Annotated in this window: 58 protein-coding genes (2 of these 58 cut by a window edge); 14 read left to right on the top strand and 44 right to left on the bottom strand. The window is 65.2% G+C overall.

What is annotated here, in order from left to right; translation table 11 throughout:
• The 6 genes from AC1C2O_RS13960 to AC1C2O_RS13935 form a co-directional block, all read left to right on the top strand.
• Positions 1–166 carry the end of a GntR family transcriptional regulator gene (locus AC1C2O_RS13960; protein ID WP_495431042.1) on the top strand. Its footprint begins 482 nt before the window's first position, so the window shows 166 of its 648 coding nt (coding positions 483–648); the start codon falls outside the window, past its left edge; its stop codon occupies positions 164–166.
• A 128-nt stretch (positions 167–294) separates the two neighbouring features.
• Positions 295–1,269 (top strand): ABC transporter substrate-binding protein, encoded by a 975-nt coding sequence (locus tag AC1C2O_RS13955; protein WP_495431041.1) that lies wholly within the window; start codon positions 295–297, stop codon positions 1,267–1,269.
• Positions 1,266–2,093 (top strand): ABC transporter permease, encoded by an 828-nt coding sequence (locus AC1C2O_RS13950; RefSeq protein ID WP_495431040.1) that lies wholly within the window; start codon positions 1,266–1,268, stop codon positions 2,091–2,093. Before AC1C2O_RS13955 ends, AC1C2O_RS13950 begins: the two co-directional genes overlap by 4 nt.
• Positions 2,090–2,863 carry an ABC transporter permease gene (locus tag AC1C2O_RS13945; RefSeq protein WP_495431039.1) on the top strand — a complete coding sequence of 258 codons (774 nt, stop codon included), beginning with the start codon at positions 2,090–2,092 and terminating at the stop codon, positions 2,861–2,863. Before AC1C2O_RS13950 ends, AC1C2O_RS13945 begins: the two co-directional genes overlap by 4 nt.
• Positions 2,853–3,686: an ABC transporter ATP-binding protein gene (locus AC1C2O_RS13940; protein WP_495431038.1), complete on the top strand. Its 834-nt coding sequence runs from the start codon at positions 2,853–2,855 to the stop codon at positions 3,684–3,686. The genes AC1C2O_RS13945 and AC1C2O_RS13940 overlap by 11 nt, the downstream gene beginning before the upstream one ends.
• 100 nt (positions 3,687–3,786) lie before the next feature.
• Positions 3,787–4,977 carry an MFS transporter gene (locus AC1C2O_RS13935; protein WP_495431037.1) on the top strand — a complete coding sequence of 397 codons (1,191 nt, stop codon included), beginning with the start codon at positions 3,787–3,789 and terminating at the stop codon, positions 4,975–4,977.
• A 136-nt stretch (positions 4,978–5,113) separates the two neighbouring features.
• On the opposite strand, the gene AC1C2O_RS13930 is transcribed toward AC1C2O_RS13935, so the two are convergent.
• The 9 genes from AC1C2O_RS13930 to AC1C2O_RS13890 all read right to left on the bottom strand — a co-directional run bounded on the left by AC1C2O_RS13930 (position 5,114) and on the right by AC1C2O_RS13890 (position 14,028).
• Entirely contained in the window at positions 5,114–5,932 is an 819-nt protein-coding gene (locus tag AC1C2O_RS13930) for an IclR family transcriptional regulator domain-containing protein (protein WP_495431036.1), read from the bottom strand.
• A gap of 9 nt (positions 5,933–5,941) precedes the next feature.
• The gene (locus AC1C2O_RS13925; protein ID WP_495431035.1) at positions 5,942–7,111 is read right to left on the bottom strand and encodes a thiolase family protein; all 1,170 of its coding nucleotides are present in this window, start codon (positions 7,109–7,111) and stop codon (positions 5,942–5,944) included.
• Positions 7,112–7,384: 273 nt separating this feature from the next.
• Positions 7,385–8,083 (bottom strand): substrate-binding domain-containing protein, encoded by a 699-nt coding sequence (locus AC1C2O_RS13920; RefSeq protein ID WP_495431034.1) that lies wholly within the window; start codon positions 8,081–8,083, stop codon positions 7,385–7,387.
• Entirely contained in the window at positions 8,080–9,051 is a 972-nt protein-coding gene (locus tag AC1C2O_RS13915) for an aldo/keto reductase (protein ID WP_495431741.1), read from the bottom strand. Before AC1C2O_RS13915 ends, AC1C2O_RS13920 begins: the two co-directional genes overlap by 4 nt.
• A complete protein-coding gene (locus AC1C2O_RS13910) occupies positions 9,051–10,004 on the bottom strand; it encodes a Gfo/Idh/MocA family oxidoreductase (protein ID WP_495431033.1) in 954 nt (317 codons plus the stop codon). The genes AC1C2O_RS13915 and AC1C2O_RS13910 overlap by 1 nt, the downstream gene beginning before the upstream one ends.
• A 20-nt stretch (positions 10,005–10,024) precedes the next feature.
• Positions 10,025–11,326, bottom strand: a complete 1,302-nt coding sequence (locus tag AC1C2O_RS13905; protein WP_495431032.1) for a protocatechuate 4,5-dioxygenase subunit alpha/beta — start codon at positions 11,324–11,326, stop codon at positions 10,025–10,027.
• A 2-nt stretch (positions 11,327–11,328) separates the two neighbouring features.
• Positions 11,329–12,294 (bottom strand): amidohydrolase family protein, encoded by a 966-nt coding sequence (locus AC1C2O_RS13900; RefSeq protein ID WP_495431031.1) that lies wholly within the window; start codon positions 12,292–12,294, stop codon positions 11,329–11,331.
• Positions 12,294–12,986, bottom strand: a complete 693-nt coding sequence (ligK, locus tag AC1C2O_RS13895) for a 4-carboxy-4-hydroxy-2-oxoadipate aldolase/oxaloacetate decarboxylase (RefSeq protein WP_495431030.1) — start codon at positions 12,984–12,986, stop codon at positions 12,294–12,296. Before ligK ends, AC1C2O_RS13900 begins: the two co-directional genes overlap by 1 nt.
• 10 nt (positions 12,987–12,996) lie before the next feature.
• Entirely contained in the window at positions 12,997–14,028 is a 1,032-nt protein-coding gene (locus AC1C2O_RS13890; RefSeq protein WP_495431029.1) for an amidohydrolase family protein, read from the bottom strand.
• Between the two features lie 147 nt (positions 14,029–14,175).
• On the opposite strand from AC1C2O_RS13890, the gene AC1C2O_RS13885 reads away from it, so the two are divergent.
• A complete protein-coding gene (locus tag AC1C2O_RS13885) occupies positions 14,176–15,084 on the top strand; it encodes a LysR family transcriptional regulator (RefSeq protein ID WP_495431028.1) in 909 nt (302 codons plus the stop codon).
• A gap of 6 nt (positions 15,085–15,090) precedes the next feature.
• Here the strand turns inward: AC1C2O_RS13885 and AC1C2O_RS13880 are convergent, their stop codons facing one another.
• From AC1C2O_RS13880 to AC1C2O_RS13855, 6 genes are all read right to left on the bottom strand, one after another.
• Positions 15,091–15,966, bottom strand: a complete 876-nt coding sequence (locus tag AC1C2O_RS13880; protein ID WP_495431027.1) for a Fic family protein — start codon at positions 15,964–15,966, stop codon at positions 15,091–15,093.
• Positions 15,967–16,048: 82 nt separating this feature from the next.
• Entirely contained in the window at positions 16,049–16,723 is a 675-nt protein-coding gene (locus AC1C2O_RS13875; protein ID WP_495431026.1) for a hypothetical protein, read from the bottom strand.
• A gap of 9 nt (positions 16,724–16,732) precedes the next feature.
• On the bottom strand, positions 16,733–18,214 hold the full coding sequence (locus AC1C2O_RS13870) for an acyl-CoA synthetase (RefSeq protein WP_495431025.1): 1,482 nt from the start codon (positions 18,212–18,214) through the stop codon (positions 16,733–16,735).
• A gap of 104 nt (positions 18,215–18,318) precedes the next feature.
• On the bottom strand, positions 18,319–18,771 hold the full coding sequence (locus tag AC1C2O_RS13865) for a MaoC family dehydratase (protein WP_495431024.1): 453 nt from the start codon (positions 18,769–18,771) through the stop codon (positions 18,319–18,321).
• A 38-nt stretch (positions 18,772–18,809) separates the two neighbouring features.
• The gene (locus tag AC1C2O_RS13860; protein WP_495431023.1) at positions 18,810–19,694 is read right to left on the bottom strand and encodes an amidohydrolase family protein; all 885 of its coding nucleotides are present in this window, start codon (positions 19,692–19,694) and stop codon (positions 18,810–18,812) included.
• A gap of 25 nt (positions 19,695–19,719) precedes the next feature.
• Entirely contained in the window at positions 19,720–20,637 is a 918-nt protein-coding gene (locus tag AC1C2O_RS13855; protein ID WP_495431022.1) for an SDR family NAD(P)-dependent oxidoreductase, read from the bottom strand.
• Positions 20,638–20,726: 89 nt separating this feature from the next.
• On the opposite strand from AC1C2O_RS13855, the gene AC1C2O_RS13850 reads away from it, so the two are divergent.
• On the top strand, positions 20,727–21,176 hold the full coding sequence (locus AC1C2O_RS13850; RefSeq protein WP_495431021.1) for a MarR family winged helix-turn-helix transcriptional regulator: 450 nt from the start codon (positions 20,727–20,729) through the stop codon (positions 21,174–21,176).
• A gap of 15 nt (positions 21,177–21,191) precedes the next feature.
• Here AC1C2O_RS13850 and AC1C2O_RS13845 read toward each other — a convergent pair whose 3' ends face one another.
• Positions 21,192–21,629 (bottom strand): MarR family winged helix-turn-helix transcriptional regulator, encoded by a 438-nt coding sequence (locus AC1C2O_RS13845; RefSeq protein ID WP_495431019.1) that lies wholly within the window; start codon positions 21,627–21,629, stop codon positions 21,192–21,194.
• 43 nt (positions 21,630–21,672) lie between these two features.
• Complete coding sequence (locus AC1C2O_RS13840; RefSeq protein WP_495431018.1) at positions 21,673–23,553, bottom strand: FAD-dependent monooxygenase; 1,881 nt, start codon at positions 23,551–23,553, stop codon at positions 21,673–21,675.
• A 108-nt stretch (positions 23,554–23,661) separates the two neighbouring features.
• Here AC1C2O_RS13840 and AC1C2O_RS13835 point away from each other — a divergent pair, with 108 nt between their 5' ends.
• Together AC1C2O_RS13835 and AC1C2O_RS13830 are read left to right on the top strand one after the other, a co-directional pair.
• Positions 23,662–24,411 carry an IclR family transcriptional regulator gene (locus tag AC1C2O_RS13835; protein ID WP_495431017.1) on the top strand — a complete coding sequence of 250 codons (750 nt, stop codon included), beginning with the start codon at positions 23,662–23,664 and terminating at the stop codon, positions 24,409–24,411.
• Positions 24,412–24,509: 98 nt separating this feature from the next.
• Complete coding sequence (locus AC1C2O_RS13830; protein ID WP_495431016.1) at positions 24,510–25,706, top strand: 4-hydroxybenzoate 3-monooxygenase; 1,197 nt, start codon at positions 24,510–24,512, stop codon at positions 25,704–25,706.
• A 71-nt stretch (positions 25,707–25,777) separates the two neighbouring features.
• Here the strand turns inward: AC1C2O_RS13830 and AC1C2O_RS13825 are convergent, their stop codons facing one another.
• The 3 genes from AC1C2O_RS13825 to AC1C2O_RS13815 are packed head-to-tail and all read right to left on the bottom strand — an operon-like array spanning position 25,778 to position 28,506.
• The gene (locus AC1C2O_RS13825) at positions 25,778–26,329 is read right to left on the bottom strand and encodes a Dps family protein (protein WP_495431015.1); all 552 of its coding nucleotides are present in this window, start codon (positions 26,327–26,329) and stop codon (positions 25,778–25,780) included.
• 45 nt (positions 26,330–26,374) lie between these two features.
• Positions 26,375–27,193 (bottom strand): TspO-related membrane protein, encoded by an 819-nt coding sequence (locus AC1C2O_RS13820; RefSeq protein WP_495431014.1) that lies wholly within the window; start codon positions 27,191–27,193, stop codon positions 26,375–26,377.
• 29 nt (positions 27,194–27,222) lie between these two features.
• Positions 27,223–28,506, bottom strand: a complete 1,284-nt coding sequence (locus AC1C2O_RS13815) for a serine hydrolase domain-containing protein (RefSeq protein ID WP_495431013.1) — start codon at positions 28,504–28,506, stop codon at positions 27,223–27,225.
• Between the two features lie 98 nt (positions 28,507–28,604).
• Between AC1C2O_RS13815 and AC1C2O_RS13810 the strand changes: the two genes are divergently transcribed.
• Entirely contained in the window at positions 28,605–28,919 is a 315-nt protein-coding gene (locus tag AC1C2O_RS13810; protein ID WP_495431012.1) for a DUF2470 domain-containing protein, read from the top strand.
• 49 nt (positions 28,920–28,968) lie between these two features.
• On the top strand, positions 28,969–29,616 hold the full coding sequence (locus AC1C2O_RS13805; protein WP_495431011.1) for a biliverdin-producing heme oxygenase: 648 nt from the start codon (positions 28,969–28,971) through the stop codon (positions 29,614–29,616).
• On the opposite strand, the gene AC1C2O_RS13800 is transcribed toward AC1C2O_RS13805, so the two are convergent.
• On the bottom strand, positions 29,613–30,995 hold the full coding sequence (locus AC1C2O_RS13800) for an ATP-dependent DNA helicase (protein ID WP_495431010.1): 1,383 nt from the start codon (positions 30,993–30,995) through the stop codon (positions 29,613–29,615). The genes AC1C2O_RS13805 and AC1C2O_RS13800 overlap by 4 nt on opposite strands.
• A 103-nt stretch (positions 30,996–31,098) precedes the next feature.
• Here AC1C2O_RS13800 and AC1C2O_RS13795 point away from each other — a divergent pair, with 103 nt between their 5' ends.
• Positions 31,099–32,154, top strand: coding sequence for a hypothetical protein (locus AC1C2O_RS13795; RefSeq protein WP_495431009.1), 1,056 nt, complete (start codon positions 31,099–31,101; stop codon positions 32,152–32,154).
• 4 nt (positions 32,155–32,158) lie between these two features.
• On the opposite strand, the gene AC1C2O_RS13790 is transcribed toward AC1C2O_RS13795, so the two are convergent.
• The 20 genes from AC1C2O_RS13790 to AC1C2O_RS13695 all read right to left on the bottom strand — a co-directional run bounded on the left by AC1C2O_RS13790 (position 32,159) and on the right by AC1C2O_RS13695 (position 51,655).
• A complete protein-coding gene (locus AC1C2O_RS13790) occupies positions 32,159–34,159 on the bottom strand; it encodes a bifunctional copper resistance protein CopD/cytochrome c oxidase assembly protein (protein WP_495431008.1) in 2,001 nt (666 codons plus the stop codon).
• An 83-nt stretch (positions 34,160–34,242) separates the two neighbouring features.
• Complete coding sequence (locus AC1C2O_RS13785; protein ID WP_495431007.1) at positions 34,243–34,530, bottom strand: HU family DNA-binding protein; 288 nt, start codon at positions 34,528–34,530, stop codon at positions 34,243–34,245.
• 418 nt (positions 34,531–34,948) lie between these two features.
• Positions 34,949–35,770: an endonuclease domain-containing protein gene (locus AC1C2O_RS13780; RefSeq protein ID WP_495431006.1), complete on the bottom strand. Its 822-nt coding sequence runs from the start codon at positions 35,768–35,770 to the stop codon at positions 34,949–34,951.
• A 362-nt stretch (positions 35,771–36,132) separates the two neighbouring features.
• The gene (gene rpsN / locus AC1C2O_RS13775) at positions 36,133–36,438 is read right to left on the bottom strand and encodes a 30S ribosomal protein S14 (protein WP_495431005.1); all 306 of its coding nucleotides are present in this window, start codon (positions 36,436–36,438) and stop codon (positions 36,133–36,135) included.
• Between the two features lie 2 nt (positions 36,439–36,440).
• Complete coding sequence (rpmG, locus tag AC1C2O_RS13770; protein WP_439282814.1) at positions 36,441–36,611, bottom strand: 50S ribosomal protein L33; 171 nt, start codon at positions 36,609–36,611, stop codon at positions 36,441–36,443.
• Positions 36,611–36,847 carry a 50S ribosomal protein L28 gene (gene rpmB / locus AC1C2O_RS13765; RefSeq protein WP_495431004.1) on the bottom strand — a complete coding sequence of 79 codons (237 nt, stop codon included), beginning with the start codon at positions 36,845–36,847 and terminating at the stop codon, positions 36,611–36,613. The genes rpmG and rpmB overlap by 1 nt, the downstream gene beginning before the upstream one ends.
• Before the next feature lie 129 nt (positions 36,848–36,976).
• Positions 36,977–37,639 (bottom strand): DNA-3-methyladenine glycosylase, encoded by a 663-nt coding sequence (locus AC1C2O_RS13760; protein ID WP_495431002.1) that lies wholly within the window; start codon positions 37,637–37,639, stop codon positions 36,977–36,979.
• A 4-nt stretch (positions 37,640–37,643) separates the two neighbouring features.
• A complete protein-coding gene (locus tag AC1C2O_RS13755) occupies positions 37,644–39,272 on the bottom strand; it encodes a hypothetical protein (protein WP_495431001.1) in 1,629 nt (542 codons plus the stop codon).
• A complete protein-coding gene (locus AC1C2O_RS13750) occupies positions 39,262–40,074 on the bottom strand; it encodes a TIGR03943 family putative permease subunit (RefSeq protein WP_495431000.1) in 813 nt (270 codons plus the stop codon). Before AC1C2O_RS13750 ends, AC1C2O_RS13755 begins: the two co-directional genes overlap by 11 nt.
• Positions 40,067–41,065: a permease gene (locus AC1C2O_RS13745; protein WP_495431740.1), complete on the bottom strand. Its 999-nt coding sequence runs from the start codon at positions 41,063–41,065 to the stop codon at positions 40,067–40,069. Before AC1C2O_RS13745 ends, AC1C2O_RS13750 begins: the two co-directional genes overlap by 8 nt.
• 38 nt (positions 41,066–41,103) lie before the next feature.
• Positions 41,104–41,517 (bottom strand): Fur family transcriptional regulator, encoded by a 414-nt coding sequence (locus AC1C2O_RS13740; protein WP_495430999.1) that lies wholly within the window; start codon positions 41,515–41,517, stop codon positions 41,104–41,106.
• Between the two features lie 79 nt (positions 41,518–41,596).
• Entirely contained in the window at positions 41,597–42,595 is a 999-nt protein-coding gene (locus AC1C2O_RS13735; RefSeq protein WP_495430998.1) for a D-alanine--D-alanine ligase family protein, read from the bottom strand.
• Positions 42,592–43,713 (bottom strand): alanine racemase, encoded by a 1,122-nt coding sequence (gene alr / locus AC1C2O_RS13730; RefSeq protein ID WP_495430997.1) that lies wholly within the window; start codon positions 43,711–43,713, stop codon positions 42,592–42,594. Before alr ends, AC1C2O_RS13735 begins: the two co-directional genes overlap by 4 nt.
• Before the next feature lie 51 nt (positions 43,714–43,764).
• A complete protein-coding gene (locus tag AC1C2O_RS13725) occupies positions 43,765–44,658 on the bottom strand; it encodes a metal ABC transporter permease (protein WP_495430996.1) in 894 nt (297 codons plus the stop codon).
• Entirely contained in the window at positions 44,655–45,488 is an 834-nt protein-coding gene (locus tag AC1C2O_RS13720) for a metal ABC transporter ATP-binding protein (RefSeq protein ID WP_495430995.1), read from the bottom strand. Before AC1C2O_RS13720 ends, AC1C2O_RS13725 begins: the two co-directional genes overlap by 4 nt.
• Positions 45,485–46,519, bottom strand: a complete 1,035-nt coding sequence (locus AC1C2O_RS13715; protein WP_495430994.1) for a metal ABC transporter solute-binding protein, Zn/Mn family — start codon at positions 46,517–46,519, stop codon at positions 45,485–45,487. Before AC1C2O_RS13715 ends, AC1C2O_RS13720 begins: the two co-directional genes overlap by 4 nt.
• Positions 46,520–46,765: 246 nt before the next feature.
• Positions 46,766–48,451 (bottom strand): glycoside hydrolase family 13 protein, encoded by a 1,686-nt coding sequence (locus tag AC1C2O_RS13710; protein ID WP_495430993.1) that lies wholly within the window; start codon positions 48,449–48,451, stop codon positions 46,766–46,768.
• 47 nt (positions 48,452–48,498) lie between these two features.
• A complete protein-coding gene (locus AC1C2O_RS13705; RefSeq protein ID WP_495430992.1) occupies positions 48,499–49,377 on the bottom strand; it encodes a carbohydrate ABC transporter permease in 879 nt (292 codons plus the stop codon).
• Complete coding sequence (locus tag AC1C2O_RS13700; RefSeq protein ID WP_495431739.1) at positions 49,377–50,270, bottom strand: carbohydrate ABC transporter permease; 894 nt, start codon at positions 50,268–50,270, stop codon at positions 49,377–49,379. Before AC1C2O_RS13700 ends, AC1C2O_RS13705 begins: the two co-directional genes overlap by 1 nt.
• A gap of 59 nt (positions 50,271–50,329) precedes the next feature.
• The gene (locus AC1C2O_RS13695; protein ID WP_495430991.1) at positions 50,330–51,655 is read right to left on the bottom strand and encodes an ABC transporter substrate-binding protein; all 1,326 of its coding nucleotides are present in this window, start codon (positions 51,653–51,655) and stop codon (positions 50,330–50,332) included.
• Between the two features lie 101 nt (positions 51,656–51,756).
• On the opposite strand from AC1C2O_RS13695, the gene AC1C2O_RS13690 reads away from it, so the two are divergent.
• On the top strand, positions 51,757–52,986 hold the full coding sequence (locus AC1C2O_RS13690) for an ROK family protein (protein WP_495430990.1): 1,230 nt from the start codon (positions 51,757–51,759) through the stop codon (positions 52,984–52,986).
• 60 nt (positions 52,987–53,046) lie between these two features.
• On the opposite strand, the gene AC1C2O_RS13685 is transcribed toward AC1C2O_RS13690, so the two are convergent.
• The 3 genes in view from AC1C2O_RS13685 to AC1C2O_RS13675 are tightly spaced (at most 21 nt apart) and all read right to left on the bottom strand, a layout consistent with a single transcriptional unit that may run on beyond the window.
• Complete coding sequence (locus AC1C2O_RS13685) at positions 53,047–54,381, bottom strand: dihydrolipoamide acetyltransferase family protein (protein ID WP_495430989.1); 1,335 nt, start codon at positions 54,379–54,381, stop codon at positions 53,047–53,049.
• Positions 54,382–54,402: 21 nt separating this feature from the next.
• Positions 54,403–55,383 (bottom strand): alpha-ketoacid dehydrogenase subunit beta, encoded by a 981-nt coding sequence (locus AC1C2O_RS13680; protein ID WP_495430988.1) that lies wholly within the window; start codon positions 55,381–55,383, stop codon positions 54,403–54,405.
• Positions 55,380–56,121, bottom strand: partial view of a thiamine pyrophosphate-dependent dehydrogenase E1 component subunit alpha gene (locus AC1C2O_RS13675; RefSeq protein ID WP_495430987.1) — the 3' portion only. It continues 404 nt past the right edge of the window; the window shows 742 of its 1,146 coding nt (coding positions 405–1,146); its start codon lies beyond the right edge, outside the window; its stop codon occupies positions 55,380–55,382. Before AC1C2O_RS13675 ends, AC1C2O_RS13680 begins: the two co-directional genes overlap by 4 nt.

The raw sequence follows: 56,121 nt of genomic DNA, 5'->3' as shown, positions 1-56,121 counted from the left end.
CCTGGTTCCGGGACGCCCGAGCAAATCGTTGCCAGAGCACCTCGCGATCATCGACGGCGTGTGCACGCGAAATGCCGAGGCAGCAAGAGCCGCGATGGGGATCCATGTCGGGAGCGTCATCGCCACGCTGAGCGAGTTCGCAGAGGCAGCTGCTGCCACGCGCTGACGTCGCTCCATCAGATTGTTATCAATCTCGTCGACAATATTGACAACGCCATTGGATCTGCGTACGTTCAGGACATCGAGTGGAACAGCATCCACTCGAATACAACACCTTTGACACGACGGAGTGACATGAAAAAGGCAGGCTTTTTCGCCCTTGCGGCGATCACCGCTCTGGTTTTGACCGGATGCACCGACTCGGATGCCCCCGCAAGCGGCGGCTCCGGCGATTCAGGCGACGGCGGCTCCGCTGATCTGATCCCAGTCAAGGTCGGCGTCATCCCGATCGCCGACACCGCTGCGATCTACCTCGGAGACGATCAGGGCTTCTTCGAAGAGGAAGGCCTCGACCTCACGATCGAGACCGCAACCGGCGGCGCCGCCATCGTGCCAGCCGTTGTCTCTGGCGATTACCAGTTCGGCTTCAGCAACACACTGTCGCTCATGGTCGCCGCAGACCAGGGCCTGGACCTCAAGATGGTCAGTTCCGCGGTCGCCACCACCGGCGACACCACGAAGGACATGGGCGCGGTGATCACCAAGGCCGACTCGGGCATCTCCTCGCCCGCCGACCTCGCTGGCAAGACCGTCTCGAGCAACAGCGTCGGCAACATCAATGACACCGCGGTTCGCTCGGTGGTTGACGAGGCCGGCGCAGATTCATCGACGATCAGCTTTGTCGAGGTGCCTTTCCCCGACGCGATCGCCGCAGTCGAAAACGACCAGGTTGACGCCGCGTTCGTCGTCGAGCCCTTCGTGACCAGCGCCATCAATGCGGGTCTGAACGTGGTCACCTACGCCTACGCCGACTTCGACCCGAAGCTCGACATCGCCGCGTACTTCGCGCTCAACGACGTCGACCCCGCCCTGCTGGAGAAGTTCCAGACCGCGATGACGAAGTCGCTGGAATTCGCCGATGCCAACCCGGACGCCGTGCGCGAGATCATGGCCACGTACACGAAGACCGACCCGGCCGTCCTCGCTGAGATCACCCTGCCGAAGTTCCCCACCGAGATGGATCGCGCGTCGATCGAGAAGCTCGCTGCGGCAGCTCAGGAATACGGCGTTCTGTCGGCTGAGCCGGACTTCGACAACCTGCTGCCGTGACAGCAGTCATCAACACCCTGAGTGAGGTGCGGCGGCTGCGTCGCCGCACCTCCTCCGGGAGTGGCGCGCTGCTGGGCATCGTCGGAGTGGTCGGCTTCTTGGGCCTCTGGGAAGCGGTCTCTCGGCTGGGGCTGGTCGACTCCCGATTCGTGCCACCGGCCAGCGAGGTACTCATCCGCTTCGGCGAGTACGTCGTCGACATGGCCTTCTGGCGCGACGTCGGCTCCACCATGCTCAGCTGGTCGCTGGGCCTGCTCATCTCCGTAGTCGCTGCGACCGTCATCGGATTCCTCATCGGATCAAGCCGGTTCCTCGAGCGGCTGACGCACTCGACGATCGAGTTCCTCCGCCCCGTTCCGTCGGTGGCGTTGATCCCGCTCGCGGTGCTGCTGTTCGGCACGAAGATCCAAGCCGGCCTGCTGCTCATCGTCTACGCGGCGTTCTGGCAGGTCCTGCTGCAGGTCATCTACGGCGCGAAGGATGTTGACCCTGTTGCGGATGCCACCGCGCGAAGCTACGGCCTCAGCCGATTCCAGCGCATCCGCCATGTCACGTGGCCCACGGCACTGCCGTACCTCATGACCGGCATCCGCCTGGCCGCCGCGGTCGCCCTGATCCTCGCGATCACCGCCGAGCTCATCATCGGAACGCCGGGGCTGGGTAAGCAGATCGCAGAGACTCGCGAAGGCGGAGACATCACTGGCATGTACGCCCTGATCCTCGCGACGGGTCTCATCGGTGTCGCGATCAACCTCGTCGTTCGCTTCGTCGAACGACGCGTGCTCGCGTGGCACACCTCAGTGCGGACGGAGGCACTCGGATGAAGTTCTTCAAGTCTGTTTTCTTCCTGCTCGCACTGCCGATCGTCTTGGTGCTGCTGTGGTGGATCTCCACGATCATCAACCCCAGCTTCTTCGTGCCGACGCCGGGCGAACTGATCACGACGTTCTTCGAGACCTGGTTCGGCGACCGCTTCACCAAGGACGTGCTGCCGAGCATCGGTCGCCTGTTCATTGGGATCGCCGGCTCGATCATCATCGGTGTCGGTCTCGGCCTGCTGATCGGATCGTTCAAGCCGCTACGGCAGCTGCTTGAGCCACTATTGGAGTTCTTCCGGGCGATCCCGCCGCCTGTGCTGCTGCCATTGCTGATGATCATCATCGGCGTCAATTGGCGGATGCAGGTGTTCGTGATCATCTTCGGATCGCTCTGGCCCGTGCTGCTGAACACCGTCGAAGGCGTCCGCGCCACCGATGAGGTGCAGCGCGACACGGCTCACAGCTACGGACTGGGTCGCATGGCGCGCCTGCGATATCTGATCCTTCCCGCAGCGGCGCCGCAGATCTTGGCGGGAGTGCGCCAGTGCCTGTCGATCGCCCTCATCCTGATGGTGATCTCCGAGCTCTGGTACACCGCTGCCGGTCTCGGTTTCACCATCGTCCAATTCCAGCGCAACTTCGCCATTCCGGAGATGTGGAGCGGCATCCTGCTGCTGGGCCTGATCGGTCTCGGTCTTGCGGTGCTGTTCCGTTACACCGAGCGCTACATCCTCCGCTGGTACCACGGATTGAGAGAAGTCCAACGTGAGTCCTGAAAACACCACCACACCCGTCCTGCTCGTCGAGGGCCTGCGCAAGGTCTACCCGGCACCGACGCCGGGCGGCGAGAGCGTCGAAGCGATCCGCGATCTGACGTTCAGCATCCCTCAGGGGCAGCTGGTCTGCATTGTCGGCCCGTCCGGCGCGGGAAAGACGACGCTGCTGAAATGCATCGCCGGTCTTCTGCCTCCGACTGCGGGTCGACTCGAGATCGAGGGCAAGACCATCACCGGCCCGCCGAAGACCATGGCGGTTGTGTTCCAGGAGTACGGGCGCAGCCTGTACCCGTGGATGAGCGTGCAGGCCAACGTCGAACTGCCGCTGAAGAGCGCCGGTATCGCGAAGGCCGAGCGTCAGCAGCGCACGAGCGAGGCACTCGATGCGGTCGGTCTTTCAGATGCCGCGGACAAGTACCCGTGGCAGCTGTCCGGCGGCATGCAGCAACGCGTCGCGATCGCGCGCGCTGTGGCATACCGCCCGCAGATCCTGCTGATGGACGAACCATTCGCGGCTGTCGACGCGCAGACCCGCGCCGATCTTGAGGATCTTGTCCGCAAGATCTGGAAGGAGCTCGGCGTCACCGTGCTGTTTGTCACGCACGACATCGACGAATCGGTCTACCTCGGCCAGCGCGTGATCGTGCTGTCGAACCGTCCGACCGTCGTGCAGGACGACGTGACGATCGATCTGCCCGACGAGCGCGATCAGCTGACGACACGCTCCGATCCACGATTCGTCGAACTGCGCCGCCACATCTACGGTGAGATCCAGCGGGCCAAAACGAACTCCGGCGGCACCGAGCAGCCCAAGTCCGCCTGAGCTCCGCCCCACCCCTACCGTTCCCGTCGCAGTTCGTGCGCCCATCCGGGCTTTTTAACCACACGAATTGCGACGGGAACCGTGCGTGAAAGGCCCTGAGATGAATAAGTCCGCGCGCAGGTCGATCGCTGCCGCGATCGTCGCGCTATGCCTTGTCGCCGTGATGATGCGGCCGGCGATCTCGGCTGTTGGTCCGCTGATCGACCGGATGTCTGCGGACACTGGCATCCCGCTCGCACTTCTGGGCGCGCTGTCGACGATCGTGCTGATCACGTGGGCAGTGGTATCGCCGTTTGCGCATGGCTTCGGCCGGCGTCTGGGGTTGGGTCGCGCAGTGCTCGCCGCTCTCGGGCTGCTCGCAGTGGGCACGATCGTCCGCTCGATCCCAGGATCGACGGTCTGGCTGTGGGTGGGCACTGGCTTGATCGGCGTCGCGCTGGCGATCGCAAACGTGCTGATGCCGGCGGTGATCAAGCGGGACTTCCCGCTGCGCGTGCCACTGATGATGGGCGTGTACTCGGCTCTCCTGGGCGGAGCGGGTGCCGTGGCATCCGGTCTGGCCGTTCCGCTGGCGGAGCTCAGCGGCAACGATATCGGGGCCGGATGGCGGATGGCGCTGCTCATCACCGGCGGCGCGGTGCTGCCCTTCGCTCTGATCGCCTGGTGGCTAGTGAGCCGACGGGAGGTGCGTACACCCTCGCTCGGGCGCGCACCGCGCATCGGAATCTGGCGCGACCCGGTTGCGTGGCAAGTCGCCGGCTACATGGGTGTGCAGTCGACGAGCTTCTACGTGCTGGTCACCTGGCTTGCTTCGGTGTCGATCTCTACCGGCCGCAGCGCCGCAATCGCGGGCATCGACGTCATGTTCTATCAGGTGTTCTCGCTGGTGGGCGCCCTCACGGTGGCGCTCGTCATGCGCGGACGCGGCGCGCGGATCACACCGGCTCTGCTCCCGCTTCTGGGCATCGCCGGGATTGCGGGTCTCATGATCTGGCCAGGAGCGATCGGAATCTGGGTCGTCCCGCTCGGCTTGTTCTCCGGCGCATCGCTCGGGGTCTCACTGACGCTGATGGCGCAGCGCGCACGCGACCACAGCACCTCATCCGCGCTGTCAGGCATGTCGCAGTCGGTCGGCTACGCCATCGCCGCGATCGGCCCTGTTCTCTTCGGAGCCGTGCACGCTGCAACCGGCAGCTGGATCGTGCCGCTGACCATTCTTCTGGTGACGATGGTGGCGCAGGGCGTGATCGGGGTATTCGCGGCGCGGGACCGGTTCGTGCTGGGCCGCTGAGCCGCCGCGACGGCAAGTTAACCCCTCCTTGACGCTCGTCCTGCTCGTTGCGGGAAGGAATTCCCGGCTTCGCCGCCGCCGGTGGAAGCCAGGAAAAGCTTCCCCCATCGACGAGGATGCCGGGCTGAGTTTAAGTTCAGGCCCGCGCTGCGCGAAGCTCTTCCTCGATACGCCCGGCGGCGCGCTGCAGTTCCGGCAGCAACTCGGCCCGCACGTCGTCTGCGCGCCCGCGCGCGGTGCTTGTTGAGACGTTCAACGCTGCTGTCACTCCCGAGCGTCCACGCAGCGGCACGGCGATCGAGCGCAGTCCCACTTCCAGCTCGCCGTCGACCATGGCCCAACCCTGACCGCGCACACCATCGAGCACCTCGGTGAGTTCTGCCGGATCAACGCGCGTGAGTGCCGTGTACGCGACGAGCTCGTCCTGGCACAGCACGGCGTTGACATCGGATGCCGGAAGCGCCGCCAGCAGCACCCGACCCATGCTCGTCGCGAAGGCCGGCAGGCGCGTGCCGATCGTGATCCGAACGCTCATGACGCGGCGCGCCGCGGCACGCGCGACATAAACGATCTCGCTACCATCGAGCACTGCCACCGAGACCGATTCGCCAATCTCGTGCGAGAGAGCATCAAGGTGCGGCTGCACGATCTCTGGCAGCGACAGCGACGAAAGGTAGCCGTAGCCGAGTTCGAGCACGCGTGGCGTCAGCCAAAATCGGGCATCCGTTGTCGCTCGCACATAGCCGAGCTGCTCGAGCGTGCGCAGGAATCGTCGGGCAGCGGCCCGCGGAATATCCGCGCGGCGGGCAACCTCCGCTAGCGACAATCCGGCCGGTTCGCCGTCGAACGTGCGAATGACCGCCAGCCCACGCGCGAGCGACTGCACGAAATCAGCCGAAGGCGCAGAACTGGCACTCGACGCCACTTCTGCAGGTGCAGCATCCGATTCAGTCACATCGAAACCCTAGCGTTCCAGCACGACGGCGAGCCCCTGCCCGACTCCGATGCAGATCGCGACGACGGCAACCCCGCCACCGCGACGGCGCAGCTCGTGTGCAGCGTGGCCGATGATGCGCCCGCCTGATGCACCGAGCGGATGGCCGATCGCGAGAGCACCACCATGCACATTCAATCGAGCGGGATCCAGGTCAGGCCACCCGCGCAGGCACGCGAGCGACTGCGATGCGAATGCCTCGTTCAACTCCACGAAGTCGACGTCAGCCCAGCTGCGTCCGGCGCGGGCGAGCGCCTTGTTCGCGGCCTCGATCGGCGCGATCGGGAAGTCATCCGGGTCGACGCCGTGCGCGGCGCGACCGGTAATGCGCGCCAGCGGCTCCCCGGGCAGGACTCCCTCAGCACCAAGCAGCACCGCGGACGCGCCGTCATTGATCGACGAGGAGTTCCCCGCAGTCACCGTGCCGTCTGCCGCGAAAAGCGGACGCAATCCGGCCAGCTTCTCGATCATCGAACCGTCGCGGATGCCCTCGTCACGCGCGAGTTCGGCCCCAGGCACCTGCACGATCTCGCCGTCATAGAGGCCGTCGGCCCATGCTTTCGCGGCGAGTTCGTGCGATCGCACCGCGAACTCGTCCTGCTCCTCACGGCTGACACCGGCGACGCGGGCGGCCTTCTCCGCGGCCTCTCCGTTGGAGATGGTCCAGTGCGTCGGCAGCGCTCTGTTCGTCATCCGCCAGCCGATCGCGGTGTTCCACATGGTCTGGTTTCCGGTCGCGGGGAACGGCTTTGCGGACTTCTCCACGACGTACGGCGCCCGGCTCATCGACTCGACCCCGCCGGCGAGAATGATCTCGGCATCCCCCGATTCAATGGCCCGCGCACCCTGGATGACGGCCTCGACGCTGGATGCACACAGGCGGTTCACCGTCACGCCGGTCACCGAGGTGGGAAGCCCCGCGAGTAGTGCACCCATTCGCGCGAGGTTGCGGTTGTCCTCGCCCGCCTGATTCGCATCGCCAAAGATGACGTCCGCGATTCGCGCCGGATCCACCCCAGTGCGCTCAACAGCGGCACGCATCACGACGGCGGCAAGATCATCGGGACGGACGCCGGCGAGCGCACCGCCGGCCCGCCCGAACGGGGTGCGCACGGCGTCGTAGATGTAGGTGGCAGTCATGAAAGCTCCAGTCGGGCCAGTTCGGCAACCGAGGCGACAGCGGTTGCGGCATCCGTCACGGTCTTGTCGATCACTGCGCCTCTTCGAGAAGTGTTCGCTTTGCGAACCATCGTTCGCTATGCGTCCAGAATAGCGCAACGAACGTCGGGGTCATGGCGTTCGCAGTAGCCGACGCTGAGCCCCCACTCCGCTATGCGGCGCTATCCGACACTTCCCCCGCGTCGAACCGTGGTTTTGCGCCATATAGACGGGTGGGTGGGGTGCCGTCCTAAATCAGGGGGCGCCGAAGTTGTGCGCCGTCTTTATGGGCGCCGTCGCATCCGAAGCAAAGAATCTGAGTACCTCGCCAGCGAGGGCCTTGTCGTCCGACGCAGTCGCCACCGCTCCCGCGAACACGGTGTCAATCGCACAATCACCCGGCATCACGCCAAGGATGCGCACACCGGGCTGACCGACGAGCTCGCTGAGTTGCTGGAAGCCAAGGTCCACCTCGCCGTCGGCCAATGACTTGGCCACGGGGATGCCCGGACGAGCCTGAACGAGCCGCTCGCCCAGTTTCTCCGCCAGCCCCCACTCCTCGATCATCTTCACGAGCGCCGTGCCACTGGGGCCGGTCGAGTACCCAATCCGATTCGCGGCGCGCAGCGCTTCGCGCACGCCGGAGGCATCCGCGAAAGCTGCACCCTCGGGGCGCACCGCAGGTTCGGAGGTGCCGGATGCCACGGCCACAGCCACCTGCGACAGCACGAGAGGCGCGATGGACGCAGCATCCACATGCCCGTCCGCGGCAAGCCGATCCAGAGCGTCGGATGCGAGGAACACCAGATCGAACGACTCACCCGCGGCCACACGCTTTGCGGCATCTACTCCGCCGACCGATTCGATCTCCACCCCAGGCAGCCCGGCCGATACCGCGGCAGCGGCGAGCTCGGAGAGCACGTGGCGAGTCGCCATCGAGGAGATGGCCCTCATGCGGACTCGTCGAAGTTCTCGGTATCGACGTCGGCGGCCGGCCCCGGAGCGTAGCGGGGGCCGGAGACGGTCGCAGTGTCGATCAGCTCGCCGGCACGCGTCAGCAGTGCGGCGTCCACCCTCAGCGACACAGCAGCGAGGTCCTCGCGCAAATGATCGATCCTCGTGGTCCCAGGAATCGGCACGACGTGGTCGCCGCGAGAGAGCAGCCACACAAGCGCCAGCTGCGCCGGCGTGCATCCAGCCTCTGCGGCGAGCGCACGCCAGGCAGGCAGCAGCGCGGCATTCGCCGTCCAGTTCTCCGGCTGAAAGCGCGGCATCGCCCGACGGATGTCCTTCTCGGCGAGCTCGGCGGGATCGCCGACGCTGTCGCTGAGGAACCCGCGCGCCACCGGCGAGAACGCCACCAGCGCGACTCCAGAGGAACGGGTCGCCTCAAGCATCCCGAGTTCCGGGTTGCGGCTCCACAGCGAGTATTCGTTCTGCACGGCCGCAATCGGCGCGACCTTCTGCGCTTCGCGCAGTCGGTCCACCGACACCTCGCTGAGCCCGATCGCACCGATCTTCCCCGCCTCGACGAGCGAAGCGAGCGCACCGACACTCTCACCTATCGGCACGGACTTGTCCCACCGGTGCAGGTAATAAAGGTCGATGTGCTCGACGCCCAGCCTTGCGAGCGAGGCATCCACCTGGGCGCGCAATGTCGACGGACGCCCGTCGATGACCTTTACACCATCCACTTGAGCCATGCCGCCCTTGCTGGCCAGCACGACCTCGTCCCGCCGCCCACGCAGAGCGCGACCGACGAGCTCTTCGTTGCGGCCACCACCGTAAAGCGTTGCGGTGTCGAGGTGGGTCACGCCACTGTCGAGTGCTGCGCGCAGCACGGCGAGGCCCTCTTCCGCGGACGGTGGGATGCCGTAGGCATGGCTCAACGACATGCAGCCCAATCCCATGCGGGGAAGCATCACGCGAGTTGCTCCTCCAGCTGACCGAGCACGCGGTAGCAATCGATGACCTGACGAAGCGACGAATTCGGCTCGCGGCCCTCGCGGATCGCGCTGATGAACTCGCGGTCCTGCAGCTCGATGCCGTTCATGCTGACGGCGACCTTCGACACATCAATCGGCTCCTCGCGACCGTTGAACAGGTCGTCATAGCGGGCGATGTACGTATCGGTGTCACCGATGTAGCGGAAGAACGTGCCGAACGGTCCGTCGTTGTTGAACGAAAGCGACAGCGTGCAGATCGCACCCGATTCGCTCTTCAGCTGGATCGACATGTCCATCGCGATACCGAGCTCCGGGTTGATCGGCCCCTGAATCGCGTTCGCCTGCACGATCTTGCCCGCCTGGTAGGCGAACAGATCGACCGTGTGTGCGGCGTGATGCCACAGCAGGTGGTCGGTCCACGAGCGCGCCTCGCCCTTGGCGTTGGTGTTCGTGCGCCGAAAGAAGTACGTCTGCACGTCCATCTGCTGCACGTTGAACTCACCCGCAATGATCCTGTCGTGCACGAGCTGGTGCGAGGGGTTGAACCGACGTGTGTGCCCAACCATGGCGATCCGATCGGATGCCTCGGCCACCGCAAGTGTCGCCTCGGCATCCGCAAGCGAATCGGCGAGAGGAATCTCCACCTGCACGTGCTTGCCCGCAGCGAGCACCGCCTGTGTCTGCGAGGCGTGCATGCCGGTCGGCGTCGCGAGGATGACCGCATCGACGTCGTCGCGCTCGAGCACAGCATCAAGGCCGACAACGGCAGTCTGTACGCCGTACTGGTCGGCGACGGCCTGCGTCTTCTCCTGCCGGGTGCCACTGACGACCGTCACCTCGGCGTCGTCGATGTTCGCCAGTCCGTCGAGGTGCTTCATACCGAAGGCGCCGGTGGCGCCGACGACGGCAACGCGGATCTTGTCGCTCATGGGTGTCTCCTCAGGGTGCGTCAGGCGGACGGGTTGGTCAGCACCATGTGTCCGACCGCGGTGTTCGACGCGGGCACATGGTAGAACCGGTGGTTCAGCTCAGGAGCATCGCCACCGAACTGATCATCCATCGCTCCGCGTGCGATGAGCCAGTCGACGAGCTCGATGCCTTCGGACCCAGCCTCGTCAACGTACTCCATGTGGTGCCACTCGGTGAGCCCCAGCGGATCGGCGATGAGGTGGTCGAGGAACGCGTTGTCCCACTCCTCGTTGATGAGACCGGCGCGCGGCCCCTGGAGCTGGTGGCTCATGCCACCGGTGCCCCAGATCTGCACGTTGAGCTCTTCGCCGTCCCACTTGTCGAGGGCACGGCGAAGCGCACGCCCGAGCTCGTAGCAACGACGGCCAGACGGCACCGGATACTGCACGACGTTGACGGCAAGCGGGATGACCTTGACCGGCCACTCCTCGACGTCGCCGAACACGAGCGAGAGCGGCACGGTGAGGCCGTGATCTACGACCATCTCGTTGACGAGAGTGAGGTCGAAGTCATCCTGGATCACCGACTGCGCGATGTGCGCCGCCAGCTCGGGGTAGCCCTTGACACCGGGCACCGGGCGGGGACCGTAGCCCTCGTCGGCGACAGGATACTCAGCCCCAGTGCCGAGCACGAAGGTGGGGATGATCGAGGCGTCAAACGCGGTGGCGTGGTCGTTGTAGACCAGGATGACGACGTCAGGCCGGCTCTCCTTGACCCACTTGCGCGTCCACTGGTAGCCGTCGAAGACCTTCTTCCAGTACGGCTCCTCTGTCTTGCCGAGGTCCATCGCGGCACCGATCGCCGGCACGTGCGAGGTGAACAGCGCCGAGGTGTACTTTGCCGGAGCGTTCGGGCGGAAGGTGTCGGCTTTCTCGCCGGGCTCAGGAGGGGTCCAACCGTCGAGATCCTTGAGGCGGTTACCCTCGGGGCGGCGCCCACCGCCGATCATCATGTCGCGGTAGGCGGCTTCCGACATGCCGGTCATGGAACCGGCCATCTGCTGGAAGCTCATCCCGTGCGTGGCGCCGATCTTGGCCAGGAAGTAGATGTTGCCGCCCTCGTCGATCATGGTGTTCATGTCCATGTCGAGCACGGCCTGGCGCTGCCGTGCGTTGAGCGGCCATTCGTCGAGGTACGCTGCCTGGTCGGCGAGGAAACGCTGTCGGTTCTCTGGCTTCATCAGCGACATCGCAAACTGGTTCAGATGAAAACCCTTACGCGCCTGCTCGGCGTCGTAGATGGTCGTGCCTGGAATGTCCTTGTAGGGCTTGTCGAGTGCCATGGTCATTCTCCTTCAATCGTGAGAGATTCCGGCCAGTAAAGACGACGCGGGTTGTCGACCAGCAGTTTCTGCTGCAGTTCGGGCGTCGTCGCGATCTGGGGGATGTAGTCGACCAACAGTCCGTCATCCGGCATGTGGTCTTTGAGGTTGGGGTGGGGCCAGTCGGTGCCCCACAGCACGCGGTCAGGGAACTCTTCGACCACGCGACGGGCGAACGGCACGACGTCGGTATACGCGTGCTGCTCGCCATCTGTGAGCTCTTCAGGCAGCGCGCGCGGACCAGTGACGCTCAAGCGCTCGGGGCACGAGACCTTGGTCCATACATTGAGGTTCTCTCGCATGAACCGCAGGAACAGCTCGAACTCAGGGCCGTTCGGGTCTTTGGTGACGTCGGGCCGACCCATGTGATCGACGACGAGATCGGCTTGGATGCCGGAGAAGAAGTCGTACAGCTCGGGAAGATCCTCGGCCTCGAAGTAGATGACGACGTGCCATCCGAGAGGGGTGATCTTCGAGACGATCTCCTCAAGCGAGTCGGTGGGGACCCGATCGACGAGACGCTTGACGAAGTTGAAACGCACACCGCGGACGCCAGCCTCATGCAACTCGGCGAGCTGCTCATCGGTCACGTCGCGGCGCACAGTCGCGACACCGCGTGCGCGGCCTTCGCTGCGCTGCAGCGCGTCCACAAGGGCAGAGTTGTCAGCGCCATGGCAGGTGGCCTGCACGATGACGTTGCGATCGAAACCGAGGTGATCACGTAGAGCGAACAGCTGCTCTGCCGAGGCATCACACGGGGTGTATTTGCGCTCGGGTGCGTAGGGGAACTGCTCGCCGGGTCCGAAGACGTGGCAGTGCGCGTCGACGGCACCCTCGGGCAGAGTGAACTTCGGCGTGCTGGGACCGTCGTACCAGTCCAGCCAGCCCGGTGACTTCTCAAAGCCGCCTGTGGTGTCGCCGTGTGTCATCAGTCCTCCACGTATTCCAGGCCGGCCGCGGCCAGGGGCTCACGCATGCCGTAGATGTCGAGTCCGAGGACTCCCTCGCGGAACTTCTGGCGCTTGGCTTCTTCGTTGTCCTCGCGTTTCTGGCTGGCATCCGCCACTGCCCCAACCAGTTCGCGCGGCACGACGACAACGCCATCGACATCGGCGACGACCACGTCACCGGGATTGACGAGCGCGTTCGCTGCCACAACGGGCACATTCACCGAGCCGAGAGTGGCCTTGACTGTGCCCTTGGAGTTGATGGCACGCGAGAACACCGGGAAGCCCATCTTCTCGAGGTCGGCGACGTCGCGTACGCCGCCGTCGATGACGAGGCCCTTGCATCCGCGCGCGGTGAGGGAGGTGGCGAGCAGGTCGCCGAAGAAGCCGTCTTCGCTCTCGGTGGTGCAGCCGGCGACGATGACATCACCCTCCTGCACCTGCTCGGCGGCGACGTGGAACATCCAGTTGTCGCCTGGCTGCAGCAGGACCGTAACGGCGGGTCCGCACAGCTTCGCGCCGTTCCAGACAGGACGGATGTAGGGACGCATCAGACCGACGCGACCCATCGCTTCATGGATCGTGGCGACGCCGAACTGCGAGAGGCGAGCCACGTCTTCGGGATCGGGACGCTCAATGTTCGTACGGACGAGGCCGAGGTTGTTCAGGCGCATGGTTTTCCTTTCACAGCCCGCGGGCGGTCAGCGCGCGGTCGAGGCGCGGGTAGACACGACGGGCGTTTCCCTCGAACACCTGCGCGCGCTGGGAGTCGGACAGATTCGGAGTGGCATCGACGTACTTCTTGGTGTCATCGAAGTAGTTGCCGGTGCGAGGGTCGATGTCGCGGACGGCGCCAATCATCTCGCTGGCGAACAGGATGTTTTCGGTGGGGACGACATCGGTCAGCAGGTCAATCCCGGGCTGGTGGTACACGCAGGTATCGAAGTAGACGTTGCCCAGCAGGTGCTCTTCCAACTCAGGCTTACCCAGTGCCATCGCGAGACCGCGGAAGCGCCCCCAGTGATAGGGAACTGCACCGCCACCGTGCGGGATAACGAGCTTGAGGTCGGGGAAGTCCTTGAACAGATCGCCCTTGAGTAGCTGCATGAACGCAGTGGTATCGGCGCCGAGGTAGTGGTCGCCAGTGGTGTGGAACACATCTGGGCGGCACGTGGTGCTGACGTGCACCATTGCCGGGATCTCGTACTCGACGAGCTTCTCGTAGATCGGGTACCAGGAGCGGTCGGTGAGCGCCGGGGCGCTCCACTTCCCGCCGGAGGGATCGGGGTTGAGGTTGACGGTGACCGCGCCGAGCTCTTCGACGGCGCGGGTCAGCTCGTCGATCGTGGTCGCGGGGTCCGCGCCGGGCGACTGCGGGAGCATCGCGCCCATCAGGAAGCGGTCGGGGTACAGGGAGCTCACTCGGGCGACGAGGTCGTTGCAGATGCGTGCCCAGGTCTTGCTGACCTCGAGGTCGCCGATGTGGTGGGCCATGAACGAGGCGCGGGGGCTGAAGACCGTCACGTCGCTGCCGCGCTCATTCATGAGCTTGAGCTGATTAGCCTCGATGGTCTCGCGGATATCGTCGTCACTGATCCGCAGTGCAGAAGAGTCAGGCGCCCCACCGTTGCCCTCGGTAAAGGCGATCTGCAGATCACGCCAGGCCCCCAGCTGCGCGGGGGCGGTGGTGTAATGGCCGTGAATGTCGATGATCAACGCGTGTCGTCCTTGTCACTCGAGAGGGTGCATGCGGAAGCCGCTAATGCCGAAAGCTGCGCGGGTGCTGCTACCCACGACTTTAGGCCGCCCTGGACATATGATCCAATAGATTTAATCCGCGCCACCCATAGATGGGATCGATAGATGTCACTCGTTGATCTGAACCAACTTCGGACCTTCGTCGTGCTCTACGAGCTGCGGAGCGTCACGGCGACGGCCGACCGACTTCACGTCACGCAGCCGACCGTCAGCTACACCCTGAAGCGGCTCCGCGAGCGTTTCGATGACGACCTGTTCCGCCGCGAGGGGCATGACATGGTGCCTACTGCGCGAGCAACGCAGCTTTTCGCTCCGCTGCATGAAGCGCTGGCGCAGATCGATTCGACCGTGAGTGATCCGGATGCCTTCGAACCGTCGAACTTCAGTGGAGTACTCACGCTCGGGCTGACCTCAATCGGTGAACAGACCTTCCTCCCGCCGATCATGGTCGCTCTGGCACGCGAGGCATCCAGACCGCACCTGCAGGTGGAGAGGTTGGATGCCGATCAGGTCGAGGACGGGCTGATCCGAGGGAGCATCGACCTCGCGATGACCGTGTCGTTGCTCGGTACGCCCCGCCTGTGGCGCACGCGCGTGCGCAGCGTCGAGTATGTGGCGCTTTCGTCTGGCGCACATCCGCTGCCTGCACCGATACCGGAGATGTTCACCGGACGTCACTTCATTCGGGTCTCCGCCCGTGGCGGGCATGTTTTCCCGCTCCAGGCGCTGACCGAGCATGGCCTGATGTCACAGGTGGCGTTGACCGTGGAGGAGTACGCCACCGTGCCCGCGGTACTGGAAGCCACCGACCTGGTGGTGCTCCTGCCCCGGCACGTCGCAGAAGTCTTCAGCGGATGGTTCCCCGGCCTGCAGATCGCGGAGCTGCCGTGGCCAGGACACAGCACGCCGGTGTCCCTGTACACGCGGCGTGAGGCGAGCCTGTCACCGGCCCAGAAATGGTTCCGCTCCGTGGTGCGCGATGCCGTGACGACCGATGAGTACCGGCAGGAATGACCAGCGTCAGCGATATTCCTCGGCGATCATCCAACGATCGCGTATGCGGAATGCCGGGATCGTCTGCCGCTTCGCCTTGTTCGTCGCCGATGCGCCGCTGATGCCAACAGCGCGAACCCAATCGGCGAGCGGGATAACGCGGCGACTGGTGATGAGAGCGATGCGCTTGTGCAGTGATTCGAGCATCAAGAGCGCCAGCAGACGAGTCATGCCGTCATGAGAGGTCGTCTTCGCATACTCCGCAAGCACCGGATAGTAGTCGACATGCCGATTACGCGCCCGCACGATCACCGGTGGCAACCCGATGTCTTGCAGTTGCTTATTGATCAGCACGCGTCCTATCCGACCGTTGCCGTCGACAAAGGGATGGAGGATCTCGAACTCGCAGTGGAACCACGCAATGCGTTCTAGTTGCGGTATCGATTCGTCGACCTGAAATCGGGCGACTGCTTCCCCGACCAGATCGGGCACGAACGCAGGGTTGGCGCCCAAGTACCCACCCACCCGCACCCACTCCTCCGCGCGGCGGAATCTCCCTGCCACGTCGTCGCGGATGCCCGCCAAGAGCATCCCGTGCCAGCGCAAGATCAGGTCGCTGGAGAACGATTCGGTGCCGTTCAGCAGATCCGCGGTCACGTCCGCGAGGTTCTTCGCCTCGTACACCTCGCGAAGATCGCTACGTGTTGCGGGCATGAGCCCGGCGAGAATCCGCTCGGTATCGTCGAGCGTGAGCGTGGAGTTCTCGATGGCATTCGACTGCTGCACCGATTCGGCCAGCTCGGCTAGCGCAATCTGCTCCAGCGCCTCGGGATGCTTTGCAGCAATCTGCCGATACTCATCGACGACAGCATCGATCCGCTCCCACGTCACGCGATTAATCATGCGAGAACACCTCCTCAGCCATGGTCAACTTATCGTGAATTGAGGAGTGAAATCATCTCAATTCACGTAAAGCGATATAGGTTCACCCGCGCGTGCTCTTGTTCCAGCTGGCTTTTGCGGGAGCGAAGGGGCTGCGCACGTGGATGGACCACGACGAGTGCGGATGGATGGACAGGATCGCCTTCTCGTACCAGGCCTTTGCCTCATCGGTGAGATCAGGCAGCACAGCATCCTTGTCCGCGTCATCCTCCGGCCGGGGACGCAGCGCCTTCCACACCAGCTGAACCTCAGGAGCGCCGGTAGGGATGCCATCGATGTCGAGCACCGCGCGGTCCCAGGGCAGCTGAAGGCGCGGGTCGCGCTTGTACACCCAGGCACTCGGGGCGCCGTCCTCGACGTTCACCTGGAGCACCCAAGCGTCCTTCGCGTCGTCACGTACGAGCACCGGCTGCAGGTCGGCATCGGCAGGGGCATCCGCAAAGGGAACTAGGTCATCGCCGTCATCGCCGGACGTGTCGTCGGAAGGCACCCACGCCGTGAATCCCGCCGGAAGACTTGCCACCAGATCGCCCAGATCTGCCGCGATGACGCTCACATCCGTGTTCGGGCGTGGGCGGATCGACCGCCCCAACCACCGATCGAGGGCGACACCCCCCGATAGCCACCACCGCACAGATGCCGGCGCGAGAAGCGCCGCGACCGCTTGTGGCGCGAGCGGTTCCCAGCGCGTGACGGAAGTGTCGGGGGAAGAGGCCATGAATCGAGGCTACTCGGGCAGCGTGTACTTCCCCCGCAGGTCTGTCTTGCGGATCTTGCCGCTCGCGGTCCGCGGAAGTTCGTCGACGAAGACGACGCCGCGCGGGATCTTGTATTTCGCTAGGCGTCCGTTGAGGCTCGAGAGCAGATCTTCCGCACTAATCTCGGCACGCTTAACGGCGATGGCGAGCGGCACCTCACCCCAGCGCTCGTGTGGCACGCCAATGACAGCGACGGAGTCGATCTCCGGATGCTCCATGATGACCTGCTCGATCTCGGCCGGATAGATGTTCTCTCCACCGGAGATGATCATGTCTTTCAGACGGTCACTGATTGTCAGATAGCCCTGCTCATCGAGCACGCCGATGTCACCCGAGCGCAGCCATTCGCCTCGGTGAGCGTCGCGCGTCGCATCAGGGCGCAGCCAGTACTCCTTCATCACGTTCGGGCCGGAGATTTCGATCTCGCCGGCCTCTCCCACCGCCAGCGACTGCCCTTCGTCATCGACCACGCGCACATCGGTGAAGAAGTGCGCGAGTCCCGAAGAGCCAATGTGTTCTTTCGTCTTGCGGTGCGGCAGCGAAGTGGCACCAGGAGACGTCTCGGTCATGCCATAGCCGGAGGAGAAGCTGAGCCCGCGCTTCTCATATGCCTCGATGACCCGCAGCGGAACGCTGGAGCCACCGCAGGTGAGCTTGCGCAGCGTCGACAGATCCGTGGCATCCCAATTCTCATGCTCGGCAAGCATCTGAAAGGTTGTCGGCACGCCAGACAGACTCGTGATGCCGTGCGTTTTGATCGCATCCAGCACGGCGCCCGGATCGACCTTCTCTTGCAGAACCAGAGCGCCGCCCTTCAGCAGCGTCGGCAAGGCCCCCATGCTCAGGGACGCCACGTGGAACATCGGGGCGATCATCAGAGCCCGTTCGTCGGACGTGACGTCGTAATCGACGAGCACGTTGAGCGAGTTCCAGGTGAGATTCCCGTGCGTGAGTACCGCCCCCTTCGGGCGGCCGGTCGTGCCAGAGGTGTAGAGGATCATCGCCGGGTCATCGAGCGTGACCTCGACGACGGCGGGTTCTCCTGACGCTGCAGCGAGCACCTCATCGATCGCTTCAACCGCTGGCAGTTCTGCCGGCCCTCCGACGACGATACGGTTCGTGACCTCACTCGACCAGGCCGCGGCACGCGCCAATTCCCGCACCTCGTGGTGCGTGACGAGCAGCCGCGCTCCGCAGTCGTCGATCATGTACTCCAGCTCACGCGGAGCAAGCCGCGTGTTCAGCGGAACGAAGATCGCCCCGATGAGACCACAGGCGAAGAACGTGGTCAGGAAGTCGGGATGGTTGTTTCCGAGGAACACCACCCGGTCGCCCTTGACGACGCCGCGCTCTGCGAGAGCGACCGCGAAGCGATCGATCCGATCGGCGAGCTCCTCATAGCGATATGAACGATCGCCATGGATGATCGCAAGGTCACCTTCGGATTTCACGCGGCGACGCGAAATCCACGTGCCCAATCCCTGGTTCTTCATCGAAGCCTCATTGTTGGTCGAAATCGGTGCTGTTCGAAGTCGGTACTGCGCGTGGCGCCTGATCAGGCGTAGAAGCGGTAGATACCACGCGCGACGACGGCAGGCTTCGCGCCGCCCTCGATCTCCACAGTCTGGTCGACGGCCAGCTGGTATCCGCCGGCCACCTCGGTGACTTCGGCGATGACGGCGTTCATGCGCACGCGCGCGCCGACCTTGACGGGCGACACGAACCGCACCTTGTCCAGGCCGTAGTTGACCTTGGTGGTCACACCCTCTGCGTCGAAGAGCTCGCTCCAGAACTTCACGGTGAGCGACAGGCTGAGGTAGCCGTGCGCGATCGGCGCACCGAACGGCCCAGTCGCTGCGCGCTCGGCGTCGACGTGGATCCACTGGTGGTCATCGGTGGCGTCTGCGAAGACGTTCACGCGCTCCTGGGTGACTTCCAGCCAGTCGGAGAATCCGAGGTCGGTTCCGGCGAGGCCGGCGATGTCTGCATAAGCGACGGTGGTGGTCATGGTGTGCCTTTCGATTGCTAAAGATGGATGCCGGATGCTCAGGCGCCGAGCCCGAGAAGACGGATCGCGTTGTCCTTCATGATCCCGGGCATGACCTCGGGCTTGAACGCTGCGTGCGGGGCGTCTCTGATCCAGCGCTCCGGCGTGATCATCGGGAAGTCAGAACCGAACAGCACGCGCTTCTTCAGGTACGAGTTGGCAGCGCGCACGAGCGTCTCGGGGAAGTACTTCGGGCTCCACCCGGAGAGGTCAATCCACGTGTTGTGCTTGTGCGTCGCAACCGACAGCGCTTCGTCCTGCCACGGCACGGAAGGGTGGGCCATGATGATCTGCAGATCGCCGAACTCCGCCGCGACCACATCGAGCAGCATCGGGTTCGAAAGCCCCAGGCGCAGTCCGCGCCCACCGCGCATGCCCGCTCCGATACCGGTCTGACCGGTGTGGAACAGCGCGACGACCCCCGCCTCCTGTAAAGCCTCGTAGAGCGGGAAGTACACGGCATCGCTGGGATCGAAACCCTGCACGGTCGGGTGGAACTTGAACCCGCGCACACCATGCTCCTCGATGAGGCGAATGGCGTCGTCGACCGCGGTCTTCTTGAGCGGATCGACGGAGCCGAACGGGACCAGCACGTCGTTGTTGCGCGCTGCCCCCTCGGCGATATCTGCACTCGAGATCGCCGAGTGTCCGAAGTTGGTCTCGGCATCGACTGTGAACACCACGGCTGCCATCTTGCGCTCGCGATAGTAGGCAGCGACACCGTCAAGGTCAGGGTTCGGCCCGTCGGTGGCGAAGTACTTCGCCGCGGCATCCCTGAGGTCATCCGGCAAAGACGAATGCCCGTGCGCGTCGATCTCGATGTGCACGTGCACGTCGATCGCAGTCAGCGCATCGACGTCGATGTTCGATTCGTAGCGGGTCATTTTGTTCTGTGAACCCTTCGAAGCGTCAGCGCTTCAGTTCTTCGGGAAGTGCGGGGAACCGCTCGCCCACCGACTGCTGCTTGTCTCCGATCAGCGTCGGGAACTCTGCCTCGAGCGTCTCGTACGACCAGCCGCCTTCGTGATATTCGCTGGCGACCGCCTCCGGATGCGACCAGAGCTGGATGCGGTCTCCGCCGATGCCGATCGCCTGACCTGTGACGGATGCGGCGGCATCCGAGGCAAGGTATGCGATGAGGCCGGCGACGTCATCTGATGTTCCGAAACCGAGGTCGTGGCGGAAGAAGGCGGGCATGGTCTCCCCCTTCTCGTCTGCCTCCACCGCAGCGGCGAAGTACGGCACCGTGGCCGTCATGGCGGTCGCAGCGACCGGCACGACCGCGTTGGCCGTGATGCCGGCCTTTTTGAGTTCCAGCGCCCAGGTGCGCACCATCCCGACGATGCCGGCCTTGGCCGCGGCGTAGTTGGTCTGCCCGAAGTTGCCACGCTGCCCGGTCGGCGAGCCGATGCAGATGATCCGCCCGGCGATCTCGTTCGCACGCATGTAGGTCGCAGCTTCTCGCACGCAGGTGAACGTGCCGCGCAGGTGCACGTTGATGACGGTGTCGAAGTCGTCGTCGCTCATCTTCCAGAGCACCGTGTCGCGCAGCACGCCAGCGTTGGTGACAAGGATGTCAAGGCGACCATAGGTGTCGACGGCGGTCTGCACCAGCAGCTGTGCCGTCTCGGTCGGTCCGACGGGAGCGACGACGGCGACAGCCGTACCGCCCGCGGCCTCGATGCTCGCGACAGCTTCTGCAGCCGTCTCAGCAGAGACATCATTGATGACGACGGACGCTCCCTGACGTGCGAGCTCCTGGGCATAGGCGAGGCCCAAGCCCCGGCCTGATCCGGTGACGATGGCGACTTTGCCACTGAGAGACATGGAGCTCCTTTGGTTCATGCGAGATTCTGATCCAATAATGCTTGCAGATCTCAATTATTGGATTCCTCACTGTACCGTACAATAAACCCATGACGATCTCCACCACTGGCCCGCTCGGCAGCCAGGTGCTCACTGGCGACATGAGCTTCCTCCTGGCACGCGCCAGCGCGGTGGCAAACGCTGCGGGCAACGCGGCACTGAACGCACTCGGGTTCAAGGTGCGCTCATATGCGGTGCTCGAACTCGCCGCCGAGAGCGTGCAGACCTCCCAGCGCGAGATCGCGGAGTTCCTGCGCCTCGACCCCAGCCAGGTGGTCGCTCTCGTCGACGAACTGCAGCGCGCCGGGCTCGTCGCGCGCGAACCCGACCCCCGCGATCGCCGCGCGAACGCGATCATCGCGACGCCACTCGGCCACGAGACGCTCGGCGCCGCACGTCAGGCTATCCACTCGAACGACCCCGCCACCCGCTCCGGCCTCACCGACGCCGAGCGCGAAACGCTGACGGAACTCCTGCGTAAGGTCGCCTTCCCCGGCTGACCCGCCAGGGCGCCCTCAGCCCTTCGGACGCTCCAGCATCTGCCACAGTCCGCGAAAGAGCGCATCCACCTCAGTCGAATCAAGATGCCCGGTCAGCTCGCGCTGCACCTCGATCACCATCGGCGCAAGCCGCACCCGCTCGGCGGAGCCGTGATCGGTCAGAGTCACAACGTTGCGTCGCGCGTCACCTTCGGCCCGCCGCCGCTCAATGAGCCCCGACTGCTCCATCCTTCGAACAAGGTCGGCGACCGTCGATCGGTCAAGATCAACCTCGTCGCACAGTTCACGCTGGCTCGCCTCGCCACGTCGGTCAAGGACGGCGAGGATGCTGTATTGCGCACTCGTGATCTCGACGGACGCCACACGCGCCCAGGTCGCCAGGTGCAGCTGCTGCGCACGACGGATGAGGTTTCCGACGTGGCGTTGCGGTTCGGGGAGGTCTGACATGGTCATCACGGCATCCATCCTCTCAGCCGTATCGAGCAGTGCCGCATGCTCACGCAGGCAGCAGGAAGCCTGCGAAGAAATCCCGCAGCTCATCACGCGCCGACAGCGGCAGCACGAGCGCTACGTACTGGTCCGGTCGGACGACGACGACCGCACCCTCCGCTGCGATCCCGCGACTCGCGAAAATATCGTCCTTCACATCGGCGGCCCATGTCTTCTCCCAGTCCTGCAGCCCCAACGGCCCCGACTGCGGAAGAAGAATCGAAGGCAGCTCGGTGACGTCGACGTCATGATGCGATCCACGGAAGATCGCGTGCACGTCGATGACGCTGTCGATGTCGGCATCCGCTGCGGTGAATGCGCGCACCGGCGAATTTTCGCCGTCGCTCAGCCACGTCGCGAAGTGGTTCAGCGCGACGCCGGCTTCGTCACCGAAGGCGTAAACGCGCCAGCGTCCGTCAGCGCGGTGTGAATGGCCGAGCTGCATCGGCCGGGCATCCGCCACGCGCCGCACCGGCGACGAGTGGAATCGTGTGCCGACCTCGAAACCGGTCGCGATCCCCTGGTGCGCGGAGGTGCCGGTGAGGGTCGATTGCGTGTACTTGGTCGCGAGGCCAGCGGTGTAACGGCCCTGGCGAGCGAACTCGGCCTGCATGTCTGCGGGCGAGACGCCACCACGCTCAGGATGCGCGGGGTCGAGCGCCGGCTGAGCGATGTAGGCCGACCAGTATTTGTCGAACTCGATGAGGTCAACGGCGATCGCCTGACGCTCCTCGGAGTACGTGCGCAGCAATGAGGCATCCGATCGCCCCTGCAGGACGGCGGCGAGCTTCCAGCCGAGGTTGAAGGCGTCCTGCATCGACACGTTCATGCCCTGACCGGCCTTGGCGCTGTGTGTGTGGCACGCGTCGCCGGCGACGAAGATGTGCGGCGTGGCATCTGCCGGAGCATCCGCGGTCAGGTCATCGAAGCGGTCGGCGACGCGCTGGCCGACTTCGTAGACGCTCGACCACGCGACCTGGTGCACGTCAATGGAGTACGGGTACAGGATCTCGTTCGCGACAGCGCGCAACTCTTCCGCGGTCTTGTTGCGAATCTCGCTGTCGCCTGCGGACACTTCACCGAGATCGACGTAGCAGCGCACCATATTGCCACCCTCGCGCGGGATCATCAACAGGCTCCCCTTGCCGTCTGACTGAATGACATTCTTCGTGCGCCAGTCGGGGAAGTCGGTGGTCGCCAGCACGTCCATGACGCCCCACGCGTGGTTGGCGGCGTCGCCCTTGAGCTGAATGCCGAGGGCGCGGCGCACGTTGCTGCGGGCTCCGTCGCCGCCGACGACGTACTTCGCGCGGATGGTGATCTCTGAGCCGTCGGCACGCGCCAGCCGCACGACGACGGGGTGGTCGGAGTTCTCCATCTCGTAGCCGATGAACTCGATGCCGTACTCGGCCTCGAGCCTGCTGGATGAGTTGGCGGCATGCTCGAGCAGGTACTGCTGCATGCGCGCCTGGTTCACGATCACGTGCGGAAACTCGCTGAGCCCCTCTGGGGTGTCATTCACCCAGCCGGTGCGCGTGATCTTCGAGCGATCCTCGTCCGACGGACCCCAGAAGCGCACCTCGTTCACCCAGTACGCCTCGCGGACAAGCGCATCGGCGAGGCCGAAGGACTGGAACATCTCGACCGTGCGGCAGGCAACACCATCGGCATGACCGACCTGGAGCGGCTCGGTGCGGCGCTCGACGATGCGGGTGGTGATGTCGGGGAACTCTGCCAGCTGAGCGGCGAGCACGGTTCCCGCTGGACCAGTGCCGACGATGAGAACATCGACCTTATCGGGGAACTCGGCGCCACGCTCGCGTGCCTGCAGAGCTGCGGGCTGGATGTCGGGGTCTCCAGGGCGATATCCATCGCGATAGAACTGCATCAGATCTCCTTCGATCACTCCGGTCAGCCCCGGAGAAGCCATCCGACCGAGTCGGAATAGTTGGGGTGCCAACGACAATACACGGATGCCGCATGCCAAGCTAGCCCCATGGCGAACTCCCGCTCCGGTGACTCGATGACCGAGCGCATCGTGCGCGTGCTCGACACGTTCACGGCAGAGCGCACCATGCAGACCGCGACTGAGATCGCCGAGCGCGCCGGCCTGCCCGCGTCGAGCGCGCATCGCATCGTCAGAGATCTGATCGCCGCCGGCCTGCTCGAGCGCGATGACGAGAATCGCGTGCGACTCGGTATGCGGCTGTGGGAGCTCGCGCTGCGCGGATCCAGCGCGCTGCGCCTGCGTCAAGCAGCCCTGCCGCACATGGAGCACGTGCAGATCTTGATCCGCGAGCACACCCAACTCGCCGTCCTGGAGCACGAGGAGGCCCTGTTTCTGGAGCGCCTTTCACATCCGGATGCCGGCGCCAACATCACCCGCGTCGCAGGTCGCCTGCCGTTGAACGCGTCATCCTCCGGCCTTGTGCTCCTCGCCCACGCTGATCCCGAAGTGCGCGAGCACGTGCTCGCCCGCCCACTGCGCGCGGTCTCGCCCGAGACCGTGACGGATGCCGCGACTCTGCGGTCACTGCTCTCATCCATCAGGCGGCAGGGATACGTCATCGCACCGGGGTCGATCGAGTCGGTCTCGACCGGCGTCGCGGTGCCGGTGCGCGATCGCGGCGAGGTCGTCGCCGCGCTCTCGGTGGTGCTGCCAAGACAGAAGCCACCCCAGCCTGCCGTGCAGGCCCTGCTCGACGCAGGGAAGGGCATCGAGCAGGAACTGCGCGAGATGCGCTGACGCCCATTCAATGGGATTCTCTGATCGCAAAGACCCGTGGGGCGCAGACTGGTCGACGAACGCGGATGCCGCAGCATCCACCCGTCGAAGGAGACGACATGAGCACCGCCGCACCGAACGCGACCACCGTCCGCACCCGAGTCGCGATCGTCGGCGCAGGGCCAGCAGGCCTCATCCTGTCGCACCTGCTGGCAGGCTCCGGCATTGAATCCATCGTGATCGACCAGCGCTCTCGCGCGGAGATCGAATCGACGATCCGCGCCGGCATCCTCGAACAGGGCACCGTTGATCTCCTCACCGCGATCGATCCGAACACGCGCGTGCACACCGTCGGCGACCGCCACGATGGCATCGAGCTGCGCTTCCAGGGCGAGGGCCACCGCATCGACTTCCCAGGACTCGTCGGACGCAGCGTGTGGCTGTATCCGCAGCACGAGGTACTCAAGGACATGCTCGCGCTGCGTCTCGGCGCTGGCCAGGATCTGCGATTCGGAGTCACCGCGACCCGTGTTGACGGCATCGAGACAGATCGCCCGCGCGTGATCGCGACGGATACCGACGGCGCAGAGCTCATCATCGACGCGGACTTCGTGGTCGGCGCCGACGGCTCACGCTCGGTCGTGCGCCCGGCGATCACAGGCACTTCGAGGGATGGCTACTTCCGCGAGTATCCGTTCGCATGGTTCGGCATCCTGTGCGAAGCTCCGGCGAGCGCTGACGAGCTCATCTACAGCAACTCCCCCGATGGCTTCGCCCTGATCAGCCAGCGCAGCCCCGAGGTGCAGCGAATGTACTTCCAGTGCGACCCCGACGTCGACCCGAATGCCATGAGCGAGGCGGAGATCTGGGAGACGCTGCAGTTGCGGGTGCCCGGCACCACACTCAAGGAGGGCAAGATCTTCCAGCGTGATGTGCTGCGCTTCCGCAGTTTCGTCTCGCGCGAGCTGCGACACGGCCGTGCCGCCCTCGTCGGTGACGCGGCGCACACTGTGCCGCCCACCGGCGCCAAGGGCATGAACCTCGCGATCGCCGATGTCGTCGTGCTGTCACGTGCGCTCGACGCACTGCTGCGCGACAACGACGCCCGACTGATCGACGGCTACGCAGAACTCGCCCTCCGCCGCATCTGGAAAGCACAGAATTTCTCGTGGTGGATGACGAGCATGCTGCACACCGCTCCCGACGCCAGCGATTTCGACCACCTGCGCCAGACCGGCGAACTGCGCTCGGTCGTGGATTCCGAGGCCGGGCGAACCTACCTAGCCGAGGCCTACACCGGCTGGCCGATCGACTAGCCCCTCTCGAAACGACAAAACCACGCCGAGACCACGGCGTTTCGCCGTGGTCTCGGCGTGGTCTTGCGGGTTCACGCAGAGGCCGGCGTGCGGTTCTCCGCACTCACCATCCACGCGAACTGCTCAAGCTTCTCGAGGACAGCGTGCAGAATATCGGCACTGGTGGGGTCCTCTTCATCCACGCCGTCATGCACCTCTCGAATGGTGTGCACGACCGCTTCGAGGCGGGCCGTGATCAAGTCCACAGTCGCTGAGGTGTCAATCTCGCCCTGGGGAAACTCGGGCAGCGTCGTGGTGGATGCCACGGTGTCACTTCGCCCGTCCGGAATCGCGTGGAGCGCGCGCATGCGCTCAGCGACCGTGTCACCGAACTCGCGCGCGGCCTCGATGATCTCGTCCAGCTGACGGTGCGTGTCGCGGAAATTGCGACCGACCACGTTCCAGTGCGCCTGCTTGCCCTGCAGCGACAGCTCGATCAGATCGACCAGAACCGACTGCAGGTCTGCACTCAACTTCTTGGAAGCGATGAATCCCTTCTCGGCGTTCTGGCGCCTGGTGCTCTTCGACCCCGTCCCTCCTGGGGCGGTGCGATTCGTCTTTGTGTTTGCTTTGGTCGTTGCCATGTTGACCTCCTGTCCGCGACGCTAGAGCGCGTCGGTGCGTCACGCCTAGGGGGTTGACACGAGATCCGGAGCTGCGACCGCTGCCGTGCGCGCCCGGAATCGCCATGCCGCGACCGCGAGCACGACAACGGCGAGCACGATCGCAGTGGATGCCACAACCGGCGCCTCCGGCTCCCCTGACCAGCGACCGACGGCGATCCAGACCAGCGCCCATGAGGTCGCCACAGCCGGCGCCCAACGGCCACCGCGCCAGGCAGTGAACACCGCAATCAGACCGGCGCCGATCAGAGTGATAGTGCCGGGAATCCCCGGCTGCTCCTTCCAACTGCTGAGCCCGATGTCCGCGAGCCACGCAGCGAGATTCGCGGCCGCAGCCACCGTCACCCAGCCGAGATACAGCCCGATCATCCCGTCGACGAGCACGATCTCGGCCACCGTGCCGCGCCCTCGCCTGCGGCACGCCCGCACGAATGTCACCAGCAGCACCCCGAGCAGAATCATGATGATCACGAAAGACTCGGCGATGCGCCACGCCTGCACACACACGATCCACACAGCGTTCAGCAGAGCGGATGCCGCGATCCCATAGCCGACGGTGCGATGCAGCGGCTTCACTGCCTGCGCGGGAAGCAGCTGCCAGAGCGCGTATGCCACCAGCCCCAGGTAGATCACTGACCAGATCGCGAACGCGATGCCTGCGGGTGCGAGCACCGTGGCATCTGCGGCGAAGGCTCCGCCAGCTGCATCCGCAATACCGTTGCCGCCGATGAGCCCCGAGCCGAACACGGCGGCGGCCGTCGCACCGGCGACGGTCAGCGCGACGACGATACGACGAACGCGATCAGACTGCTCTGTCTGGGACATGACCCCAGGGTAGATCGTCTCCTCCGCTGCTACTCCACTGCGGGCGGCGTGGCGCAGGTGGTGAGGTTGGAGATGGTGTCGTGATACTGCTCAGCGGTGAAGGGCAGTCCGAAATCTGGGGCGGTCTGTCCACTCGCGGCGGGTGCCTTCGATGCGATCGCCGCCAGTTCCCAGGCGAGGTACGCCGCCGGAGCTGGGCCGGCCGTGGAGTTGTTCAAGACGATGGCAACGGTGAAGCCGGTCTCCGGATCGGAGTAGGCAGCGCTTGCATACCCTGGCGTCCAGCCGTGCTGGCCGATCATCGACCCGACCAGGTAGGCCCCGCCGGTGGCCTGGTACCAGGACGGAGCACCCGCAGCGATGGGGAGTGCATTCGCGAACCGATCAGGCTCTGCGTTCTCGCCGCGCAGCCCCTCACGCGCCGTCGCCTGCACGTAACGGCCGAGATCGTCGATCGTCGAAACCACACCGGAGTCGGTGTAACCGGTGCTCGAGGAGAGCGTCGTAATGTCGACGGGCGCTGAGCAGTCATAGCCGCCCTCGATCGGGTTCAAGTAGTTTCCGCTCAACGATGTTGGTCCAGGCGTTGCGGCAGCAGCACTGGGCAACGAGGTGCTGGTGAGCCCGAGCGGCGCGGTGACGTACTCGGCGATGAGCTCGGAAGCGGTCTTGCCTGATGCCCGCTCCAGCGCGAGTCCGAGCAGCAGATACCCGGCATCGGAGTCGCGGTAGGTCGTGTGCGCAGTGACCGGCGCCTGCCCGAGCCCGAAGGACGCCAGCTCCAGCGGTGCCCATACGCGCTCTGGGGTGTTCAGCCACATGCTCGCGACCGCCCCCTCGGATGACCCGATGCCGCTCGTGCCGTTGCAGAGGTCTAGCAGAGTGATGTCGCCGAGGTGCGCGACACCGGAGGCGTGATCCGGCACTGGCGCGTCGAGTTCGACCACGCCGTCGTCGGCGAGGCCGTACAGCACGTCGCAGGTCATCAACCGGGTGGTGTCCGCGATGCGGAACGTCATGTCCGTGGTGACCGCGGTCTGGTCCTCGACAGATTGCGTCCCCATCGCCGTAACCCAGGTGCCGCTCCACGGCACCCAGACGCCGACGATCGCTCCGGTCGCTCCGGTATTGACGATCGCGTTCTCGACCGCGGCCTGCAATTGCGCGGCCGTCTCGTCCGGCAGCGGCTGGTCGACCTGATCCGGTGGCGTGTAGGAGAAACTAGCCTCGACGGTCGAGCAGCCGGTCAGGACGAGCGCGAGCGCGACAGCGCCTGCGGCGGCACGCCAACGGCGCGACGAAAGTACGTGCATGAAGGAACTCCAGGGTGGTTTATGCACCGAGTCTAAAGCTCCCACCTGGAAACACGTCGCCAATCACCCCCTGCTCGCGGGAGACGTACAGTAAAGACGTGCCTCATATCTTCGAAGACGACGTCGTCTCTGCGGTCCTCCGTCACATGAATGACGACCATGCAGAGGACAACCTCCTCATTGCACGCGCGTTCGCCTCGGCATCCGATTTCAAGATCACCGGCGCGGTGATGCTCGACTTCGACGGCGACGGCGGCGCCTGGCAGATCACCCGCGCCGGCATTCCCGAAGCGCTGGATGTCCCGTGGCCCGGCGGGCCGATCACGGAACGCTCCGCGGTGAGGCGCGAAGTGGTCGCACTGTATGACGCGGCCTGCGAACGGCTCGGTGTCGAGCCCCGCCCACACGCGTAGCGAAACCGGGCTCTACCGCTCAAGTTAGGTTCCCCTTACACTTGGGCGTATGGCGGACCTTATCTCCTTCTCTGCGGCTCTGCGTGAGCGCTCCTCGACCTCCCACTCGCGCAGCGAGCACGCAGGCTTCATGGCAGATCTCCTGGGGGGTGAGGGGTCCCGCGAGGACTACATCGCTCTCGTTGCCCAGCACTACTTCATCTACGCGGCGCTCGAGAGTGCTGGCGAGCGGATGCGCGGAAACCCCGTCGCGTCCGTCTTCATCACAGACAAACTGACGCGTCTCCCCGCGCTCGAGGCTGACCTCGAGTTCCTCGTCGGCCCGGGGTGGCAAGACAAGATCGCACCGCTTCCGACCACCCAGCGTTACGTCGAGCGCATCAACGAAGTCGGCGCCACGTGGGCTGGCGGTTTTGTCGCACATCACTACACCCGCTACCTCGGCGACCTCTCCGGCGGCGTGTTCATCGGCCGGGTCATGCAGCGCCGATTCGGCTTCGAGACCAACGGCATCGGCTTCTACCTGTTCGACGACATCGCCGACCCGAAAGCGTTCAAGGACGTCTACCGTGAGCAGTTGGATGCTGCGCCATGGGATGACGCCGAGCGCGAGCGCGTGATCGACGAGGTGCTGTTGGCGTACCGCTTCAACACCGAGCTGTTCCTCGACCTCGACCGGGCACGGGTCGCGGCCTAGGCCTTCACCTCAGGCGTCGACGCCTTCTCCCACGCCTCCCGCATGAAGCGGCGCACGTCCTCATCGACCTTGATGTCGCTCGGCCGCAATGGGCGCGACAGGTACAGACCGTCCAGCGAGGTCAGCCGCGACAACGCCACATAGGTCTGCCCTGGCGCGAATGCGCCGCCACCGAGGTCGATGATCGCCCGGTCGTAGGTCTTGCCCTGCGACTTGTGGATCGTGACCGCCCACGCGAGCCGAAGCGGGAACTGCATGAACTCCGCGATCACATCGCGGCTGAGCGTCTTGGTGCTCGGGTTGTAGGAGTAGCGAAATCTCTCCCAGACGGCCGGCTCGACATCAACGTCCTCACCGTCGATCTCCACTCGCACCGCTCCACCGAGGATGCGCTTCACCGTGCCGATCGTGCCGTTCACCCATCGTGGCGGCTCACCGGTCATCGACACGTCGTTACGCAGGAACATCACCTGTGCGCCGATCTTGAGCTTCAGTTCGGAATCGGCGGGATATGAGGCATCCCCTCGACCGAAGTCTCCGTTGATCTCAGCCTTGGCCGTCTGCTCTTTGCCCGCGAGAGCCGTGAGGTGACGCCGGTTGATGTTGTTGACGATGTCGTTGCGGGTGGCGAGAGTGATGATCGGGATCTCGCCCGGCTCCGGATCCGGTGGGGTGCGCGTGCCCTGGCCGTTCAGCGCCTCCGCGATCTCAGCCGTCACGCGCCCGTAGCGCACGGCGTTCAGCATCGTCTTGAACCCGTCGTCTGACTGACGGTGGATCTGCACCAGCTCACGCACATGCAGCTGAGCGCCGTGGCGTCCGAGATCGATGAGGCCGTCAGTGGCGCCCATCGTCGCACCGGCCCACACCTTGGCATCAAAGAACCAGAACGAGCGGTAGTGATCCTGCACGTAGCGCAACTCGTCTCCGCGCGGCGGCACAGGGGCGAGCTGATACGGATCACCGAACATCACGACCTGCACACCGCCGAACGGCTCTGCACGGCGGCCTCGAGCCTGTCGCAGGGCTCGATCCATACCATCCATGAGATCGGCATTGACCATCGAGATCTCATCGATCACGAGCGTGTCGATGGCGTTCAGGATGCGCCGTGTGGCGTCGTTCTGATCGATCTCGTTCTCTGCGATCAGGCCGATCGGCAGCCGGAACAGCGAATGGATCGTCTGACCCTCGACATTCAGCGCCGCGACACCGGTCGGCGCGCAGATCGCGATCTGCTTCTCGGTGTTCCAGGCGAAGTACTGCAGCAATGTTGACTTGCCGGTGCCGGCTCGCCCCGTGATGAAGACATGCTCTCTGGTGTCCTCAATGAGCCGATACAGCTCCTGCTGCTCTTCGGACAAGGCGGGAAGGGACACGTCACTTATCGTACTTCGCCGCTCGCTGGCACCCGTTGCGCTTCCGTATAGAACTTGGGCAACGCTCGGCCCTGTCACAGGCCGAGCCTTCTAGACTTGCGCCATGGATCAGCCTGTGACGTCGCCGCGGCGCCGCCGTCTGGGCACTGATCTCACAATTCTGGCAGTGATCGGCGTGCTGCTGCTCGGCGCGATCGGCGCCGCGGGCGCGACGCTCTACAAAGAGTTCTACGGTCCTTCCGCCTTCGTCACCCGGTATCTCGATCTACTCGCCACCGGCCGCGCCGCCGATGCACTGCACCTTCCCGGCGTCGCCATCGACCGCGACACCATCGAGGGTGCCGGTATTGCGGTAGGTGCATCCGAAGCGCTGCTTCGCCAGGCGGCGCTCGCGCCGCTCAGCGACATCACAGTGATCTCGGAGGAGACCACCGACGCGGTCACGTCTGTCACCGTGTCGTATGTCGCAGGCTCACACCCCGGCACCACCACATTCGAGGTGGAACAGGACGGCTGGGTCGGTGTCACCCCGAACTGGACGTTCACTCGCACACCGCTGGCTGCGGTGTCGCTGACCGTCCTTGGCGCCGATCGCTTCGCGGTCAACGGTTTCGAGATCGATCGGCACCAGGTGTCACCGGACGGCGCCGGCGCCGTCCCCACCGACCCACTGCCCCTGCTAGTATTCACACCCGGCGTGTATTCCGTAACCGTGGACACGGCGATCTCCACCTCGCCCGGCGTCAGCTTCCTAGCCGATTCACCCCTCACGCAGACACCGGTGGAGGTGCAGACGATCCCGACGGAGGAGTTCGTCTCTGTCGTGCAGACTCGCGTCGAGGAGTTCCTCACCGAGTGCACCACTCAGCAGGTGCTGCTGCCGACGGGCTGCCCGTTCGGACTCGAGGTGCAGAACCGCCTCGCAAACCTGCCGGTGTGGTCGATCGCTGTACAGCCTGCTGTCACGGTCGAGCCGGACGGCGCACAGTGGATAATCCCTGCAACCGATGCTGTGGCTCACATCGAGGTCGACATCCGCTCGCTCTTCGACGGTTCGATCCAACACATCTCAGAGGACGTGCCTTTCCGCGTGGACGGCACGATAGCGATTCTGCCGGATGACTCGGCATCCATCCGAGTCGGGTCACCGGGCGAATAACCGGTCAGCGTGGCGCGCGCTGATCCCGCTCCGCAAGCGCTGCCAGCTGAGCGTTGTACTCCTCAAGCTCGGCCTCGCCGGTGCGATCCGCATGACGGTCGCTACGGCGCTGCAGCCTGGTGTCATCCCGGCTCCACTGGATTGCCACAGTGATGGCGAGAATCAGAGTCGGAATTTCACCGACTGACCACGCGATGCCACCACCGGTGTACTGATCCTCCATCGGCGTCGGACCCCAGGTGCGTCCCATCGAACCGAACCACTCGGCGACCATCAGCCCCTCCTGCATCATGATCGCGACGCCGAAGAACGCGTGCATTGCCATGATGGCGATCAGGGTGATGAGCCTGCCGGGGTATGGCAGTCGATACGGAATCGGATCGATGCCGACCAGAGTCATCACGAACAGGTACCCCGAGATGAGGAAGTGGATGATCATCCACTCGTGTCCAAGGTGCTCGTACATCGACCAGCGCACGAGGTCGGTGAAATAGAACGCCCACAGCGACCCGATGAAGATGCCCGCCGCAACGAACGGATGTGTGACGACACGCGAGAACGGCGAGTGCACCGCCCACATGATCCACTCGCGTCCGCCGCGGGTACCGTCGTCGCGTTTATGGATGCTGCGCAGCGCCAACGTGATGGGAGCGCCGGACACGAGCAGCAGCGGAATCGCCATCGACAGGACCATGTGCCCGAGCATGTGCACGCTGAACAGGTACTCCTGGTACAGGTTGATCGGCCCACAGGTGACCCAGAAGAGGATCGCCAGCCCGAGCAGCCAGAACACAGTGCGGTGGATCGGCCAGCGATCCCCTCGCCGGTGCATGCGCCAGACGCCAGCCAGGTAGAAGAAGGCTCCGAGGGCCACAGCCATCACCCAGAGGATGTCGAAGTCCCAACCGGTGAACCACTTATCGATGGTGAACTCGGGCGGCATCGGAGAGCGCGTGAGAATCTCCGCAGGCGTCTGCCTAATGGCGCTCGTCTCACCCGTGGGAGGAGGCGTGCGTGCGAGCGCGGCGGCCGCGCCGGATGCCAGTCCCATCAGTGCGACTTCGCAGAGCACCAGCATCCAGAACCAGCGCGACGCCCGTTCGCCGTCGAGGCGAGGAATCAGGCGTGCGCGGTACCAGGCGCCGAGCAGGCCCATCCCGCCAAGGAGCACCACCTTGGCGAGGATGATGATGCCGTAGGGCGTCGACAGCCCCTCCCAGCCCCCGAGACCGACCAGGGAACGCACGATGCCGGAAGCCGCAACGACGAAGAACGAGACGATGGCGAGGCTGGAGTACCGGCGCACGAGGGTGGCGGAGTCGACCCCCTCCACACCGCGCAGGACGACGAGCAGGATCAGGCCGCCGAGCCAGACGGCAGCGCCGATCGTGTGCAGCAGGATCGAGTTGACGGCGATGACGTGACCGGAGAGCTCGCCGGAGTGCCCCTGGGTGGCCATCGGCAGCAGAGCCGCGATCGCGATGACGGCTGTGATGAGGGTCGTCGTCCAGCCGCGCCAGGCGAACAGCAGGATCGTGACCACTGCGCCCATGAGTGTGGTGATCAGCCACGCCTGGCCGAGCGGAAGGGTGAACAGGAAGCGCCCCAGTTGCTCGCCGAACTGTTCGTCCAGGCTGAGCGCGATGCCGGAGAAGGCGCTGCGGAAGGTGAGGAATCCCGTTGCGCCTGCCGAGATCGTGAAGACGGCTGCGCCGACGGATGCCGTATCCAGTGCCGTCTCGAACGGCTTCTCCCCCGCACGCAGCGCGAAGAGGGCGAGGACGATCGAACCGATCATGGCCGCGGCGCTGATGTTGTTCACTGTGCGCGCCGCCGGGAGTCCCCAGCGAACGAGCGCGCCGGGGTCCTGGAGAAGCTGCTCGGCTGCTCCACCGCCGAAGAGGAGCGCAGCGACGAGAGCGACAGCCGCGGCGACGGCAAGCACGAGAACGCCGGCCGCGCGATACGCCGACGATCGCGCAGTGCGGGGGCCGTTGGAAGTCACCCCTCCAGCCTACGTTCGTCGCGGCCATAGAAAGCACGAAGGCCGCCCCTCCGAAGAGGGGCGGCCGTCGAGAAGGAGCCGTCTTACTTGACGGATGCCTTCAGCTTGGAACCAGCGGTCACCTTGACGCGCTTGCCAGCAGGGATCTTGATCTCTGCACCGGTCTGCGGGTTGCGGCCCGTGCGAGCTGCGGTGTCGACCTGCTCGAATGCGATCCAGCCCGGGATCGAGACCTTGCTGCCCTTGGCAACAGCGTCAGAGACCGTGGCGAACAGCGAGTCGAGGACGCCCGAGACGGTTGCCTGGCTCTGGCCAGTGGCGGAAGCGATGCTCGCGACGAGCTCGGTCTTGGTGATGGACTTGTCAGCCATGTCATCCTCCAGCGACGAAGTGTCGCATTGTTTTTTGTGATTGGAGCGGATGCTCCTGATCGAGTGACCGCCTCGAATGTATCAACCACCGCCCACATTTCCCCGTCATTTCGCGGGTTTTGGGGTTTTCATAGGCGTGTCGCGTCACTTTTGCCACTCCAGTCACAGATTTGTGGCTACGGGGACCGGTTTGGGGCGCGGCGGCGGGTGGATGCGGCAGGTGGATGCGCCGGGTATCCGCCCGCCGCGTTGGGCGGAGAACGCAGCCTTGGGCGGAGCCTCTGCGGCGGAGTCTCCGCCCATCAGCGCGAACTCCGCCCAACGATGCGGACGGCGCAGGGTTCGGATGCACGGTTGGGATGCAGCGGGCAAAGCAGAGCACAGACACGACGGGATGCTACGGGTGTGGCTGTGCGGCTCAGGCGCGGTGAAGACCCTGTGCAACTGCGGCCATGATCAGAGCCTGCACCTCGGGCCAGCGATCGAAGAGCTGTTCATAGCTCACTCGGATCACGTGGTAGCCACGCAGCTTGAGGCGGGCGTCGTGGTCGATGTCGCTCGTGCGTTGAGCGCCAACGTGGTGCCCGCCGTCGATCTGCACGATGAGCCTCTCACCGATGAGGCAGTCGACTCGATGCCCGAGCACCCAGGCCTGCGGGACGATGGGAAGGTTCATCCACCGCAGTCGTGTGAGGAAGATTGTTTCGGTACCCGCATCCGCGAATGGACGAGCATCCTCGACGAGGCGACGTGCCGACGGCGGCAGAGGTACCCGGCGCATCACATCCAGATCGAGCATGCCCTTGTGCAGTGCTGACTCCCACACGGCGAGCGCCGATTCATACGGTTGACAGCGAGCGACGAGCACCAGGGCATTCTCCAGCGAATCTTCGCAGGAGTCAGGATCCCGAGGAAAGAGCGGCAAACTCCAGTGGATGGTGCCTCGCGAGGTACGAGCGTGGCCGGATTTCGGCGGAGCCGCTACGTGCGGCTCGGATGCATCGAGCACCCACAGATCCCTTCGCGCGGCAAGGATCACGCAGCTGAGCACGACTCCGCGGCGCGCGGCGGCCACAAGCATGGCATCCGCTCCGATGAGCGCGACCCAACCGCGGCATACCGAGGAGATCAACCCACGCTCGCGCGCCACACGCAGCGCGTGCGTGCTGACCCCGGCGCGGCGCAGGGTGTCGAGTCTGGCCACCCCGCCGCGCTCGTTCAGTTCTGTGATCGGGTCCATGCGTCGATAGTGCCCGTGCGGGCCGGGCCGACTCGGTTCTATACCCACGTTCGGTGGACAACTTCTCAACAACGCAGATGGTGCAGAAGCACTCCGCGGCTCACGCCCCTCCCGCGCCTCAGCTCCCCGCGCTCGCCCTCACCCTCACGCGCTTGGGCGGAGAACGCAGCGTTGGGCGGAGCTTTAGCGGCTGAGGCTCCGCCCAACGGCGCGAACTCCGCCCAACGACGCGGTGCGGGGCGCACAGCCCAGAGCACAGGCACGGGGCACCCAGGCCCACAGCCCACAGCCCAGGAACCTGCGGCGCCCGGACACGCAAAAGGGGCGAGGATCCGAAGATCCTCGCCCCTTTTATGCGATGCTTACCAGCTCGACTTGGTGATACCGGGCAGCTCGCCACGGTGTGCCATGTCGCGGAAGCGAACACGCGAGATGCCAAACTTCGTCAGCATGCCACGGGGGCGACCGTCGATGGCGTCACGCGAACGGACGCGAACCGGCGACGCGTTGCGCGGCAGCTTCTGCAGTCCGAGACGTGCAGCCTCGCGGGCCTCGTCGGTTGCGTTCGGGTCGACCAGGGTCTTCTTCAGCTCGGCGCGACGCTCTGCGTAGCGCTCGACGATGACCTTGCGCTGCTCGTTACGAGCAATCTTGCTCTTCTTCGCCATGCTTAGCGCTCCTCGCGGAATTCGACGTGCTTGCGGACGACCGGGTCGTACTTCTTCAGCACGAGGCGGTCGGGGGTGTTACGACGGTTCTTCTTGGTCACGTACGTGTAACCAGTGCCTGCCGTCGAACGAAGCTTGATGATCGGACGGATGTCCTGTGACTTCTTGGCCATTAGAGCTTCACACCCTTCGCCTGGAGGTCCTTGACCACGTTCTCGATGCCACGAACGTCGATCACCTTGATGCCCTTGGCGGACACGTTCAGCGTGATCTTACGACCGAGCGACGGAACGAAATAGGTCTTCTTCTGCACGTTCGGGTCGAAGCGACGCTTCGTCCGCACGTGCGAGTGTGAGATGGTGTGACCGAAGCCGGGAATAGCTCCAGTAACCTGGCACACTGCTGCCATGTGATTACTCCTTCATTACCGTGAGACCGGACGGCCTCACCCAAGATCCCTTGTCTGCGTGCCGCGCCCTTCAACAAGCTCGGGGCCACAACACACGAACCACGCACAGGAGTGTGCGCAGACAAAGAGTCAGTTTAGCATGGCTTGACTCTCGGCCGCGCCCCGTCCCCAGCGGAACGCCGAGACCGTCGGATCACCCTCGATCCAGAATCGCCAGGGGAAGGCGCTCGTTCCAGCGATGCCGCCAACGCCGACGCGTGGGCCTGTGGAAATGTCTGCGACGGGGGCGTCGAGCCACAATTGCGCACGCGCGCCATTCAGCGGCTTGTCGGTAACCGCGTCGAGCCCATCGTGAAGTGGATGCCGGAGCCCAGACACCTGACCTAGCCGACCGGGCCCGCGGGCGAGATCGCGTCCTGCCCTGCCGGAGCGGGATGCCGCGGCATCCGCCCCTTCGATCACCTGACCGGCGCGCAGCAGCACACCTCCGGCGAGACCGTCTGGCCCGCACACGACGTTGACGCAGGAGTGGATGCCATGGCTGAGGTACACGTAGAGGTGCCCCGGTTCGCCCCACATCGTGGCATTGCGGGCGGTGCGTCCCATGCGCGCGTGCGACCCGGGGTCTGCCGCCTCCCCCGTGCCCTGTCCGTGGTACGCCTCGACCTCAGTGATGCGCAGGCGCACTTCGAGGCCATCGACGACCGTACGAAGCTCGGCGCCGAGCAGGCGAGGAGCAACGTCAAGCGGCAGTCCCGCGAGCTCTGCCCTGGTCGCACGGCGAAGCGCCATGTGCTCAGAAGGCCGGTGCCATCTGGCACCACGAGATGTCGAATCCGGTGAGCACGGGCATTTCCTCACCCGAACGCAGGTCAAGCAGGTGCGTCTGCAGGGTCCTCGGCAGCGGCACGAGCATGTCGTCGTACGCGTTCTCGGTCAGATCCGGAGCGACGGTCACGGCGGCATACTGCCCGCTGGGCGAAGCACACGCCTGCAGGATCGCACTGCCGCCGGCGACCTCGAGCAGCGGCGTGGCCGCTCCTTCATCATCGACGCGGATGATCGTCTGGCCGGTCGGCAGCCCAGCTTCATCACGCGAAACAACGTGGCGCAGCGTGCCCCCAGGGTAGGGAGTGATGGTCGTGGCTGGACCGTAGTCGGGGTCGGATGCCGCGAGCGGAGTCTCCGAGCCGTCGGCAAGGTTCAGCGCCACGATGCTGCCGTCGATGTGCTCGATGATGGCGGTGTAGGTGCCGCGCGAGACTCCGAGCAGATGCATCGCGATGCCCATGTTCTGGGCTCCGGCATCCCCCGCGCGATCATCGAGCGACAGTGTTCCCGCAAAGTCGATGAACAGCACGGCAGCGGAATCCGGCACGAACTGCCACTCCGCGATGCTGGCCTCTTCCTCGCCGACCTGCACGATCTGCGGCTCGCCGCCGCCGCTGAGCGGTTGGGTGACCAATACGCTCGCGCGACCGCTGTCTTCGCTGATCTCACGGTCCGAATAGATGTAGCCGACCAGACCGCCCCGATCAGAGACCTGTACCGAGCTGACGTAGCCATCTCCCGGGAGCGTCAACTCACGTACGTTCTTCCCATCGCGATTCATGACGAGAATCCTCGAACCGTCGTCATCTTCGACGGCGACGACGAGACTCGTGGCAGTGGCGCGGAAGTCATTGATACGCGGATGCGTGAAGACCGGCACCCCATCGCCATTGAGGTCGGCGCGGAAGATCGAGTCGTCTTCGTCTGTCCTGTTGAGTAGGAAGATCTCGGCGGCCGGAGTCGTGAAACTGGTCGTCAGCTCGGAAGTGGGTCCTCCGCCGATGCCGGTGACGTCAGCGACGCTGACTGTGTACTTGGTCGCGTCGTCGAGCGGGACGGTGAACCGGATGCCGATGCTCCGCCCTGCGGCATCGATCGTGAACGGGGCCGCAGGCTCGACAGTGACCTGAGTCTCATCTATCTCCTGCAGCGACTGGTTTGCAGTGAGGATGACGCGACTGCCGGAGACCTCGATCGCCTCGCTCTCATCCACCTGCACCTCGCTCAGCCGCGGCCCCTGCGTGAGACTGACGACGCTGAGGCCGGCGACGACGACCGCGAGGATGCCGACGACGGCAAGCAGCGTGTAAAGGAAGCGTCGGTCTTTTGGCGCGTGGGGCGGTTCGGATGCTCCGGATGCTTCGGGCACATCGACAGGTTCAGCGACCGCAGGCGCAGGCTCAGCAACGGGGACGGCGAGCGGCGGAATGAAAGTTCCGTCGACCGGCGCTTCCGGAATGGCCGGCACCACCGCGTGAGGAGCAGCGGCCGCGCGCGCAGCGGCTTCTCGCTCCGCAGCCTCAGCCTCAGCCTCACGGGCGGCCCTTGCCTCGGCACGCGTCTGTGGCGGCGTCGAGTGACCCTCAGTACTCATAGGGATCCCCCGGCTCGTCGATCGTGACCACAGAGGTGGGCTCGACGCGCAGCGACCCATCGGAGTCGGCCTTGACGGTACCGGTGACTTCAATCCACTGTCCGGTGCCGTACTCGCCTGAGTCGATGTTCACCGGCACGGCGGCTGGCTGAGCATCGATCACGCAGTGGGTGATGATCATGCGGGTGAGGTTCACGGCATCCGATTCTCCGCCCGGCGTGACGAAACCGGTGAGAGTGACGGTTTGGCCGTCATAAGACTCGGGGCGAGATGCTGTTGCGAAGACGCTCGACCACTCGCCGACACCGAAGGTGGTCGTGTCGGCCACCCCGAGCGTCGGAGTGTCCACTCCGGCGAACAGCGCGCCATCCGCACCGGCGCGTGACATCGCGAGCTCCACGGACAGCGAGGCAGGCGGCAGCACGAGGGCAGCGCCGACGACACCGCTGGCGATCACGCCGGCGGTGACGGTGCCGACGACGCTGAGCGCACGGCGGCGGGATTTCGCGGCATCCGCCTCGCCAGCATCCACGTGATCGTGTCCGTGTTCATGCCCGTGATCGGATTCCTCACCGAGCGGCACTGTGCACGACCAGATCGCTCCGGCGAGCACGACGACCGCCCCGGCACAGGCGAACCAGATCGACTCGGGGCTGATGTAGAGGGTGAGCTGTCCGGAGATGGCAAGGCCAAGCGTCACGACCGAGATCACGACGGCGAGGCCGAGGCCTAGCCAGCGGGTTCCGATTGCCTTCCAGCGCGATGGGGCGGATGCGTGTGAGGGCGCAGACGACTCAGCCAAAGACGTTCACCCCGATCCCGATCGCAAAGGCACTCGCCAACACCACGGCGACGACGCCGACCAACGTGCGAGCGGTGAACGTCGTGCGCAGCAGGGCCAGCATCTTGATATCGACCAGCGGCCCGACCAGCAGGAATGCGATCAGCGCACCGGAGGAGAACGTCGAGACGAAAGACAGCGCGAAGAAGGCGTCGACGTTCGAGCAGATCGCGACCGTCATCGCCAGCGCCATCATCGTGACGATCGACAGCACCGGATTCGATCCGATCGAAAGCAGCACATCGCGCGGGATCAGCACCTGCACGGCTCCGGCGAGCGCGGAGCCGATCACGAGTGCGGGCATGACGGCGCGCAGCTCGACGAGGAACTGGGTGAGGCTTCGCTTTGTGGGCGTGCCGTGCTCGTGTGTGATCCGCTCACGTGTGGCAGTGAACTGCTGGGTGAGCAGCGCATCCGGTGCGGGGTGGCGGCTGTAGATCCAGCCGATCAGGTTCGCGATCAAGTAACCGCCGACGAGTCGCGCGACGAGGATGCCGCCGTCCCAGCCGAACGCCGCGTGCGTCGTGATGATCACGATCGGGTTCACGATGGGCGCGGCGATCAGGAAGGTCATCGCCTCCGCAGGCGCGAGGCCGCGCATCATCAGGCCGCGGGCGAACGGCACGTTGCCGCATTCGCAGACCGGGATCAGCATCCCGAGCAGCGACAGCACGGCGCGACGAGCCCAGCCCTGCCTCGGCAGCCAGCGCTGGATGGTGTCTGGCGGCAGCCATACCTGCACCACGATCGACAGCACCACACCGAGAACGATGAATGGCAGCGCCTCGATGAGCACGCTGAGCGCAAGAGTGAGGCCGTCCTGCGCGCGGTGCGGCAGCGAGTCCTGGAAGAGTGCTGGCGCGAACCTGTCGATCAGGAAGAGAACGGCGATAACGGCGACGCCGATCAGCACACCGAGCCATGGGGAGCGGGGTTTCCCGCGCGCAGGCATCCCCGCTGAATCGCTGGAGCGTCTCCCGGTGACGGTGCTCACGCCACCCCTGCTGCTGCAGCCCGCCGATTTGCGCAGGGTGTGCACAGTCCGAAGATGTCGACGACATGCTCGGCTTCGCTGAAGCCGTGCAGCGAAGCGGTGCGCTGCGCCCAGGCCTCAACCTCCGTCGCTTCAATCTCGACAGTCAGTCCGCAAGACCGGCAGATCAGGTGGTGGTGGTGACCCTCCGTCGAGCAGGCGCGGTAGATCGCCTCCCCCTCCGGGCTCTGCAAAGAGTCGGCGTCGCCGGATGCCGCGAGCCCAGACAGCGCGCGATAGACCGTGGCGAGACCGATGCCGGTATTCTCCTCACGGAGCGTGGCATGCAGGCTCTGCGCGCTCACGAAACCGCGCGCATCAGCGAGTGCTTCCCGCACTCGCTCGCGCTGCCAGGTGTTCCGCTGAGCCATGGCTTGAGTCTAGGCCGCGGCGCTCTGACGTGGCTGGGAACCCGGGAGCCGAAGCTCGCCCGCTTCCCCGAGCCGTGCGTCAGGTCGAGACGAGATGACGTTTCCTGGCGCGCGCCTGGGCGATCAATCCGTCCAAAAGCTCTTCGTATCCCACTCCCGCTGCGGCGACCAGACGCGAGAAATGCGATTCCCGCCGGAGCCCCGGCATGGTGTTGATCTCGTTCAGGACCACACCGTCCGTGCTGAGGAAGAAGTCGACCCGCGCCAGACCCGAAACGCCGACGGCCGTTGCGACCTGCAGCGCGCACCTGCGCAGGTCGGCCAGGTCGTCTGCCGGGAACGTCGCCGGGATCTCCAGCCAGCCGCCGGCACCGGCGTACTTGTGCTCGTAACTGAAGGCGTCTTCCCCGTCCGGCAGATGCAGAAGCGACCCACCGGTCGCATGCAGGGCTCCGTCCTGCCCCGCCCATACGCCCACACTCACCTCGCTCCCCGTGACGAGAGGCTGCAGCAGCGCGATCGGGTCGAGCCTGAAGACATCGTCAAGTGCGACCCGCAGATCGCTCTTCGAGCGCACGACGAACACGCCGACACTGGAGCCTCCGGCATTCGGCTTCGCGATGAGCGGCCATTGGGCGACGTGCGCCAACGCCGAAGCCCGCAGATCGGGATCCGCGAAGTGATCCGCCCGGCTCAGCACATGTGTGGGGATGGTCGGGACACCGCGTCCGGCTGCAGCCCGGGCCGTCGCGAGCTTCGACATCCCGATCTCGCACGCCGCGGCCGAGCTTCCCACGAACCGGATGCCGCGACCCTCCAGTTCGCGCTGCAGACCACCGTTCTCTCCCCAGCCGCCATGCAGCACGGGGAACACGACGTCGTCGGGCTCCAGCTCGACGAGCACATCTTCCGCTGCGACTGCGGGACCGTCGCCGAGGTGCCATCCGCCGTTCTGGTCAATCCGCACTCCCACGACGCTGTGACGCCCACCTAGTGCCGCGACGACATCCTCCCCCGATGCGACAGACACTTCGTGCTCGGTGCTCTGCCCGCCGAACAGCACCACCACGCGATTCATGCCGTCTCCTCCAGCCGTGCCACCCGTCGTCCGAGCCCGGTGAGCACTTCCTGGGCGATGGTGCCGAGGGCGTCTGCCCATTCGCTCAACCCTGGCTCACCACTCCGGGGATCACCGATCAACGTCACCCGCTCCCCAGGTTCGATGCCGCTGCGCCCGACGTCGATGATCGACTGGTCCATGGAGATCGCGCCGATGAACGGAAACCGGCGGCCGCGGATCATCACGGTCATTGGCGGCGCCCCCTCGACGACGGCCCGACGCGGCACCCCGTCTGCGTAGCCGACAGGGATCAGCGCCAACCTGGTGTGACGATCGAGCGCGCGTTGCCCGTATCCGACGGTGTCGCCAGGCACGGCCTCGCGCGTCTGGCTCACACGCGTCTCCCAGCGCGCCACCGGCACCAGGCCAACCGGCACCGTCGGCAGCGGTTCGATCCCGAACAGGCTCGCCCCCAGTCGCACGATGTCCAGCCGCACCCGATTGTCGAGCGTCGCCGACAGCGAGGCGGCGGCGTGCAGCCGAGGGGTAAGCCCCGCTCGCCGAGCCGTCGCGGCCGCCTCTGCGAGTCGGTCAAGTGGCTCGGTGTACTGTTCGGCGGCTGTTCCTGCGAGATGGGTCCAGAGTCCGATCACCCGCACGGACGGCAGCGCATGTGCCGTCCGGAACAGCTCGTCCCAGTGCGGTCGGGCACACCCGGATCGATGCATCCCCGTCTCCAGCTCCAGCTCGACCTCTGCGATGACGTCGATCTCGGCGGCGATGCGCGCGATGGTGAGCAGCTGTCCCACCGAGGCTGGCGACAGCCGGATGCTGTGCTCGAGCGCCGCACGGATCGGCGCCTCGTCGTGCAGCATCCAAGCGAGGATCGGAACGTCGAATCCCGCACGGCGCAACTCGATCGCCTCGTCGCACGTCGCCGTTCCCAGCTCGGTGGCGCCTCCGGCGAGTGCGGCGCGAGCGGCTCGCTCGGCCCCGAGACCGAAGCCGTCTGCCTTGACCACCGCCATCACCGGCGTCCCGCAGACGCGCGTCATCGTTCGCGTGTTCGCGCTGATCGCAGCGGTGGAAACGTGGATCGCAGATGGCGCAGCCACCGGACGCGTCAAAGAATGCATAGTGCCAGCCTTGCCACCGCGTACGCGGCCGTCGTCCGCATAGCGCCGTATTCAGGTCATCCTGGGGGATGACTCTCGCCGACGCACCCGATCCCGCCTGGCCTGAATGATCCAGCATCCGGCGTAGATGAGGAACGAGATCGTCGTGATGTACGGGCTCACCGGCAGAGTACCAGCGAGCGCGAGCAGGATGCCACCGACCGCAGAGACGAAGCCGAACAGCGCGGCCAGCAATGGCACAGCGAGAGGTCCTGCGCTGATACGCATCGCGGCCGCAGCCGGTGTCACCAGCAGCGCCATCACCAGTAGCGCGCCGATGATGTGCACGGCGACGGCGACGATGAGCCCGAGCAGCACCATGAACGCCAGGCTCAGCGCCCGGGTCGGGATGCCGCGGGCAGAGGCTGCCACGGCATCCAATGAGTCAAACCGCAACGGGTTCCACATCAGCAGTAGTCCGATGAGCACGACGGCGCTGATTCCGATCAGCCAGCCGAGGTCGGGACTCGACACCGAGACGATCTGCCCAGTGAGCAGACCGAAGCGATTCGCGCTGCGTCCGTCGTAGAGCGAGAGAAACAGGATGCCGAGACCAAGCCCGAACGGCATGAGCACCCCGACGATCGAGTTGCGATCGCGGGCTTTGGCACCGAGGATTCCGATCAGAATCGCCGCCACCAGCGCACCGCCGAGGGATCCAGCCACCACGCTGCCGCCGAACAGCAGTGCCGCCGCAGCTCCCGCGAACGACAACTCACTCACGCCGTGCACGGCGAAGGCAAGGTCGCGCTGCATGACGAAAACGCCAATCAACCCGCCGACGATGCCGAGAACGGCACCAGCGATGATCGAGTTTGAGAGCAGGGCGACGAGCGCGCCGTAATCCTGGAAGGAAAAGACGTCGCTCCAGTCGACGGCCTGCCAGAGGCCGGTCGCGGCGATCATGCGGCCTCTCCTGCGTCGTGGTCTCCGTGATCGTGATGCGGCTCCGCGTCTGGGACGCCGACGACCACCAGACGGTCGCCCGCGCGCAGCACGAAGACGGGGGTGCCGTACAGATCGGTGAGAACCCTGCTCTGCAGCACTTCCTCGGGAGTACCGAGCACGAAACGGCCTCCGGCGATGTAGAGGATGCGGTCAACGCGGCCAAGGATCGGGTTGATGTCGTGCGTGACGAACAGCACCGCCGCATCGCGCTCGCGGCGCTGCCGGTCGATGATGTCGGTGATGCCCACCTGATTGGCGAGGTCGAGGTTCGAGAGCGGCTCATCGCAGAGAAGGAGCGTGGGCTCATCGGCGAGGGCCTGACCGACACGGAGGCGCTGCTGCTCCCCACCGGAGAGCAACCCCACACGTCGATCCGCGAAGTGGGATGCGCCGACGCCTTCGAGGAGAGCATCCACGCGAGCGCGGTCACCGCGACGCGGGATCGGAAGGCCGAACCGGGTGCCGTTCACCCCCAGCGCCACGACATCACGGGCGCGCATGCTGGTGTCTGGCGGAAGCGGCCGCTGCTGCGGGATATAGCCGATGCGCGGATTTCCACGGTGCACTGGCGTGCCTGCGACCCGGATGCTGCCTTCGCTGAGTGACTGCAGGCCGAGGATCGCCCGCATGAGCGTCGTCTTGCCTGAGCCGGAGGGCCCGAGCACCGCGATGAACTCCCCTGGTTCGACGGTCAGATCGAGCCCGGACCACAGCTCACGGTTGCCGCGATGAAGTCCAGCGCCGCGTATCTCGAGTATCGGAGCGCGCTCGGTATCGCCCGCACTCACGACCGGAGCGCGTCGGCGAGGTTCTGGATCGCATCGTGCATCCACTCAGCGTACGACGATCCGTCCTCAAGTAGCTCCGTAAAAGCCACCACGGGAATGCCAGCGGCCTCTGCGGCATCCTCTACTCGCTGCGTTTCGGCACCACCGGTCTGCGCGTTGGTGAGAAGCACTTGCACGTCACCGCTGTCGATCACCTCAAGGGCGGCGAGCAGGGTGGCGGGCGCCACGTCGTTGCCCTCTTCTACCGACTCGGCGAAGCTTTCAGGGGTGATATCGGTCAGGCCTGCGGCCGCGGCGATGTAGCCCGGAAGTGGTTCGGTGATGAAGACGGATGCTCCGTCTGCCTCAGTACCGAGCGTCTCGAGGTCTGCTTCGAAGCCCTCAAGCTCGGCGATGATCGCGTCGGCTGCGGCGGTGAAGTCGGCCTCGCCGTCCGGGTCGAGTTCGGTCAGCTCCTCGGCGATTCCCTCGACCACGTGGATCATCGTGTGCGGATCGAACCAGACGTGCTCGTTGAATCCTTCGATGTGGTCGTGGCCCTCATGGTCGTCAGCCTCGTGCCCGTCAGCTTCTTCCGCATGAGCTTCATCTGCGTGGTCGTCTTCCGCATGATCGTGCGCTTCCTCATCTGCGTGGGCGTCCTCGGCATCCTGATGGCCTTCGTTGCCCGGGTAGTCGTGCGCGAACTCGACTGCGGTCAGCACATGCGCGTCGGAATCACCGAGCAGCGTGTCGATGAAGGAGTCATATCCGCCGCCGTTCTCGATGACAAGGTCGGCATTCTGCACGGTCAGTCGATCGCGAGCGGATGCCTCATAGGAGTGCGGATCCTGCGCTGCGGAGGTGACGATCGAGGTCACCTCGACCCGATCGCCGCCAATTTGCTCTGCCAGCGAACCGTAGACGTTGGTGCTCGCGATGACCTGGATCACACCGTCGTCGGCGCCCGCCGAGTTTGCAGGGCTGGAGCATCCAGCCAGCACGAGAGCAGAGACGGATGCAAGTGCAAGGGCGACAACGGGCTTCTTCATGCTTCGATTCTACACGCTAATGATAACCATTCTCACAACGTGCCCGAGACGAGTGCTCTCCGCGGCGACGCGGGGGCGACGCGGGGTCACACATGGCCGCTCAACGCGTGCCGGAGCGACTATGTGCGACCCCTGGGCGCGAGACGGAAACGCCGATCTGCCTGGAGGGGTCGCACATGGTCGGTCGCAGAGGGAGTTAGCGGCGATGTGCGACCCCTCCGTCCGCGAATCGCTCGAATCGCAGTGTCAGCCGACGGACCCGGTCGGTGCGATCCAGACCGTGGTTTCCCCCGGCACGGCATCGTCGACGACGGTTCCGAGCACAACATCCGCGGCGCGTGCCCCAAGCTCGAACGGATCGATCCCGAAGTTCGCCACAACCTCCCAGCCGTTCGGGCGCGCGAAGCGCAGCACGTCAGCCCGGCCCGTCTCGATCCACTCCAGGCTCTCCTCGGTCTGCAGCAAGTGTCGCTGACGCAGCGCCTCCCGGTACAGCGAGAGCGTCGACGACGGATCAGCCGCCTCAACCTCAACGGCATACTCGGCGAACCAGACCGGTTGCGGCAGATGCGCACGAGCCGCGCCGAACCCGAAGGAGGGACCGGTTGCCGTCCACGGCAGTGGCACACGGCATCCGTCGCGCCCCAGGCCGTCGAACTCGGCACCGCGGAAGAACGACGGGTCCTGCCGTTGCTCCGCCGAGATTTCCGCGACTTCTTGCAGTCCGAGTTCCTCGCCCTGGTAGAGGTAAGTACTGCCAGGGAGCCCCAGCAGAAGCAGTGTGGCCGCGTGTGCCCGGCGGAGGCCTCGCTCGCGATCGAGCAGATCTTCGGGGCCACCGGCAGCCACCCATTCGGTGCCCTGCTTGACCGGGCGCCCGTCGAGCGGGGGCAATCCGTACCGGGTCGCGTGCCGCGTGACGTCGTGGTTGGAGAGCACCCACGTGGTCGAAGATCCGGTAGCGCGCGCCTGCTGCAGGTTGTCCGCGATGATGCGACGGAACTCCTCAGCGTCGAAGTCGGCGACAAGGAGGTCGAAGTTGAACGCTTGACCGAGCCCCTCCGCCGACGCGTACTTCGCGCGACGCTCCGGCGTAGCAACCCACGCCTCGGCGACCGCGGTACGCGGCGGGTCGTACTCGTTGAAGACTTTCCGCCACTCGGCGTAGATCTCGTGCACGTCGTCGCGGTCGCTCAACGGATGGCTGCCAGCGGTGCGGTCCATCGCGTCAAGCTCTGCCTGCGAGGGCAGCGGCTCACTGAGGTCCTTCGTGAGCATGTGCGCGACGTCGATGCGGAAGCCGTCGACCCCGCGGTCCGACCAGAAGCGCAGAGTGGTCAGGAAGTCCTCGCGGACTTCCCGGTGATCCCAGTTCAGATCTGGCTGCTCGATGGCGAAGCTGTGGAGGTACCACTGTCCGTCCTCGACGCGCTCCCACGCACCACCACCGAACGCCGCCCCCCAGTCGGTCGGCGGCTCTGCGCCGTCGGGGCCGCTGCCCTCCCGGAAGATGTACCGCTCGCGTGCCGCCGACCCCCGGCCGGCCGCCAACGCCTCCTGGAACCATTCGTGCTGGTCGGAGGTGTGGTTGGGAACGATGTCGACGACGACACGGATGCCACGGTCATGCAGCGCTTCGACCATCGCGTCGAAGTCTGCGAGTGTGCCCAGGCGCGGGTCGACGTTGCGGTAGTCGGCGACGTCGTATCCGCCGTCGGCGAGCTCCGATGGGTAGAACGGGCTCAGCCAGACCGCGTCGATCCCAAGATCGGCGAGGTAGTCGACGCGGGACAGGATGCCAGGGATATCGCCGAGTCCATCGCCGTTCGCATCGGCGAAGCTTCGGGGATAGATCTGGTAGACGGCGGCCTGACGCCACCACGCTGCCGTCTTGTCGTCTTCGCGGGTCTCGGTGAGAAGCGCATCAGTCATGAAAAGTGTTACTCCCTCTTTCTTGCGGTGGTCTATTCAGGTGAGAGTCAGCCCTTGACTGCACCTTGAGTCACGCCCTCCATGACGAAGCGCTGCGTGAAGAGGTACGCCAGGATCGCGGGTGCCATCGCCATCAGATACGAGGCGAACGACACGTTGTAATTGTTGCTGAACTGCGTCTGGAAGAGATTCTGTCGCACCGGCAGGGTCTGCATCGCCGGATCGGAGATGATGAGCGATGGCATCATGAAGTCGTTCCAGGCGTAGAGGAACGCGAAGATGCCGACGGTCGCGCTCATCGGGGCGAGCAGCGGGAAGATCAGTTGCCAGAACGTCTGCCACGTCGTCGCGCCGTCGATGCGTGCGCTCTCTTCGAGTTCGATCGGGATAGACCGCAGGAAAGCAGTGAACAGCAGCACGCTGAAGCTGAGCTGGAACATCGTCGCGAGGATGATCACGCCATAGGGGTTGTCCAGCCCGACGCGTCCAGTGAGCTGGATCTGCGGCAGCGCGACTACCGGGAACGGAATGAACATCGCCGCGAGCAGGTAGAAGAACGAGTAACGAAATAGCCGGCGATCCCAGTTGCGCACGATCGCGTAGGACGCGAAGGCTGCAAGCAGGATCGTCGCGATCACAGTGCCGGCGGTGACCAACAGCGAGACGCCTGCGCCGACGGGGAACTTCGTGAGGTTCCACGCCTCGATGACCCCGTCGATGCTGAACGGCGCGGGGAGGGAGAAGGCGTTGCCGTCGACCGCCTGGCCTGTGGTCTTGAACGCCATCGAGATCGTCACGTACAGCGGCAGGAGCACGGTGACAGCGCACAGGATCAGAATGATCGTGCCCGACCAGCTCACCCGCTCCATTCGCATGCGCGGCTTCTTGCCCGAAGTGGGGATCGTGGTGAGTGTCTGCGTTGACATCAGAGAGCATTCCTTCCGCGGGTCAGCGAGAGCTGAAGGAGGGAGATGAGCACGGCGACGATGAAGAAGATCGTCGCGTTGGCCATCTGGTAGGCGTAGTCGCCGCTGTTGAAGCCCGCAATGATCGTCATCGCGACGCTACGGGTCGAGGTTCCAGGGCCGCCGTTGGTGAGGCCGACGATGATGTCGTAGGCGTTCAGGAAGCCCTTGAATCCGAGGATGATGTTGATCACGACGTAGCCTGCGACGAGCGGGATCGTGATGCGTGTGAGCTGTTGAGGCTTGCTCGCGCCGTCGATGCTCGCCGCCTCGTAGACCTCGCCCGGCACCGAGAGTAGACCTGCGATGTAGATCAGCAAGGCGCCGGGAATGGCCTGCCATGCGGTCACGATCACGATCGCCACCCAGGCGAGATCAGGGTTGGCCAGCAGGCTCGTAGCGAGCCAGGGGATGCCGGCGGCCGCGCCAGCTTCAGGGATCGAGTTGGAGAAGAGGAAGTTGAAGACGTAGGCAATGATGATGCCCGAGATGACCATCGGGATCACGAAGATCGTGCGCAGCGCCGTCTTGAAGCGGATGCGTGAAGTGAGACCGACCGCGAGCAGGAAGGCGATCACGTTGACCACGATGACCGTGGCGAGCGAGAACCCGAACGTGAATAGGTAGCTCTGCAGGATCGACGGATCGCTGAACATCGCGATGTAGTTGGTCAGCCCGTTGAAGCTCCACTCGCCGATACCGATCGAGTCGGTGAAGCTGAAGAAGATTCCCATGGCAGCGGGAAGCGTGATGGCGAGGGTGAAAAGTACGAGCGTCGGAAGCAGGAAGAGGTAGTAGATCGGCTCGACTCGGCGCGTGTGGCGCCGGAGCTTGCGTCCCCTTCCGGTGACGATCGAGGTCGTGTCCGTCGTCGGACTGTTCGGCCGCGTAGTGTTCGCGGCTGCGGTGGTGCTCACGGTGCGGACTCCTCTGTCTCGCCGGCTGCCGCATCGCCTGTGGTGGGGATCGGCGCGCGGAAGGCGATGCGAGCCCAATCCGCGTCCATGGTGCGCAGCGTCGAGGTGGTCGAGGCTCCCAGCACCATCGCCTGTGCATAGCTCATCACCGGGATCGTCTTGGGCACGAGCACCGAGGGCCCTTGGTAGATCTGCCCATCCTCGTAGTAGTCGATCATTCCCTCGACGCGTGGATCATCGGGCGCCGGGGCATCCTTCGTCGGTGTGAAGCCGAGCTGCGACGCGTTGTACTCCTCGATGTTCTCGGGCAGGTACAGATACTCGAGGAAGTCGCGCGCCGCCTCCTGGTGCCGCGACCCCTCGGGGATCATGGCGCCAAGGTCCATATTCACGCGCACACCGAGGTCGGCCGGGTCGTCGGTCATGGGCAGCGGGAAGGTGCCTAGCTGAAGGTCCGGTGCAGTCTTGGCGATCTCGCTGAACGCCCACGGCCCTTGCATATACATCGCTGCCTCGCCCTTGGCGAAGGCGAGGTTGCCGTCGCCGTAGCCTCGGCTCGCCGCATCGTCATTCGTGTAGTCGTCCGCGAGCTGCATCATCTGCTCCATGGGCTCGGCGAAGTCCTTCTCGAACGAGACATCGGAGTCGGGGCCGACCGCTGCGCCTTCAACGGCCATGGCGTTGAAGAAGTCGATCGTGTCAACGGAGCCGCCGATCGCGTAGTCATACCAGCCCTGCCCGACGGTCCAGTCATCCTTGAACGTCGCGTAGAAGGGATCGATTCCGGCTTCTTTCAACTGCTCGCACACGGCGATCAACTCGTCCCAGGTCTGCGGCACCTCCAACCCCTGGGCCTGGAAAATCTCCTTGTTATAGATCACGGAGGCCGCCATCACCGAGTAGGGCAGAGCGCTGGTGCGACCCTCGCAAGATCCGTACTGCTCCATGAGCGGCTGCAGATCGTCCCGGATGCTGGCTGCCGCATCCGTCTCGGAGAGATCGATGAGAGCGCAGCGCTGCACGAAGCGGGCGATCTCGTAGTTGTAGTTGCCGAGGATGAGGTCGGGCGGGTTGCCGCGCACGAAGCTGGCGGAGATGACATCGGGACCCGAGGTGTCGATCTCCACCCGTACGTCGTCCTGCGACGAGTTGTACTCGGCGACGAGATCGGTCATGAAAGGGATCGCCTCGCGCTTGTTGAACGTGAAGCGAATCGTCTCCGCTCCGGAGCCGGCCGCGCAGCTGGTGAGGGCTGCCCCGACCATCGCGAGCCCGAGGCCTCCGGCCAGCATCCGCAACGCGCGTGTTCGTTTGTCAGACACCGTTGTCCTTCCCGATCCGATAGATCCGCACATTAAATCTAGTGAGCAAATTTACTGTCGAGAGGTACTCTCTCATTAGAACGACGGGAAGGTCAAGGGGTATGACGGAAGTGTCGACGGATCTCGGAACCGGACGCGCGAGCGTCGGGGCCGTCCTTGACTTCGCGTGGGAGGCAGGGCAGTTCACCGCCACCGACGCCATGGCCGCCACGTCACTCACGCGATCCACCGCCATCGACGCAATCGACACTTTGCTCGGCGCCGAGGTGCTTCGCGAACTTCCTAATGCCCGGGCAACTGGCAACTACCGTTCCGGTCGCCCAGCCCGACGTTTCGCCCTCTCCACCGATCTCGGCGTCATCGTCGGCATCGACGCGGGTGACACCCACATCGCCGTGACCGTCGCCGATCCACTCGACCGCACGCTCGTGCACCACCGAGTCGAGGTGGCTCCAACTCAGTCGGCTGACGAGCGCCGGTCAACCATCATCGACCAACTGCGCGCTGCACTCGAAGAGGCCGGCACTCCCCGAGATCACGTGCTTGCGCTCTGCGTAGGAGTCGCCGCTCCCGTGAATCGCGACGGCATCTCACCGCCGCACCCAGACGGCTTCTGGGAGCGCACGAATCCCGGCCTCGCGGAAGCACTGCGGGACTGGGCGCCCGTCGTGGAGATCAAGAACGACGCCCAGCTCGCCGCAATTGCCGAGGGTGCGGTCGGCGCTGCGATCGGATGCCGCGACTATGTCGCCCTGCTTGCCAGCGAGCGCTTCGGCGGTGGAGTGGTCGTCGACGGACACGTGTTGCACGGTGCGCACGGCGGCGTCGGCGAGGGTGTCGTGTTCGATCACATTGTGGGCGTCGGCTCCGCCTTCGGGCTCCGATACTCCGTGCAGGATCAGGCCCGCGCTGCGGTCGAGGCCGGCGAGATCGCGCTCGACAGCGCAGTGGGACGATTGGTCGACAGGGATCACATCGATGCGCGTCTGGTTCTGACCCTCGCTGCCTCAGGAGACGCGGATGCGGTGCTCGTCACTAACCGTGTAGGCGCGACCGTCGCCCGAGTCGTCGGAGTACTCGGCAGCATGTATGACCCGTCACGCGTGATCGTGTGCGGGGCGGTCGCCGAGAGCATCGAACCTGTGCTCGCCGCGGCCCGGCGCATCCTCCCCGACGAGCTGCACCTGCCGGCGCCTCAGATCGTCGCCTCGACTCTGGGCGCTGAAGTCGTGTCGGCTGGAGCCATCGCGACCGCTCGACGCGCAGCCCGCGAGCGGACGGTGCCCCAACTCGCGGAGAAGCGGCTCAGCGCGCCCGCATCCCCCTTATGAAGCCGACGCTGGCATTCCAGCGCGACGATCACAGTCGCGCGGATCACCGCTGGCGCGGCGTCAGTCGACGAGCAGTGCGGGTTCCTCGAGGATGCTGGCCACGTCGGCGATGAAACGGCTCATGCCGTCGCCGTCGATCACACGGTGGTCGAACGAGCCAGCAACGGTGGTGACGAAGCGCGGGCGCACCTCACCGTCGACGACCCACGGCTTCTGACTGATGGTGCCCATCGCCACGATGCCTGCTTCGCCGGGGTTGATGATCGGGGTTCCGGCATCCATACCGAAGACGCCGATGTTCGTGATCGTGATCGTGCCGCCCTGCTGGTCGACCGGCGGAGTCTTACCCTCGCGCGCCGTCAGCGTGAGCCGGTTGAGGGCGCGGGCGAGGTCCTTCATGCTGAGGTCCTGGGCGTCCTTGATGTTCGGCACCAGAAGCCCGCGCGGCGTCGCCGCCGCGATGCCGAGGTTGACGTAGTGGCGCACCGAGATCTCGGCGCCGTCCTCGGTCTCGACCCAGGCGGCGTTGACCATCGGGTTGCGGCGCACAGCCCAGATCACGGCACGGGCCACGATCAGCAACGGCGAGACCTTGATGTCGGTGTAGTCCGGGGAAGACTTGAGCCGCTTGACCAGCTCCATCGTGCGAGTCGCGTCGACTTCTTTCCACACCGTGACGTGCGGTGCACTGTAGGCGCTCTGCACCATGGCAGAGGCGCTGACCTTGCGGACGCCCTTGACCGGAATCGACTCCGTTCGCGAAGGGTCAGAAGCCGGCGTCGGAGTCACACCGCGAGCAAGACCGACGGGCGCGCTCTTCGGCGCGGGAACGGTCTCCTCACGCACAGTGCTCCACTCCGGGGTCTCGATGTTGCGGAAGACGCTGGCCTGTGAGGCGTGCCCTACGACATCGTCGCGTGTAACCTCGCCGTCGGCACCGGTCGGGGTGACAGCCGACAGGTCGACGCCCAGGTCGCGAGCGAGCTTGCGAATCGGCGGCTTCGCGATCACGCCGACCGATGAGCGCACCGTGCGCACCGCCGGGCGCGTGCGGCGCGAGGTCGCGCCCGCTCCCGTTCCGTATCCGACCAGCACCGAACCTCCGGCCTCCTCAGCGGCCGGGGCAGCGGGCGTCGCAGAGTCAGCTGTCGCAGCATCCGACACGAAGCTGATGATCGGCGCGCCGACCTCGACCGTCGTCCCCTCGCTCACGAGCAGCTCACCGACAACGCCGGCGTACGGCGAGGGCAACTCGACGAGCGACTTGGCGGTCTCGATCTCGACGATCACGTCATTGATCGCAACCGCATCGCCAGGCGCGACCTTCCAGGTGACGATCTCAGCTTCGGTCAGGCCCTCGCCGACGTCCGGGAGAGTGAAGTGCTGCGTGCTCATTGCGAGTCCTTTCGGAACGACTCAGTACGCCATCGACCTGTCGACGGCCTCGAGGATGCGGTCGGCATCCGGAAGGAAGGTGCCTTCCAGCTTGGCGGGCGGGAACGGAGCGTCGTAGCCCGACACCCGCAGCACGGGCGCCTCCAGGGCGTAGAACGCGCGCTCCATCACGGTCGCGGCGATTTCACTGCCGAGACTGTTGAAGCCAGGGGCTTCTTGGGCATAGATCATGCGGCCGGTCTTGCGGGCCGAATCGAGGATCGGGCCGTAGTCGACCGGTGACAGCGAGCGTACATCGACGACCTCGCAACTCGTACCCTCACCCTCGGCGAGCGCGGCCGCCTGCAGCAGCACCGTGACCATTGCGCCGTGGCCGACCAGTGTCACGTCGGTGCCGGAACGCACCACTCGCGATGCATGCAGGGCCGCCGTGGACTGTTCGAGCTCAACCTCGCCCTTGTGCCAGTAGCGACTCTTCGGCTCGAGGAAGATGATCGGGTCGTTTGAGCGGATCGCCTCCTGGATCATCCAGTACGCGTCGTTCGGGGTTGACGGCGACACCACACGGAGGCCGGGGGTGTGCGCGAAGTATGTCTCCGGGCTTTCCTGGTGATGCTCAACTGCACCAATGTGTCCGCCGTAGGGAATGCGGATCACGATCGGCATAGAAATCGTGCCCTCGTGCCGGTTGGTCAGCTTCGCCAGTTGCGTGGTGATCTGGTCGAACGCCGGGAACACGAACCCGTCGAACTGAATCTCGCAGATCGGGCGGAAGCCTGCCATCGCCAGGCCGATCGCGGTGCCGACGATGCCTGATTCCGCAAGCGGAGTGTCGAGGACGCGGTTCTCACCGAAGTCCCGCTGCAGGTGCTCGGTGATGCGGAAAACCCCGCCGAGCTTGCCAATATCCTCGCCCATGAGCAGGACGCGCGGGTCGTCTTCCATGGCCTTGCGCAGGCCAGCGTTGAGTGCCTTGCTGAATGGCATGGTCTCGAGCGTCATGCGTGGGCGCCTCCGTTCTGCGTCGGCTGCTCAAAAGACGCCTCGTACTGTTCGCGCCACGCGCGCTGCTCATCCATCAGCGGATGCTGCTCGCTGTAGACGTGGTCGAAGATCAGGTTTGCCGGCGGCGATTCGAGGGCCAGCGTGCGAACGCGGAGGTCTTCCGCTGCATCGGATGCCTCGGTACTCACATCCTCGAAGAAAGAGTTGCTCGCTCCCTTGCCCTCAAGGAAGGCGCGCATGCGCGTGATCGGGTCGCGCTTCGCCCACGACTGCTCTTCATCGCTGGTGCGATATTTAGTTGGATCGTCGCTCGTGGTGTGCGCACCGAGGCGGTAGGTCTCGGCCTCGATCGCCCGTGGGCCCTTCCCGGCGCGCGCCTCATCGAGAGCGACACGGGAGACGGCGTAGCTCGCGAGCACATCATTGCCATCGACATGGATGCTCTCGATGCCGTAGCCGGCACTGCGCTTCACGAACGGCACCCGCGTTTGCGTAGCCACCGGAACCGAGATCGCCCACTGGTTGTTCTGCAGGAAGAACACCGTCGGGGCCTGGTAGCTGGCGGCGAAAACCATCGCCTCGTGGATGTCACCCTGACTGGAAGCGCCATCCCCGTAATAGACGACCACCGCCTCATCACGCTCAGGGTCGCCGGTGCCGGTCTTGCCGTCGAAGTTGAGGCCCATGGCGTAGCCCGTAGCGTGCAGGGCATGCGAGCCGAGCACCAGCGTGTAC

The sequence above is a fragment of the Microbacterium sp. Y355 genome, from assembly GCF_059445345.1.
The sequence above is the reverse complement of the archived record's forward strand: the minus strand, read 5'-3'. Positions and strand labels throughout refer to the sequence as shown.

Excerpts from the sequence above, each read along its gene's own strand:
- AC1C2O_RS13860 (WP_495431023.1), bottom strand. The coding sequence starts at position 19,694 with ATGACCCGCTACGAATCGAACATCGACGTCGATGCGCTGACTGCGATC.
- AC1C2O_RS13825 (WP_495431015.1), bottom strand. The coding sequence starts at position 26,329 with ATGGCAACGACCAAAGCAAACACAAAGACGAATCGCACCGCCCCAGGA.
- AC1C2O_RS13690 (WP_495430990.1), top strand. The coding sequence starts at position 51,757 with ATGACGGAAGTGTCGACGGATCTCGGAACCGGACGCGCGAGCGTCGGG.
- AC1C2O_RS13780 (WP_495431006.1), bottom strand. The coding sequence starts at position 35,770 with ATGGACCCGATCACAGAACTGAACGAGCGCGGCGGGGTGGCCAGACTC.
- AC1C2O_RS13920 (WP_495431034.1), bottom strand. The coding sequence starts at position 8,083 with ATGAGGGCCATCTCCTCGATGGCGACTCGCCACGTGCTCTCCGAGCTC.
- AC1C2O_RS13685 (WP_495430989.1), bottom strand. The coding sequence starts at position 54,381 with ATGAGCACGCAGCACTTCACTCTCCCGGACGTCGGCGAGGGCCTGACC.
- AC1C2O_RS13945 (WP_495431039.1), top strand. The coding sequence starts at position 2,090 with ATGAAGTTCTTCAAGTCTGTTTTCTTCCTGCTCGCACTGCCGATCGTC.
- AC1C2O_RS13875 (WP_495431026.1), bottom strand. The coding sequence starts at position 16,723 with ATGGCCTCTTCCCCCGACACTTCCGTCACGCGCTGGGAACCGCTCGCG.
- AC1C2O_RS13820 (WP_495431014.1), bottom strand. The coding sequence starts at position 27,193 with ATGTCCCAGACAGAGCAGTCTGATCGCGTTCGTCGTATCGTCGTCGCG.
- AC1C2O_RS13840 (WP_495431018.1), bottom strand. The coding sequence starts at position 23,553 with ATGCAGTTCTATCGCGATGGATATCGCCCTGGAGACCCCGACATCCAG.
- AC1C2O_RS13865 (WP_495431024.1), bottom strand. The coding sequence starts at position 18,771 with ATGACCACCACCGTCGCTTATGCAGACATCGCCGGCCTCGCCGGAACC.
- rpsN (WP_495431005.1), bottom strand. The coding sequence starts at position 36,438 with ATGGCGAAGAAGAGCAAGATTGCTCGTAACGAGCAGCGCAAGGTCATC.
- ligK (WP_495431030.1), bottom strand. The coding sequence starts at position 12,986 with ATGCGCCTGAACAACCTCGGCCTCGTCCGTACGAACATTGAGCGTCCC.
- AC1C2O_RS13740 (WP_495430999.1), bottom strand. The coding sequence starts at position 41,517 with ATGGCTCAGCGGAACACCTGGCAGCGCGAGCGAGTGCGGGAAGCACTC.
- AC1C2O_RS13855 (WP_495431022.1), bottom strand. The coding sequence starts at position 20,637 with ATGTCTCTCAGTGGCAAAGTCGCCATCGTCACCGGATCAGGCCGGGGC.
- AC1C2O_RS13880 (WP_495431027.1), bottom strand. The coding sequence starts at position 15,966 with ATGATTAATCGCGTGACGTGGGAGCGGATCGATGCTGTCGTCGATGAG.
- AC1C2O_RS13900 (WP_495431031.1), bottom strand. The coding sequence starts at position 12,294 with ATGACACACGGCGACACCACAGGCGGCTTTGAGAAGTCACCGGGCTGG.
- AC1C2O_RS13680 (WP_495430988.1), bottom strand. The coding sequence starts at position 55,383 with ATGACGCTCGAGACCATGCCATTCAGCAAGGCACTCAACGCTGGCCTG.
- AC1C2O_RS13905 (WP_495431032.1), bottom strand. The coding sequence starts at position 11,326 with ATGGCACTCGACAAGCCCTACAAGGACATTCCAGGCACGACCATCTAC.
- AC1C2O_RS13805 (WP_495431011.1), top strand. The coding sequence starts at position 28,969 with ATGGCGGACCTTATCTCCTTCTCTGCGGCTCTGCGTGAGCGCTCCTCG.
- AC1C2O_RS13850 (WP_495431021.1), top strand. The coding sequence starts at position 20,727 with ATGACGATCTCCACCACTGGCCCGCTCGGCAGCCAGGTGCTCACTGGC.
- AC1C2O_RS13735 (WP_495430998.1), bottom strand. The coding sequence starts at position 42,595 with ATGAATCGCGTGGTGGTGCTGTTCGGCGGGCAGAGCACCGAGCACGAA.
- AC1C2O_RS13910 (WP_495431033.1), bottom strand. The coding sequence starts at position 10,004 with ATGAGCGACAAGATCCGCGTTGCCGTCGTCGGCGCCACCGGCGCCTTC.
- AC1C2O_RS13715 (WP_495430994.1), bottom strand. The coding sequence starts at position 46,519 with ATGAAGAAGCCCGTTGTCGCCCTTGCACTTGCATCCGTCTCTGCTCTC.
- AC1C2O_RS13815 (WP_495431013.1), bottom strand. The coding sequence starts at position 28,506 with ATGCACGTACTTTCGTCGCGCCGTTGGCGTGCCGCCGCAGGCGCTGTC.
- AC1C2O_RS13745 (WP_495431740.1), bottom strand. The coding sequence starts at position 41,065 with ATGCCTGCGCGCGGGAAACCCCGCTCCCCATGGCTCGGTGTGCTGATC.
- AC1C2O_RS13935 (WP_495431037.1), top strand. The coding sequence starts at position 3,787 with ATGAATAAGTCCGCGCGCAGGTCGATCGCTGCCGCGATCGTCGCGCTA.
- AC1C2O_RS13755 (WP_495431001.1), bottom strand. The coding sequence starts at position 39,272 with ATGAGTACTGAGGGTCACTCGACGCCGCCACAGACGCGTGCCGAGGCA.
- AC1C2O_RS13795 (WP_495431009.1), top strand. The coding sequence starts at position 31,099 with ATGGATCAGCCTGTGACGTCGCCGCGGCGCCGCCGTCTGGGCACTGAT.
- rpmG (WP_439282814.1), bottom strand. The coding sequence starts at position 36,611 with ATGGCCAAGAAGTCACAGGACATCCGTCCGATCATCAAGCTTCGTTCG.
- AC1C2O_RS13785 (WP_495431007.1), bottom strand. The coding sequence starts at position 34,530 with ATGGCTGACAAGTCCATCACCAAGACCGAGCTCGTCGCGAGCATCGCT.
- AC1C2O_RS13705 (WP_495430992.1), bottom strand. The coding sequence starts at position 49,377 with ATGTCAACGCAGACACTCACCACGATCCCCACTTCGGGCAAGAAGCCG.
- AC1C2O_RS13885 (WP_495431028.1), top strand. The coding sequence starts at position 14,176 with ATGTCACTCGTTGATCTGAACCAACTTCGGACCTTCGTCGTGCTCTAC.
- AC1C2O_RS13845 (WP_495431019.1), bottom strand. The coding sequence starts at position 21,629 with ATGACCATGTCAGACCTCCCCGAACCGCAACGCCACGTCGGAAACCTC.
- AC1C2O_RS13955 (WP_495431041.1), top strand. The coding sequence starts at position 295 with ATGAAAAAGGCAGGCTTTTTCGCCCTTGCGGCGATCACCGCTCTGGTT.
- AC1C2O_RS13915 (WP_495431741.1), bottom strand. The coding sequence starts at position 9,051 with ATGCTTCCCCGCATGGGATTGGGCTGCATGTCGTTGAGCCATGCCTAC.
- AC1C2O_RS13760 (WP_495431002.1), bottom strand. The coding sequence starts at position 37,639 with ATGGCGCTTCGCCGTGCGACCAGGGCAGAGCTCGCGGGACTGCCGCTT.
- AC1C2O_RS13830 (WP_495431016.1), top strand. The coding sequence starts at position 24,510 with ATGAGCACCGCCGCACCGAACGCGACCACCGTCCGCACCCGAGTCGCG.
- alr (WP_495430997.1), bottom strand. The coding sequence starts at position 43,713 with ATGCATTCTTTGACGCGTCCGGTGGCTGCGCCATCTGCGATCCACGTT.
- AC1C2O_RS13710 (WP_495430993.1), bottom strand. The coding sequence starts at position 48,451 with ATGACTGATGCGCTTCTCACCGAGACCCGCGAAGACGACAAGACGGCA.
- rpmB (WP_495431004.1), bottom strand. The coding sequence starts at position 36,847 with ATGGCAGCAGTGTGCCAGGTTACTGGAGCTATTCCCGGCTTCGGTCAC.
- AC1C2O_RS13925 (WP_495431035.1), bottom strand. The coding sequence starts at position 7,111 with ATGACTGCCACCTACATCTACGACGCCGTGCGCACCCCGTTCGGGCGG.
- AC1C2O_RS13835 (WP_495431017.1), top strand. The coding sequence starts at position 23,662 with ATGGCGAACTCCCGCTCCGGTGACTCGATGACCGAGCGCATCGTGCGC.
- AC1C2O_RS13725 (WP_495430996.1), bottom strand. The coding sequence starts at position 44,658 with ATGATCGCCGCGACCGGCCTCTGGCAGGCCGTCGACTGGAGCGACGTC.